Genomic DNA, 57,119 nt, shown 5'->3' on the forward strand with positions numbered 1-57,119 from the left:
CGGGTCTTCAGTTCATTGAACACCTTCAGCCAGAACTTCGCACCTTCGGTCTGCTCGATCCACAGGCCGAGCACGTCGCGCTGGCCGTCGGCCTGGATACCCAGCGCCAGGTACACCGCCTTATTGCTCACCACACCGTCGCCACGGATTTTCACGCGCAGCGCGTCGAAGAACACCACCGGATACATCGCTTCGAGCGGGCGGTTCTGCCAGGCGATCGTCTCGGCCATCACCTCGTCGGTAACTGAACTGATGAAGTCGGGCGAGACCTCGGTGCCATAGCTTTCGGCCAGAAACGCCTGGATCTCGCGCACGCTCATGCCACGTGCGTACATGGCAATGATGCGTTCGTCGAAGCCCGTGAAACGGCGCTCGTGTTTAGGAATCAGGATCGGCTCGAAGCTGCCTTCACGGTCGCGCGGCAGATCGACCCGCACCGGGCCACGCTCGGTGATGAGTGTCTTGCCGCTGGCGCCGTTGCGTTCATTGGTCTGCTCAGCAGGCTTGGGCTGGCCGGGCCGGTAGCCCAGATGCATGTTCATTTCGGCGCCCATCGCGCGCTCGATGAGCGCCTTGTTGAACGCCAGCATCAGGTCCTGAACCTCGGCGGGCGTCATCGGACCCTTCACCAGTTCATCCAGCAGCGCTTCAGGCAGTTCAGGCAGAGGCCCGCGGGCCGCTGCCTGAGACGCGACGGTGCGTTTCCTTTTCATCGGCATATCCATGACCTTGATCCCTCATGATATGCCCCGCCCACGAAATTACGGATAGGTCCTTTTCTCGCGGGCAACTCTTAGGGCGCGCGGTCGGAATGTCTATTTGTGCGTGACCCTTCAAACTGCCCTTTTTTGCTGCCTCGTCTACTCTTTCAACGTGGCCCCGGCCGCCCCCCCGCGCGGATAATGCAGGAATCCATACAAACCGATCACGCGTCATCCGATGCAAACACCGCGCCGATCGAAAAACAGTGGACCAACCTCGAGCGGCTCGCAGCTGAAGCACCGCGACGGCGCGCGTAGCGCCGCCGGAAGAATGAGCGCCTTGTCACTGACGCGGAGTGCGCGAGAACACGGATTCCAGATGCTCCACTACCGCGACTGTGCGGAGGACCCGCTTAAGAATTAGCGGTGTGAGCCGCTTTCTCTTGCTTACTTCTCTTTGCGGCCGGCAAAGAGAAGTAAGTGCCGCCCCGCACAGGGGCAACGCTAATAGACCACTAACAAAGCAAGGAAAGGCCAACACCCGCGAGAACACAACCAACCCGCCACGCCGGCAAAAAACCTAACCCCAATCACCGCACCGCCGACTTCCCCCCATCCGCCACCGGCGCTTCATCCTCGGCCGCTGCGTCACGGGTTTCAGGCATGGCCGCCCACACCAGCAAAACAGCCAACGCGCCAGCCGCAGCCAACCCAAAAAAGCTGACAGCATTGCCAAAACGATCGGCGATGAAACCCGCAGCGGTGGTACTCAACGTAGCCCCAATCCCGGCCGCCAGCCCAAACAACCCGATACAGAGGTTATAACGCCCCTTACCGCCAGCCACATCGGCGGCAATCAACGGCAGCATCACGCCGAACACCGCGGCACTCAACCCGTCGAGCATCTGCACCGGCACCAGCAAATAAGGGCTGCTGATCCCGGCAAACAACAACGCCCGTATCGGCAGCGCCGAAAACCCGAGCAGCAGAATCGGCCGACGCCCCCATCGCTCGGCCGAACGTCCGACCCACGGCGACATCATCGCCACGATCGCCTGCGGCACGATGATGCACGCCGCGATCACGAGCTGCACGTTGTCGCCCATGCCGGCCGTCACTTCGCCGGCCGCGAGATTCAGCATCGCCGCATTCGACAAATGAAACAGCACGATGCACGCGGCGAACAACAGCATCCGCTTGTCGCGCAGCAATTCGCGCAGACTCTCGCGGCGCTCGATCTGCTGCGGCGTCGGTCCGGCCTTGGGAAGCTCGACGGTGTCGGTGCGCTGGATCATCGTCAGCGCGAACAGCGCGGGCACGGCGAGCGCGGCGGTCAGCCAGAACACCGCGCGCGGCGAATAGTATTCGCCGAACACGCCCATCAGCCCGGCCGCGACCGCGCTGCCGATCGACGCCCAGCGCGCGTTGCGCCCCAGCCGGTCGCCGAGATTCGCCCGTCCCACCAGCGCGAACGAGATCGCGGCGAGCGCCGGCGTCAGCATGCAACTCGCGAAGCCGTGAAAGACTTCGGCGGCGATCACCGGCAGCACCGTCGGACTGACGGCGAGCAGCACCGCGCTCAGGATGATCGCGAAGATCGCCCAGGCCGCGGCGCCTTTCTTGTTGCGTAAGGCATCGACAGCGGCGCCGCCGGGCACCTGGCTCACCATCGCGCTGATGGTGCCCACGGAGAGCGCCATGCCGATCTCGCCCTGCGTCCATTTATGCGAGGCGAGATAGGAGGCGATGAACGGTCCAAATCCCGTTTGCACGTTGGCGACGAAAAAATTCAGCCAATCGAGCGCGCGCAAGCTGCGCGCCGTTACCAGAGTGCGGCCTGTCATCGGGCCGCCCGTGCGTTCGACACCGCCGTGGACGTAGCCGCGGCGGCCGGCGCCGCAGCAGCGGCGGGCACGGAAGCAGGAGCGGGCGCCGGTGGTGGCGCCGGCGACACCGCGCGTATCGGTTTGTCGCTCGCGTAAGGCGGTGTCGCGTTGATCTGCGCATCGCTCAGATCGATGAGCGGATGCAATTCCTTGTCCTTCGTGACGAAACGCAGCGCCGACCAGTTGGCGGCAATCGTGCGCCGTTCGGTGCTGACCATGCCGTTGACGTCGAGCACGACCGCCTGCGGTTGCGCGTTGGCGTCGATCAGCACGTCGATCACGCGGCCGACCTTGGCGCCGTTCGAGCGCTCGACAGTGGCGTCGATCAGCGGCAATTGCACGGCAACCGCGGCCGCCTTGGCCGCGTTCGCCGGAACCGCGGCGGCATTGAGCGTAATGGGAGCGGTTTTCGCCGTTGGCGTGAAGCGGAACGCGTTCCACGGGAAGGTCACCTTGCGGTCGCCGACGCCCAGGAAGCCTTGCAGGTTCACGACCATCTCGCGCGGCTTGCCGCCGGCGTCCGCGATCAGATCGACCGCGCGCCCGACCACCTTGCCATCGGGCTTTCGCACTTCGCTATCGAGCAGCGCGTGCGCCTCATTGCGCTCGATGGTGCGCAGCACGATCAGCGGCGGGGGCGGCGGCGGAGGCGGCGGAGGCGTCGTGACGACAGGCGGCGGGGGCTCGACTTTGTGCGGCTTGACGACCGGCTTCTTCGGCCTTTTCGATTGCTCGGGTTCGGCTGCTTCGGTCTCGACAGGTTCGGGCGCGGAGGCGGCCACGGGCGCGCTGGCGGGCTCGACGGGCATTACCGTGGCTTCGACGATCGGCGCCTGCTGCGGGCCCCACAGCAGGCTGCAACCGGACAGCGCGAACAGCGCGAACACAGCGAGAAGCAAGAGGCGCCAGGCAGGACGCGAAAAACCGCCGCTCATCAAGAAAGACTCCATGGGCCGGTGCGGTCGGGCGCAGTGGGCCGCCGCAGTTAGACAGGTACGGGCCAGAGTGTAACCCGCGGCGTCGGGCGGCCCCGGTTTGCAGGCGATCTGACAGGTTGCCCCCAAGCACGGTTTGTGCCGCGGCTGGCCGATTGACCGGCTCGTCGAACTCCGTTTTCTGGCGTGAAAACCCTCAAAAGCCTTTCAGATCTATGTGACCCACCGTAGGTGTAAACGCGCGGGCCGCGAAGCTGCTTTGGCGTCCCCTAAAGGATATAAGCACCGCGACATGTCAGGCATGCCATCCATGCGATGGGAGATATATTTGTGTTGCCCTACATTTCGAGACAGCAGAAAGACTCACCCACATTAAACCAACGCAACGAGACGACCCTGATGGCGGCCGCACCGCGACCGCTTCAGCACGCTGATAAAGGAGGCACTCATCATGATGGAACCCCACGCCCAACCGATTTCTGACGTCGGCGCCGAATCATTCGACGGAAAGGGCTTTCTCGACCGCTACTTTGAAATCTCTTCACGCGGCAGTTCGCAGCGCCAGGAAAGCGTCGCGGGTATCACGACCTTCCTCGCGATGGTCTATTCCGTGTTCGTCGTGCCGGGCATGTTCGGCAAAGCGGGCTTCGACACCAGCGCGGTGTTCGTTGCCGTGTGTCTGACCACGGCGTTCGGCTCGCTGCTGATGGGCGTGTGGGCGCGCCTGCCGATCGCGATCGGCTGCGCGATTTCGCTGACCGCGTTCACCGCGTTCGGCCTCGTACTCGGCAAGGGTCTGCATCCGAACGTCGCGCTCGGCGCGGTGTTTCTGATGGGCGTGGTCTTCACCGCGATTTCGGTGACGGGTGTGCGTTCGTGGATTCTGCGCAATCTGCCGACGGGCATCGCGCACGGCACGGGGATCGGCATCGGCCTGTTCCTGTTGCTGATCGCCGCCAACGACGTGGGCCTCGTGGTGAAGAATCCGGGCGCGGGTTTGCCGGTTGCGCTCGGCAATATCACGGCGCTGCCGGCCATCATGTCGGTGGCCGGTCTCGCGGCCATCTTCGGTCTGGTGCGCCGCCGCGTGCCGGGCTCGATCCTGATCGTGATCGTGGCGATTTCGGCGATCGCCTTCATGATCGATCCGGCCATGTCGTTTCACGGCGTGTTCGCGGTGCCGTCGCTGAGCGCGCCGGGTCACGCTTCGCTGATCGGTGCGATGGACATCAAGGGCGCGTTGTCGATGGCGGTGCTGCCTAGCGTGCTGGCCCTGGTGATGACCGCGGTGTTCGACGCCACCGGCACGATCCGCGCCGTTGCGGGACAAGCGGGGCAACTCGATGAAAACGGCCGCATCATCAACGGTGGCCGCGCCTTGACGGCCGACTCGCTGAGCTCGATTTTCTCGGGCCTGCTCGGCGGCGCGCCGGCTGCGGCGTATATCGAATCGACGGTCGGCGTGGCGGCAGGCGCGAAGACCGGCATGGCCGCGGCGGTGGTCGGTCTGCTGTTCCTCGTGGTGATGTTCTTCTCGCCGCTCGCCGCCCTCGTGCCTTCGTATGCAACGGCGCCCGCGCTGATGTACGTGGGTCTGCTGATGCTTTCGAACGTCAGCAAGCTGCGTATGGACGACATGGTCGACTCCATGTCGGGCCTGATGTGCGCGGTGTTCATCGTGCTGACCGCCAACATCGTGACGGGCATCATGCTCGGCTTCGCGACGCTGGTGATCGGCCGCGTGGTCAGCGGCGAATATCGCAAGCTGAACGTGGGCACGGTTGTCATCGCGATCGTGCTGGTCGGTTTCTATCTCGGCGGCTGGGCGATCTGATCGTTATGTCGTGAACTCGGGCGCTGCCTGGGTCTCGCCGGGTTGCAGGATCGGACTGTTGAATCTGTGCTGGAAAGCGAGAGCAGGGCGGTGCGTTTCTGGCTGCTTTGCTTGAGCCCGTAGTCGTTCGTTCTCCACCTTTGACGCGGCGCGTTGCAGGCTTGATCTGCGGCTCGTCGCGTATCTTTTTGCCGTGCTCCCCACGTTACTTTTCGCGTGCTTTACGAAACGCGCACCTGTCCTTGACTTTAGTTGCTTCGTTTCTATACTTAACCTCATGGTTAAGTTTAACGAAGCGCTCCTGGATCGCACCTTTGCCGCGCTGTCCGATCCGACACGGCGTGCGTTGCTCGCGCGTCTGTCGTCGAAAGATCTGTCGGTCAGCGAACTCGCCGAGCCGTTTGCGATGTCCTTACCCGCTGTGATGAAACACCTCGACGTGTTGAGCGAGGCGGGTCTGATCACGCGCAGCAAAACCGGCCGCACAGTGGCGTGCCGCCTGTCCGCCGGTCCCATGGAAGAAGCCATGGAATGGCTCGGCCGCTATCAACGCTTCTGGTCCGAATCACTCGATCGTCTTGCCGCTTTCGTCGAAGAGGAACAAGCTCCATGTCCACCCAGCCCAGCCTCACCCTCCAGCGGCGGCTCAACGCCGCGCCCGCCAAAGTCTTCCGCGCCTGGACGGAACCGGCGCAATTCATGACGTGGATGCATCCGGGCGGAGCGGACGTGGTGCGCGTGGAAATGGATGTGCGCGTCGACGGACGTTACGTGATCGTCTATCGCAAGCCGGACGGTAACGAGGTCGAGGTCGGCGGTGTGTATCTGGAGGTAGTGCCCGACCGCAAACTCGTTTTCACATGGGTGTGGCGCTACAACCCGGAGCATGAATCGCAGGTCACGCTGCTGCTGGAACCGGACGGCGACGCCACATGGCTCACGCTCACGCACGAACGTCTCGCCGACGACGCGCAGTGCGACGATCATCGCCGCGGCTGGGCCGATGGGATCGATTCGCTGGAACGCTACGTGGCGTGAGTTCGTTTGTTGTCGTTAGTCTGCTCGATGCAGGAAAGGAGACGCATATGGAACCGCAACACCGCACGGGTTCAAGAGAGGAATGGCTGAGCGCCAGCAAGGCATTGTTAGCCGAAGAGAAAGCGCACATGCGCGCGGGCGACGAACTCGCGCGCAAACGCCGCGCGCTGCCTTGGGTCAAGGTCGACAAGACGTATACGTTCGATACGCCGCAGGGCCGGAAGACGCTGGCCGATCTGTTCGATGGACGCAGCCAGTTGATCGTTTATCACTTCATGTTTGGCGCGGACTGGGAAGAGGGCTGCGTCGGCTGCTCGTTCCTGTCGGATCACATGACGGGGATCGTCACGCATCTGGAGCATCACGATGTATCGTACGTGACGGTGTCGCATGCGCCGCTCGCGAAGATCGAGGGCTTCAAAAAGCGCATGGGCTGGACCTTCCCGTGGGTGTCATCGGCGGGCAGCGATTTCAATTTCGACTATCACGTGTCGTTCACGCCCGAACAGTTGGAGAGCAAGAACGCGTTCTACAACTTCACCGAGCAGGACGTCGGCATCGACGAGCAACACGGCCATAGCGTGTTCTACAAAGACGGGAAGGGCGACGTATATCACACGTATTCCGTCTATGGCCGCGGCGACGAGCGCTTCATCAACACCTATGCGCATCTGGACGTCACGCCGAAGGGCCGGAATGAAGATCACAGTCTGACCGATTGGGTCAGACATCACGACCGCTATGAAGAGAAGTCGCAAGGCGGCTGCGCCGCATGTGGTTCTTGATGGGGTGCAACGCCAGCCTCGATCTGCGCGGTTAGAGGGGGACGTCATGCACCTTGACGTCCCGCTTCGTAAAACAGCGCGAACATTTGTCGCGGCTTGATGGAACGGCTGGCGCCCAGTTTCAAAGCGACATGTCAAAGGCGGGCCGGAGAAACAGTTCGATCGCCATCACGACGAGTCCCATCGCGGCCGCTGACAACGTCAGCGTGCCGTATTCGTCGTAGCGTGCGTCGTAGAGACACGCGACGACGAAGAGAATCGCCAGCAGATTAGTTAGCCAATCGAAATTCAGTGCCAAAGTCATCGATCAAATCCGGGCTCATGTGCGGCTCGGATTGTCGAATCGCACCATCAGGTGAGCGCGATTCTATCGAGTCGAGCTTACGGATTCGCAACGACAACGCTTACACTAATTACGCCTTGGGCATCATGTCGTGTTCGATCCAGTCGATCACCGACGTGCGCTTCGGTTCCCATCCAAGCAGCTTGCGGGCGCGTTCACCGCGCACGCGGCTGTTCGAGCCGAGGCCGTACGAGGCCATCTCGTAGCCCCATTCTTTTTGCGCGTCTTCGAGCGGCCAGTCTTGCGGCTCGCCGAGCTTCATCGCGCGCGCAATCGCAGCGCTCATGTCGTGGAACGAGGCCTCGCCGCTTTCGACGAAGTAGAAGGTGCCAGCCGGCGTTTTATCCAACGCGAGGCGATACAGTTCGGCGACGTCGTCGATATACACGTTCGACCAGATGTTGCCGCCGCTGCCCACATGACGCACCACGCCGCTCTTCTGCGCCTGACGCACGAGGCGCGGTAGTTGCACGCTCGCGCTGCCCGGCACTGCGCCGTGGCCGTAGATCAGCGTGTTGCACAACACGGCCGAGCGGATATTCAGCTTGGCCGAATTGAGCACAAGCAGGTCGATCGCGACGCGCGCCACTTTGTCCGGAGTCGGCTCGGGCAGCGCGTCTTCGTGATAGATGCGCGCCTGACCCGCTTCGCCGCCCGACGCATCGCCGACGATGCTCGAACCGCTCGTATGCAGAAACGTTTTACCGGAGCCGGCGAGTCCGTCGATCAGCGCCTTCACCGCGCCTTCGTGATCGCTGCTCGCGGCGTTGATGACGGCGTCGGCGGCTTGCGCTTCGGCGATCAGCAACGCGCGGTCGTCGAGCGTGCCGATCACGGGTTCGATGCCGAGGCGTTGCAGCTCGGCGCTATGTTCGGGGTTGCGGATCAAACCGCGCACGGAGTGGCCGGCGCGCGCCAGATGCGCTGCAATCGAACCACCGATAAAACCGCTTGCACCTGTGATGAAAACCTTCAAGACGTTCTCCTTGATGAGAAACACGATGACATGCACGCAGTATCCGCCGACTTGATTCTCGCAAAAACCGTGTTAGTCTCAAATCAATCTTGATTTCAAGTCAACAATGAAAACTTCGACGGACGAGTTGCTGGTGTTCGTCACGGTGATCGACAGCGGCTCGATCACCGCGGCAGCGGAGAAATTGAATCAAACCGTCTCCGGCGTGAGCCGCGCGCTCACGCGCCTCGAAAAGAAACTCGACACCGCGCTGGTGCGGCGCACGACCCGCCGTCTGCAACTCACCGAGGAGGGCGAGACCTTCCTGCAGCGCGCGCGAGCGATTCTGGACGCGATGGAAGAGGCCGAGGAGTCCGTCACGCGCGGACGCGCGCGGCCCTCGGGGCGCCTGCGTGTCGATGCCGCGTCGCCCTTCATGCTGCATTGCGTGGCGCCGCACATGACGGCGTTTTCGGCGCTGTATCCGGAGATCAGACTGGAGTTGACCAGCAATGAACGGATCGTGGACTTGCTGGAGCAGAAGGTGGATATCGCGATCCGCATCGGCGAATTGCAGGATTCGACCTTGCATGCGCGCGCCCTCGGCACCAGCAAGCTGCGCGTGCTCGCGAGTCCGGCGTATCTGGCCGAATACGGCGAGCCGAAATCGGTGGAAGCGCTGCGCGAACATCGGCTGATCGGCTTTACGGCGCCGGAGCATCTGAATCGCTGGCCGTTGCGGGAGGGGCGCAAGAGCGGTGCCGATTCGCTGAAGATCGAGCCGGCGATCACCGCCTCGAGCGGCGAGACATTGCGGCAACTGGCGCTATCCGGCTGGGGCATCGCCTGTCTCGCCGATTTCATGAGCGCGGCCGACGTGCGCGAAAAACGTCTCGTGCCGATTCTCGGCAACGTGCTGGCGGACGAGCGGCAACGGGTGAGCGCGGTGTATTACCAGAGCGCGTCGTTGGCGGGACGCGTGCAGTGCTTTCTGGATTTCATCGCGGCGCGCGTGAAGCTTTAGCGATGCTGTTCCATCACTAGTTCAATCAGCGAAAGCCTGCGGCTCGCCTGAGCGCGCGGGCTTTTTGCGTCGTCTTGAGTCGTCTCTTCTATAACGCTTTTATTGGTCCCGAAACGCGCCGTTTCCGGGCGAGATCTTTTTGTCCGCCTCGCGCCTGCCATTTTGAACGTGTATATACAAGAGGAGGCTCAGGGGCGCTGGGAAGGTCATCCGCCATGCGCAGCCGCCGGAAATTACGGCAGGGGCAAGATCCGCGCCAAGCTTGCGTTTCGCCCTAATGGAAACCCCTAGGCCAAATCCTCAAAAAACAAGTTGTATATACAAGCCGACGCCGCTAGACTTCTCTCAAATTGTATAGACAGGACGACAACCATGATGACTCTGAAGCCCGGCTACCTGACCCTCCCGCAACTGCGCCAGATCGCTCGCGAACATGTCGCGTTGCAGCTCGATCCCGCCAGCCACGCCGCGATCGACGCGTGCGCGAAAGCCGTGGCCGATATCGCTGCGAAGGGCGAGCCGGCCTACGGCATCAACACGGGCTTCGGGCGCCTCGCCAGCACGCACATCCCGCACGATCAACTCGAACTGCTGCAGCGTAATCTGGTGCTCTCGCATGCGGTCGGCGTGGGCGAGCCGATGTCGCGTCCGGTTGTGCGTCTGCTGATCGCGCTGAAGCTCTCGAGCCTCGGCCGCGGTCACTCCGGCATCCGTCGCGAAGTGATGGAAGCGCTGATCACGCTGTACAACGCCGACGTGCTGCCGGTCATCCCGGTGAAGGGTTCGGTCGGCGCATCGGGCGACCTCGCGCCGCTCGCGCATATGTCGGCCGCCCTGCTCGGCGTCGGCGAAGTATTCGCGAAGGGCGAGCGCATGCCGGCCACCGAAGGCCTCGCGCTCGTCGGCCTCAAGCCGCTCACGCTGCAAGCCAAGGAAGGTCTGGCGCTGCTGAACGGCACGCAAGCTTCGACCGCGCTCGCGCTCTACAACATGTTTGCGATCGAAGACCTGTACCGCACCGCGCTGGTGTCGGGCGCGTTGTCGGTGGACGCGGCCATGGGCTCGGTCAAGCCGTTCGACGCACGCATTCACGAACTGCGCGGCCATCAAGGCCAGATCGATGCGGCCGGAGCCTACCGCTCGCTGCTGCAAGGCTCGGGCATCAACGTTTCGCACGCCGATTGCGACAAGGTGCAGGATCCGTACAGCCTGCGCTGCCAGCCGCAAGTGATGGGCGCGTGTCTGGATCAGATGCGCCACGCCGCCAACGTGCTTCTGCTCGAAGCGAACGCCGTCTCCGACAATCCGCTGATTTTCCCGGACACCGGCGAAGTGCTGTCGGGCGGTAACTTCCACGCAGAGCCGGTCGCGTTCGCCGCCGACAACCTCGCGCTCGCCGCCGCCGAAATCGGCGCGCTGGCCGAACGCCGCATCGCGCTGCTGATCGACGCGACGCTGTCGGGCCTGCCGCCGTTCCTCGTGCGCGATGGCGGTGTGAATTCGGGCTTCATGATCGCTCACGTCACGGCCGCCGCGCTCGCTTCGGAGAACAAGACGCTCGCGCATCCGGCATCGGTCGACTCGCTGCCTACGTCGGCGAACCAGGAAGACCACGTGTCGATGGCGACGTTCGCTGCGCGCAAGCTCGGCGACATTGCTGAAAACACCGCGAACATTCTGTCGATCGAACTGCTCGCCGCCGCGCAAGGCGTCGATCTGCGCGCGCCGCACAAGACCAGCCCGAGCCTGCAGAAAGTGATGGACGCAGTGCGCCAGGACGTCGCGCATTACGAACTCGATCACTACTTCGCACCGGACATCGCGGCGGTCACGCGTCTCGTGCAGGACGGCACGATCGCGAAGCTGAGCCCACTCTCCTTCGCGTCCGAACAGTAAGCAGCCAGCGAGGCACAGCAAGCCAATGAACGCGCCGGCCTATCAGGGCATCAAGGACTTCATCCTCGCGCGCATTCATGCGGGTGAATGGGGTGAAGGCGACCAGGTGCCCTCCGAGAACGAGCTCGCGCGCGAATTCAATGTGGCGCGCATGACGGTCAACCGCGCGTTGCGCGAGCTGACCTCGGAGCAGGTGCTTACGCGTGTGCAAGGTTCGGGCACTTTCGTGGCCCGTCCCAAGTACGAATCGACGCTGGTGGCGATCCGCAGCATCTCCGACGAAATCGTCGCGCGCGGTCATCGCTATCAGGCCAACGTGCTGCACATCGGCGCGAGTATCGCCGACGAAGCGCTCGCCGAGGAGATGCAGGTGAGCGCGGGCAGTCCGGTGTTTCATTCGCGCGTGTTGCATTTCGAAAACGACGAGCCGGTGCAACTCGAAGAGCGCTGGGTCAATCCCGCGGTCGCTCCCGAGTACGCGTTGCAGGACTTCACGAACACCACGCCGAATCAGTATCTCGTGCGCGTCGCGCCGTTGCAGCGGGTCGAGTACCGCATCGAGGCATTGGCCGCCGATGGCGACACGCGCGAGTTGCTGACCATGGACGAACTCGAACCGTGCCTCGTGCTGCATCGGCGCACGTGGTCGCAAAGCCAGGTCGCTTCGATCGCGAATCTCTGGCACCCCGGCAGCCGTTATCGCTTCACCGGACATTTCTGACATCGTCGTTTTTGCCGTACCTGAATCTTTTTCGACCATCTTCAAGCATTCCGAGGGCCACCATGAACAACCCGAAACACATCGACCCGCGTCTCGATCCCACCCGCACGATCCGCGCACCGCGCGGCGCGGAGAAGACCTGCAAGACCTGGATTGCGGAAGCCGCGTACCGGATGATCCAGAACAATCTGGACCCGGAAGTCGCCGAGCATCCGCATGCGCTGGTCGTGTACGGCGGTATTGGCCGTGCCGCGCGCAACTGGGATTGCTTCGATCAGATTCTCAAGTCGCTGAAGGATCTCGAAGAAAACGAAACGCTGCTGATTCAGTCGGGCAAGCCGGTCGGCGTGTTCCGCACGCATGCCGACGCGCCGCGCGTGCTGCTGGCGAATTCGAATCTGGTGCCGCATTGGGCGACGTGGGAACACTTCCACGAACTCGATCGCAAGGGCCTGATGATGTACGGCCAGATGACGGCGGGCAGCTGGATCTATATCGGCAGCCAGGGGATCGTGCAGGGCACCTACGAGACGTTCTTCTCGGTGGCGAACCAGCATTTCAACGGCGATCCGTCGGGCCGCTGGATTCTGACGGGCGGCCTGGGCGGCATGGGCGGCGCGCAACCGCTGGCGGCGACCATGGCCGGCTTCTCGATGATCGCGGTGGAATGCGACGAGACGCGTATCGACTTCCGTCTGAAGACGCGTTACGTGGACAAGAAAGCAGCGACCCTCGACGAGGCGCTCGCCATGCTCGAGGAAGCGAAGAAAGCAGGCAAGCCGGTGTCGATCGGCCTGCTCGGCAACGCAGCGGATGTGTTCGCTGAATGCGTGACCCGTGGCATCACGCCGGATTGCGTGACGGACCAGACCAGCGCGCACGATCCGATTCACGGTTATCTGCCGCAAGGCTGGAATGTCGAAGACTGGCGCGAGCGTCAGAAAACCGTGCCGGACAGCATCGTATTGCCGGCCAAGCAGTCGATGGCCAAGCAGGTGCAAGCCATGTTGACGCTGCAGGAGCGCGGCGCCGCCACGCTCGACTACGGCAACAACATCCGTCAGATGGCGCTGGAAATGGGCGTGGAAAACGCTTTCGATTTCCCGGGCTTCGTGCCGGCATATATCCGGCCGCTCTTCTGCGAAGGCAAGGGCCCGTTCCGCTGGGTCGCGCTGTCGGGCGATCCGGAAGACATCTACAAGACCGATGCGAAGGTCAAGGAACTGATCCCCGACGATCCGCATCTGCACAACTGGCTCGACATGGCGCGCGAACGCATCGCGTTCCAAGGCTTGCCGGCGCGGATCTGCTGGGTCGGCGTGAAGGACCGCTATCGTCTGGGCCAGGCGTTCAATGAAATGGTGAAGAACGGCGAACTGAAGGCGCCGATCGTGATCGGCCGCGATCACCTCGACACCGGTTCGGTGGCGAGCCCGAATCGCGAAACCGAATCGATGAAGGACGGCTCGGACGCGGTGAGCGACTGGCCGTTGCTCAACGCACTGCTGAATACGGCAGGCGGCGCTTCGTGGGTGTCGCTGCATCACGGCGGCGGTGTGGGCATGGGCTTCAGTCAGCACTCGGGCGTCGTGATCGTCGCGGACGGCACGGATGCAGCGAAGGAGCGCCTCGGCCGCGTGCTGTTCAACGATCCGGCGACGGGAGTGATGCGTCACGCGGATGCGGGCTATGAACTCGCGCAGGAAACGGCGCGCGAGGCAGGGCTGAATCTGCCGATGCTGGGCCGTTGAGCGTGGTGTTTCAAAGCATGCCTGTCGGCAACGGCGCAAGCCTCACGCTGATTCGCGGCGCCGACCTCGTGGCGGCGCCGTGGAAGAACGGCGGCGGCGTCACGCGCGAAGTGGCGGCGTTTCCCGCAGGCGCGGGGCTCGATGCCTTCGTGTGGCGGGTGAGCGTGGCCGATGTGGCGCAAGCCGGGCCGTTCTCGCGCTTTGCCGGCATCGATCGCACGCTTGTGCTGTTGTCCGGCGCGGGCATGTTGCTCGATGAAGCGGGCGGCGCGCAGGGCATGCAAGGTGTGAAAACGCACGCGTTGACGCAGACGCTCGAGATGGCTCGCTTCGCCGGCGAGGCGCAAATCGACGCGCGTCTGGTCGACGGCGCGACTCGCGACTTCAACCTGATGGTGCGGCGTGACGCGGCGCAGGGTGAGGTAGAAGTGTGGCGCGGCGCAACGCAACGCACGCTTTCCGCCGACGCGGTCCTGCTGTATTGCGCGGAAGGTTCAGTCTCGGTCACAGCGGGCGACGCTCAACCGCTGCCGCTCGCAACTGGCGACACGCTGCGCATCGACACGCCGAGCGCGCTGTCATGCGCGGTTGAAGGCAAGGGCGCATTGCTCACAATCAGCATCCGCTACACGCAACGATGACGACGATTCGCGTGCGTGCTCGCCGCCGCTTATGTCATGGCAGCCGCGGCTCGCGCACGCGAACCACCACAGACACGCAACAAGCTGCAAAGAGCACGCGATGAAGCAAACGGTCTGGCATCACCTGAAACTTTGCCCGCAGGGCGATCCCCAACACACGCTGCCCGACGCCGCGATCGCCGTTGAGAACGGCACGATCGTCTGGCTCGGCGCGGCTTCGTCATTACCCGCCGAATACGCCGCGTGGCCGCACGAAGATCTGCACGGCGCGTGGGTGACGCCGGGGCTCGTCGATTGCCATACGCATCTCGTGTACGGCGGGCAGCGCGCGGACGAATTCGCGCAACGCCTCGCGGGCGTCAGCTACGAAGAGATCGCGCGGCAGGGCGGCGGCATCGTCTCCACGGTGCGCGCCACGCGTGCCGCGGACGAAGCCTCGCTGTTCCGCCAGTCGGCCGCGCGCCTCGAACCGTTGCTCGCGGAAGGCGTGACCACGGTCGAGATCAAATCCGGCTACGGCCTCGATCTCGCCAGCGAGCGCAAGATGTTGCGCGTCGCGCGGCAATTAGGCGAACGTTATCCCGTGACGGTCTACACGACGTTTCTCGGCGCCCACGCGTTGCCGCCCGAGTTCGCCGGCCGCGCCGACGCGTACATCGACGAAGTCTGCAACACCGTGCTGCCCACGCTCGCCGACGAAGGCCTCGTCGACGCCGTCGACGTGTTCTGCGAGCGAATCGGTTTTTCGCTGGAACAGAGCGAGCGCGTCTTCGAGGCAGCGGAACGTTACAGGCTGCCGGTGAAAATGCATGCCGAGCAATTGTCGAACGGCGGCGGCACGGCACTCGCGGCGCGCCATCATGCGCTGTCCGCCGACCACCTCGAATTTCTCGACGAAGCCGGCGTCGCCGCGATGAAGGAAGCGGGCACGGTGGCCGTGCTGCTACCGGGCGCGTACTACTTCATCCGCGAGACGCAGTTGCCGCCTTTGGAATTGCTGCGGCGCTATCAGGTGCCGATCGCGATTTCGACCGACAGCAACCCCGGCACTTCGCCCACCACTTCGCTGCTGCTGATGATGAATATGGCCACCACGCTGTTCCGCATGACAGTGCCGGAAGTGCTGCAAGGCGTGACGTCGCACGCGGCGCGCGCGCTCGGCAAGGCGGATCGCCACGGCTCGCTGGAAGCGGGACGCGCGGCCGATTTCGCGGTGTGGTCGGTCGACTCGCTGGCCGAGCTGGCTTACTGGATTGGACGTCCGCTGTGCGCGCGAGTCGTGCGCGCGGGCGAGACCGTTTATACGCGGCGTGAATTGAGCCAGGGCCTGAAATGACCGAATCGCACAAGCAATCGAATCAATCGCTGTTCGCCGAGTACGCATACCTGCCGGATGGCTGGCGCCGCAACGTGCTGCTGGAGTGGGACGCAACCGGCACGCTCACTGCCGTCACGCCCGATACGCCGACGCCGCCCGCCGGCGTGCCAACGGCCGCGGGTCCGGTACTGCCTGGCATGCCGAATCTTCATTCGCACGCATTTCAGCGCGCGATGGCCGGCCTCACCGAATATCGCGCATCCGGCGCGGGCGCTACGGATAACTTCTGGAGCTGGCGCGATCTGATGTATCGCTTCGCCGCGCGCATCACACCGGAAGGCCTGGCGAGCGTCGCGCAATGGCTGTACATCGAAATGCTGAAAGCGGGCTATACGTCGGTGTGCGAATTCCATTACGTGCATCACACGCCGCAAGGCAGCCGCTATGCGAATCAGGCGGAACTCGCGCAACGCGTGGTGGATGCGGCGTCGGCGAGCGGCATCGGCATGACCATGCTGCCGGTGCTGTATCAGTACAGCGGCTTTGGTTCGCGCGCGCCGCGTGAAGATCAGCAGCGCTTCATCAATACGCCGGAGAGTCTGCTCGATCTGCTCAGCACGTTGCGCGCGGCGCGCCCCGAGACTGGCGCGTTGCGTTATGGCGTGGCGCCGCATTCGCTGCGCGCCGTCTCCGCCGAGTCGTTGCATACGCTGCTCGGCGGTATCGAGGGCACGGCGCCCGTTCATATCCATATCGCCGAGCAGACCGCCGAAGTCGATGCCTGCGTCGAAACCGAAGGCGCGCGTCCGGTGCAATGGCTGCTCGATCGTTTCGACGTCGACAGCCGCTGGTGTCTCGTGCACGCCACGCACGTCGATGCGAACGAAACGCTGGCGCTCGCGAAGAGCGGCGCGGTCGCCGGTTTGTGCCTGACCACCGAAGCCAATCTCGGCGACGGCATTTTTCCGGCGCAGGAGTATCTCGATGCGCAAGGGCGCATCGGCGTGGGCTCGGATAGTCATATCGGCGTCGACTGGCGCGCGGAGTTGCGTCTGCTCGAATATGGCCAGCGTCTCACGCGCCGGCAACGCAACGTGCTGGCGTCGGCGCAGGCCACGCATGTCGCCGATCGTCTGTTCGACGCCTCGCTCGAAGGCGGCGCTCACGCGACGGGGCGCGCGGTCGGCGCGCTGCAGGCTGGCCGCCGCGCCGATTGGCTCGTGCTCGACGCGGATCATTCGAGCATCGCCGAGCATGCGCCGAACGCCTGGCTCTCGGGCGTTGTATTCTGCGAGCATGGTGAAACGCCGATTCGCGACGTGTACGCGGGCGGCGACAAGGTCGTCGACAATCGCAGGCATCGCGATGAAGAGGGCGCTTACGCGCGCTATCGCGTGGCGCTGGCGGACCTGCTCAAATGAATGGCGTGCCAACGTTCCGCGCATTGACTCGCTGAACCGATCCTTCGATCCTATCGATTCCGGACTGACATGACTGCTTCGAATACTCCGCCGGTTTTCTCGCTGCATCAGGGAAGCCTGCCGCTGCTCATTTCGATCCCGCATCTGGGTACGCAAATTCCGGCCGACATCGCCGCAACGATGACGCCCGCCGCGCAGCGCACCGACGATTGCGACTGGCATCTGGACCGTCTCTATGCGTTCGCAAAACGCATGGGCGCGTCGATTCTCGCGCCCACCTACGCGCGCTATGTGATCGACCTGAATCGTCCGCCCGACGGCGCGAATCTGTACCCGGGCCAGGACACCACCGGACTTTTGCCCGTCGATACGTTCGACAAGGAACCGTTGTATCTGGACGGCCATCTGCCAAACGAGGCCGAAGTCGCGCGTCGTCGCGAGGCTTACTGGAAGCCTTACCACGAGGCGCTGCAAGGCGAACTCGCGGCGCTGAAAGCGAAACACGGCAAGGTGCTGCTGTGGGAAGCGCATTCGATCCGCTCGCACGTGCCGCGTTTTTTCGAGGGACGGCTGCCCGATTTCAATTTCGGCACCTCGAACGGCGCGAGCGCGGTGACGGGACTGGCCGAGGAGATGGCCGCTACTGTCGAGCGATACGACGGCGGCTATACGGCTGTCGCCAACGGGCGCTTCAAGGGCGGCTATATCACGCGCGAGTATGGCCGGCCGTCGCAAGGCGTGCATGCACTGCAGCTCGAACTTTCGCAGATCACGTATATGGAAGAGCAGTTGCCGTATGCGTATGACGAATCGCTGGCCGCGAGAGTGGAACCTCTGCTGGAAGCGCTCGTCGTGAAAGCATTGGAACGCGTCAGGACGGCGTGACACGCCGCTCGTTTTCTCTTCTTTTCCACGCGCTTCACGATCGCCACGCAAGCTGCGCGGCTTGGCGAAGCGCGTCGGCTGACACCGCAAAGGTGTAACAGCATGTGTCCGTGATTGCATGCTGCCGTTTTCGCGCAGAACGTATAGAGCGCGTTGAAGCAATCTGCCTGCTCCGCATCGACTCGATGGCAAAAAAAAGCCCCGCATTGAGCGGGGCTTTACGATGTGCCGTGCCGGTCAGAGCGTGGCACCGCCATTAATGGCAGCGTTTTTCCCAGTGATGATGAACGCGCACCTTGTGGCACTCAGGATGATGATGATGCTCATAAGCTTGTGCGGGAGCGATGGCGCTCAGGGCTGCGACGGCTGCGGCGATGGCGAGGACGATCTTCTTCATTACAGAATCCTTAAATCGGTGTTGGGGTACAAACGGTTCAGCACGGGGCGTGCCGCGACCGCCCGCAAGCATGCCACATCGCGCGCGTGGAGCGGAGGAACGCCGAGCAGATGCCGGTGTCAATTGAGCACGACGATCGTTGCGAGCCGCCACCGGCAATGGATGGCGGCCAACGCCGCGCAATCGCGCAGTGGCGTGTATTTACGACAGATCGGCGCTCACGCAACGGCATTCCGGGATTGCGCGCCATGCGGTGAAGCGTCTACCCTTTCAAAACGATAACGCGCACAAGCGTGTGATCTCTACAGCGGGCAAAAAGATGGAAGACCCAGCGATGGAAGATTCCGACGAATTGCTGCTCCCGGTCTGGCGAGCAAACCTGGTGCTGTTGACTCGCGAGGTCGGCGCGGCGACACGACTCGCGCGCATGATGACCTTCTCCGCGAGCTATCTGAAACTGATGTTGTCGGGCCAGCGCGAATTCAGCGAGGAATTCGTGCGCGGCATCGAAGCGGTTACGGGACTGCCGGGCGGCTGGATGAACGTGCCGCATACCGAGCAGGACGTCCCGCTCAAGGCGCGTGAAGCGATCGACAATGAACAGCCGCTCGCGCGGTTTCGGGGCACGGCGCATCCGGTGCGAAAGAAGTCGGTGCTGCGGCCGCCCGAACCGATCTTCGGCCAGCCGGGGCCGGCCAGGCGCGTCGAGGAAGAAATCCTCGACGCGGAAGCGCATCGACGTCAGGCGTACTTTCGCAAGGTCCGCGATCTGGCGATCCAGGACGTGCGGCGTTTCGAGCGGCATCTGACGCACGCGCCGGTCGAACTGGCAACGATGCGCGCCAAGGTGGAGGACGTGATCGCCGCCGCCGATCTCGACGACCCGATCCAGGCCGACCTCGCGGGACGGCTGGAGCAGATCGAAAAGCATCGGCATCTGCTGCTCAGGCACGTCGAGCGATTGCAGGCATTGCTTGGGCAACTCGGCGAGACGGAATGAGGCGGCGCGCCGCGAGCTAGTACTCGCTTACGCCGGCTGATAGGCACTCCTGCGGCGGGCGTGAAACTCGGCCTCGAATGTCCACATCACGCCGTCCTGCGCGAGCGCCACGCCGGTCCAACGGAACGAATCCCGAGTGATGCCGATAGAGGTTCATCGAATCGGCGTGCCGTCGCATCGATCGGCGTCGGCGTAGCGAGCCGGAACGCGCGGCCATCATGTGCTAAAACCACGATACGGACTCAGCCGAGGTGCATCTTGGGGAAAATTGCCGTCACGCTGCAGCGGGCGCTTGCCCGTAGTCGACAGGATGGCGCGCGGGGCAGGGCGCGGCGCACATGACGCGGTGCATGGCGTTTGTTCTCAGGCTGGCCGGTGGGTCGGCGCTGGGCGCGTGCGTCGCGTTCAGCGCGTTCGCCGACGACAGCGCGGCTTCCGCATCCGGCGACGATCGCGCGCCTTCCACGATCGAGCGCGACGTCCATCTCTTCACGATCCAGAAAGACGGTTCCGTCGAGGAGCATGACGACACCGTCTTGCGCGCCAATACGACGAGCGGCGTCGACGATATCGCGCAACGCTACGTGTGGTTCAACAAGGACATCGAGCAGGTGCAGTTGCTGGCCGCCGAAACGATCGACCTGAACGGCGTGGCGCATCCGGTCGGTCCCGAGGCGATCCGCGACGTGCAGGAGCCGCGCTCGGCAGGCGCGCCGAGTTTCGAGGACGGCGTGTTGCGCACGGTGATCTTCCCGGGCGTCGAGCCGGGCTCGCGCGTGCATCTGGCGTTCCGCAAAACGCGCACGAAGCCCTTGCAGGCGGGCACCTTCGCGTACCTCGTCGAGCCGACCCGCGACCCGGTCGAACTGCAGCGCCTGATTTTCGATCTGCCTGCCGACGTGCCGCTTTACGCCGACGCGCGCGGCTACGTCGCCGTGCCGCCGGTCACGGCAAACGGCCGTACCCGCTACGAGTTCGACTACCGGCACGGACCGTATGCGCCGCTCGAAGCGGGCGCGGCTGGCTACGCGAACTGGGGCGATCGCCTGATGGTATCGACAGTGCCGGACTTCGCGAATTTTGCCGCGCGCTATCGCGGCCCCGCCACCGACGCGACGACTGGCGATCCGGCGATTGTCCGCCTCGCGCAAGCGCTGAGCGCCGGCACCGACGATCCGCGCGTAAAAGCGCAACGGCTCTACGACTGGATGCGTCTGAATATCCGCTACGTCGCCTTGTTTCTCGGCGAAACGGCGGCGATCCCGCACAAGGCGACCGACATCCTGCGCAACCGCTATGGCGACTGCAAGGACCACGTCGCGCTTTACGGCGCGTTGCTGGCCGCGGTCGGCATCCATAGCGAGGCGGTGCTGCTCAATCTCGGGCCGTACTACAGTTTGCCGGACGTGCCCGGCTACGGATCGAGCGCGATCAACCATGCGATTGTCTGGATTCCTGAGTTGTCGTTGTATGCGGACACGACGGCGGGCGGCACGGCATTCGGCTATCTGCCTCCGAGCGTGATGGACCGGCCGGTATTGCTGGTCGGCGAGGGCGTGCTGTCGCGCACGCCGGCCACGCAGTTGCGCGAACGCAGCGCGCGCGTGCAGATCGACATCGATGAAAACGGCGCGGCGAATTACGCTTACCGGGTCGAGGACGCGGGTTTTACCGCCGAAATCGAGCGCAATACCTTTCGGCGCTCGACGCGGCAGCGCACGCAGCAGATCGCCGCGAACCGTGTATTGCAGACGGGTTTGCACGGCACGACGCAATTGCGCACGGCGGATCTAGGCGCCACGACCGGACCATTCGCCACGTCGATGCAAGGGAAGGTGGAACACTTCGTCTGGACCGACGGCACCACGGCCGTACCCGCGTTGACGAGTTTCTCCGGCGGCATGGGCTCGCAGGTGCAGGCGTGGCTCGCGGAGCCTGCGAGGACTCAGCCCTGGACGTGCATCGGCGGAGAGTTCGACGAGACCCTGGAAATGACGCTGCCGCGCTTCGTACGAGTGACGGATTTGCCGTCCGACACGGCGGTGCAAGACCGCTTTCTGACCTTTTCATCCAGCTACGTCTACGATCCGGCCGCGCGGGTCTTGCAGGTCAGGCGGCACCTGCGCGCCGCCTTTGATCATCAGATGTGTTCAGCGAGTGAATTCGCCGGGATGCACGACGATCTCGTGCGAATCCAGAGAGACCTCGATGCCGAACTGGTGGTCAAGGTCGCCAATTCGAAGAAGCCACAGTGATTCCACCGGCACGGGCGCAAACGGGCAAGCCCGTGCCGGAATCGGAACCTGGCTTAACTTCCGCTCTTGGTCACGATGGGCACCCACGCTCCATTCTTGACCTGATAAAGCGTCGATGCGCCGCTCTTCAACGCGCCGGTGTTGTCGAAGGAAATCCTGCCGGTTACGCCTTCGAAATCGATGGCCTTGAGCGCGGGCCTGTAGTCGTTCGGCGAGCTGGACTTGGCCTTCTGCATCGCCTTGATCGCGGCCCACGCGCCGTCATAGCCGAACGGCGCATAGGACAGGATATCCACGCCGAAACGCTTCTTGAACTTGGCGGAGAAATCCTTGCCGCCCGGCAACTGTGCGAGGGGCCGTCCATATTCCCAGGCCATCACGCCTTCGGCGGAATCGCCCGCGAGCTTGATGAAATCCTGATCCATCACGCCGCCGCCGCCCACCAGTTGCGCGTTCATGCCCAACTGCTTCATGCGCTTGGCGAAGCCCGCGGCCTGCGTGTCCAGGCCGCCGAAAAAGATCAGATCGGCATTGGTCGATTTGATCTTGGTGATCTGCGTGCTGAAGTCGACCGCTTTGTTGTCGGTGTACTCACGCGCCACGAGATTGCCGCCGTGCGCTTTGACGGCTTTCTCGAACTCGTCGGCCTCGCCCTGGCCGAACGCGGTGCGGTCGTCGATGATCGCGATGCGCTTGGCCTTGGTCACTTCCACGGCATAGACGCCTGCGTTGCCGGCGTTCTGCGCGTCGGTGGAAATCACCATGAAGGTGTTCGCGAAGCCGCGTCCGGTGATGATCGGATTGGTGGCGGCCGGGTCGATCACCGGAATGCCGGCTTGCTCGTAGACCTGCGAAGCGGGAATCGTCGTGCCCGAGTTGAAGTGGCCCACCACGGCCGACACGCCCGCGTCGACCAGTTTCTGCGCGGCTTGCACGCCGATGCGCGGGTCGGCCTGGTCGTCTTCGGAGACGATCTGGAATTGGGCCACCTTGTCGCCGATCTTGATCTTTTGCGCGTTGGCTTCCTCGATTGCGAGCCGGACACCGTTTTCGAGGTCCTTGCCGTAGCCGGCGTTGGCGCCGGTCAGCGGGGCGGCGAAGCCGATCTTCACCGGCAGGTCGTCGGCGAAGCTGGCCGGCGGCGCGATGGCGAAGATAGCGCCAACGAACAGGGCAAGCGGTTTCAGCGTGTAGCGAAGACTCATGGTCTCTCCTTCCATCGACAGTTTCAGGTAGTGAAAGCGGCAAGGCGGTAACGCTGGATCGACGCGCGCGCATGGACTTCGCATGGCGCGCATCGAGAGACTACGAATGATCGGTCGCTTTGAACAATGCGGGAATGCGCGCACTTGCGCGCATTCGCGTTCAAGCGGCGATCAATCTGGCGCGAATATAGAAAGCCAATTTGCCACCGTCTTGGCAGTTCGAGGCGCTTTGAATGAGCATTTCGGCATAACCCGCGCAGCGCGTTGGCTGGCGGCGTCCCGGCGCGGGCGCGCGGGTGCGGATTGCTGCATATGAACAATGCGCGGGCAGCGTGGCCGCCGCGCTGTGGCGGAGCAAGGTCGCTGCCGCCTGTCAGTGTGGAAACTCGTAACGGCTTCGAAACCAGCCGCTTAACGCTCGCCTTGCTGGCGCAACAACTCCTCGCGCAGACGCAGAAGCGGCGCCTTGGTGTCTTCGTCGGCCCATGTGTCGAGATCGTCGAGGGCGCGCTGGCAGCCGTCGAGTACAAGGTCGATATCCACCGGCACGCCGTTGTTCAGCGCGAATTCGATGGTCTCGGCGAACTGCTGGCATTCGTCTTCGCCGTACGAGATGTCGAGGTTGTCGGCGATCACTTCGGCGATATTGCTGCGCGCCTTGTCGTCCGGCGTCACCATATCGACGATGCCGCGCGCCACCGCCGGCGAATAGTACAAAGCGATGTCGAGCCATTGCGCGGGATCGAAGTCGGCCTGGTCGAACTGGCTCTCGAAGAACTCGATCGCTTCCTGTTCGTGCGCCTCGTCGGCGTCGACGCTGATGCACAACTGCTCAAAAAATTCTTCCCGCTCGCTGCGGATATAACCGTCCATCGATGCCTCGTCTGCTGAAAACTGAATGCCGGATGCCTGAAAAATGCGCTGCGGGCGGGCAGGTGCCTTGTCCACGCGGCACGCATTATAGGACGGCCGGCTGACAGTCGAGAGACACGGCGTGAATGGATTGCCACGACGCGCACAAGAGACGGTTTGCGTGGGCTGCTCGAATCTGCGCTTTGCTAGCGCTGAGGATTGCCTGAAACCTCTTGCGCGCCCGCCACCTACGCCGTATCCGCCACCCACGCATCGAACCACTCGCGCGGCTGCGCGATTTCATTCTGTGCAGCCACCAGTTCGAGTTCGTAGCGCCCAGCCTGCCAGGTCGTCTTGACTACCGCGTTCACGGCGGCAAGCGTGTGCTCGAAGGCCGCGCGAATCGAATCGCCGAGCAGCGTACGCGCGACGAACAGCGCGCTCGTCAGATCGCCCACGCCCACCGGTTGCCGCGCGAACGGATAGAGCGGGCGTTGCGCCATCCAAGATTCGCGCTCGGTGACGACCAGCATGTTGAAGCGGTCGGCGGGACTGTTTCGATCGAGCAGATGCTTGACCAGCACCAGCTTCGGTCCGCGCGCGATAAGCTCGCGGCACGCCGTCACGGCTTCTTCCAGCGTTTCGATCTCGCGTCCCACGAGGCGCTGCAATTCGGTGTGGTTCGGCGCCATGGCGTCGGCCATCTCGGGCATGGTGCGCACGAGAAACTCCTGGATGCCCGGTTCCACCTTGCAGCCGCTCGCCGCGCCCATCACCGGGTCGCAGAAGTACCAGGCGCGTGGATTGACGGCCTTCACGGCCTTGACGATCTCCAGCACCGACTGCGCCTGTTCGGGCGTGCCCAGATAGCCGGATAGCACGGCGTCGCAACGCGGCAGCATGCCGATCGCGCCGATGCCGTCGACCAGGTCTTCCATTTGCGAGCCGTCGATCGCGCTGCCGGTCCAATGGCCGTATTGCGTGTGGTTCGAGAACTGCACGGTATTGAGCGGCCAGACGTTGACGCCGAGCCGACGCATCGGAAACACCGCCGCGCTGTTGCCGGCGTGACCGAAGACGACATGTGACTGGATGCTCAGAACGCTTTTGGTCATGGTATGGCCCGCGCAACGGGTCTGCGCGATCAATGAAAACGGGAAGGGTGCACCGCGGCGGCGATCCGGCAAGCACCGGACGCCTCGTGCGGCAGGAATGCTTCAGATGGTGCAGGAAACCCGCACGCGCTGCATTGTCAGGAAACAATACATGACTTTGCCGCGCGCGAGTCGATCCGTCCCCGAGTTGTTGCGCCGAACCATCACACGAGCACGCGGCGGAGGACGGCTGAGAAGCCAGCCCCGGCTCGCGAAATGCTGCGGGCCTGCTTGCTCAACGGCCTTTTTTCGAACTCATGCGAGCTCGCGGTACAACGCCAGATAACGCTCCGCCGAGGCGCCCCAGCCGAAGTCCTGGCGCATCGCGCGCCGCTGGGCCGCCTTCCATTCGGTACGGCGCCCATAGAGGGCGAAGGCGCGGCGGATGGCTGCGCCGATCCCCTTCGGTTCGAATCGTTCGAACACGAAACCGGTGGCGAGGTCGTCGGCGAGATTTTCGAGCGACGCGTCCACCACCGTGTCCGCGAGACCGCCCACGCAATGCACCAGCGGCAGCGATCCATACGCCAGCGCATACAGTTGCGTGAGGCCGCACGGCTCGAAACGCGAGGGCACCGCTATCACGTCGCTGCCCGCGACGATCGTATGCGCGAGCGTTTCATCGAAGCCCAGCTCCACCGCCACGGACTCGGGGTGCGTGTGCGCGACGCGTTTCAAACCGTTCTCCAGCGCCGGGTCGCCGGTGCCGAACACGACCAGCTGTCCGCCGTGTTTGATGATTTCCGGCACGGCTTCGAGCAGCAGGTCGAGGCCTTTCTGCTCGGTCAGCCGGCTCACCACGCCGAACAGCAGCGCGTCGCTTTTCTGCGCGAGGCCGAAGCGTTTTTGCAGCGCGTCCTTGCACGCAAGCTTGCCGGCGAGCCGCGTCGCGCTGTAGTGGTTCTCGAGCAGCGTATCGGTGCCGGGACACCAGACCGTGTAGTCGACGCCGTTCAGGATGCCGCTCAGATCGTGCGCGCGGTGGCGCAGCAAACCGTCGAGGCCGCCACCCTGGGCAAGCGTCTGGATTTCGCGTGCATAGGTCGGGCTGACCGTGGTGATGCGGTCGCTGTAGTAGAGGCCCGCCTTGAGAAACGACATTTGCCCGTAGAACTCGACGCCATGCACGCTGAAAAAATCGTCCGGCAGGCCGAGCTGACCGAACTGGTGCGCGGGAAATACGCCTTGATACGCGAGGTTGTGCACGGTGAAGACGCTGCGGGCGAAGGACCTGCCATGCTGGCGTTCGGCCGCCTTCAGATAGGCCGGCGCGAGCCCCGCGTGCCAGTCGTGCGCGTGAACGATCTGTGGCGACCACGCCGGGTCCAGTTGCTGCGCAAGTTGCGCGGCGACCCAGCCGAGCAGCGCAAAGCGCTGCGCGTTGTCGCCGTAGGGCACGTGCTCGTCATTCAGATACGGATTGCCGCGCCGGTCGTACAGCGTGGCCGCGCGGATCACATAGACGACCAGGCCGTTCGACGCCAACGTGCCCCGTTCGAGCGTGACGCCCGGCGCGTCGAAGCGGCGGCCCAGTTGCGCGACCGGCGTCAGGTCGGTCAAGCCGGCGACTACCGCCGGAAAGCCTGGCAACAGTACCCGCACATCGGCGCCGCGCTCGATCAGCGCGGGCGGCAACGCGCCCGCGACGTCGGCGAGACCGCCCGTTTTGAGGAGGGGATACAGCTCGCTTGCGACGTGCAGGGCGCGAATCGTCATAGGCTCAGTCTCTGTCCTGTTGGTTCGGGTTGGGCGCGGCTGAGCCGGCGGCAGCCGGCCCTGGCTAGATCTTCTGCTTGAGCGCCTCCGGCGTGACCAGCACGACGCCGTCCTCGGTACGGTAGAAGCGCTCGGCGTCGCTCACCGGATCTTCGCCGATCACCGTGCCCTCCGGTATCGCGCAGCCGCGGTCTATCACCACTTTCTGCAGCCGGCAGCTCGCGCCGACGGTAACCTGCGGCAACAAGACTGCCTCATTGATGTTACAGAATGAACTCACTTTGACATCCGACGAAAGCACCGAGCGCGAAATCTGCGAGCCCGAGATCACGCAGCCGCCGCACACGATTAGATTATTGCCCGAGCCTTGCAGCCCCTTCATATCGCGCACGAACTTGGCGGGCGGCAACTGTTCCTGGTACGTCCAGATCGGCCAGTTGCGGTCGTAGAGATCGAGCGTCGGGATGGTGGAGGCGAGGTCGAGATTGGCGGCCCAGTAAGCGTCGATCGTGCCGACGTCGCGCCAGTACGGCTCCACGTTCGGATCCGACGACACGCACGACATGCTGAACGGATGCGCGATCGCCATGCCTTGCGTGACCACACGCGGCAGGATGTCCTTGCCGAAGTCGTGATCGGTGTCGATGGTGGAGATGTTCTCTTCTAGCAACGAATACAGGTAATCCGCGCTGAACACGTAGATGCCCATGCTGGCCAGCGCCGTGTCCGGGCGGCCGGGAATGCAAGGCGGGTCGGCGGGCTTCTCCAGGAAGTCGGTCACGCGGCGGTTTTCGTCCACGTGCATCACGCCGAAGGCCACCGCCTCCATGCGCGGCACCTCGATACAGCCGACCGTGCAATCCGCGCCGCTCTCCTCGTGGTCGGCGATCATGCGCGTGTAGTCCATCTTGTAGATATGGTCGCCCGCCAGCACCACCACGTATTTCGGCCGTATCGAGCGGATGATGTCGAGGTTCTGGAACACCGCGTCCGCGGTGCCGCGATACCAGTGCGCGCCTTCCACGCGTTGCTGCGCGGGCCACAAGTCGATGAATTCGCCCATCTCGCCGCGCAGAAAACTCCAGCCGCGCTGCAGATGGCGCAACAGCGAGTGAGCCTTGTATTGCGTGACCACCGCGATGCGGCGGATGCCGGAATTCAGACAGTTGGAGAGCGCGAAATCGATGATCCGGTATTTGCCGCCGAAGTGCACCGCCGGCTTGACGCGTTTGTTGGTAAGCGGCCCGAGCCGCGTGCCCCGTCCGCCCGCAAGGACGATGGCGAGGGTGGTGCGTTGCAGATCGTTCAGCCGTGCCGGAGTGTGCATGTCTGTCTCCTGATTAGTATGCCCCGGATGCGTGGGTCGCTTGTTCTCCACTGATGAATCGTGCTGCGCGCCGGCTCCGTCTTCGCGGGCCCGTCTGCTAGTTCTAGCACTGATTTGCCGCGGACGAGTAGTCTGAATTGTGCCGATGCCGCGCGAGCGCCCATCTTGCGCACGATCACCTGTTGCACCGCGGCGATCCGTGCGCCACGACACATATAAAGCGTGCGGTGCCGAGCCGCAATATGCGTGCCACGAGCGCCGTGCCGCTGTCAGCCGGCGCCGGCGGCAGCAGAGTCGGGCGGCGCGTCGTAGAATCGTGCGCTCCCGGCCGGGGTTTCGGCGATGGTCGCGCCGTGTGTTTGCCCCGCATGCCTCCCGTGCTTTCCCTTCAGAAAAAACTTCGATGAGTTTTCGCCGCCTGTCCTTGCTCGCCACGTTGAGCGTTTGTGCACTAGCCGCCGCTTCCGCGCCCGCCGTTTTTGCGGCTTCCGCCGCCACGCCTGCGAGTGCCGCCGCGTCCGCGGGCGTCGACGCGGGGAGTCCGGGCAGCCCCACCGCTTCAGCCGCCACGAGCGTCGCGGGCGATACCGGCCCGGCGTACGGACCCGAGTTGCAGGGCTTCAACTATCCGGCGCCGGTCAACCAGTACGACTTCACCTCGCAAGGGGTGGCGCTGCATATGGCGTACATGGATATCAAGCCGGCCAAGGCGAACGGCCGCACAGCGGTGCTGCTGCACGGCAAGAACTTCTGCGCGGCGACGTGGGACGCGACCATTCATCGGCTGAGCGACGCCGGCTATCGCGTGATCGCGCCGGACCAGATCGGCTTTTGCAAGTCGAGCAAGCCCGAGCACTATCAGTACAGTTTTCAACAGCTCGCGCGCAATACGCATGCGTTGCTGGAATCGCTCGGCGTGACCGACGCGACGGTGATCGGGCATTCCACCGGCGGCATGCTGGCGATCCGCTACGCGCTGATGTATCCGCGCGAGACCCAGCAACTGGTGCTGGTCAATCCGATCGGTCTGGAAGACTGGAAGGCGAAGGGCGTGCCCTCGTTGTCAGTGGATCAGTGGTACGAGCGCGAGTTGAAGACAACCGCCGAAAGCATTCGCCGCTACGAGCAGTCGACTTATTACGTGGGGCAGTGGCGGGCCAACTACGAACCGTGGGTGCAGATGTTGGCGGGTATGTATCGCGGTCCGGGCAAGCAGATCGTCGCGTGGAATTCCGCGTTGCTATACGACATGATCTATACGCAGCCGGTGGTGTATGAGCTAGGGCAGTTGAGCATGCCGACGCTGTTGCTGATCGGCCAGAAGGACACCACGGCGATCGGCAAGGACGCTGCGCCTCCCGACGTACGCGCGAAAATCGGCCATTACCCGGAACTCGGCAAAGCCGCCGCCAAGGCAATTCCGCACGCGACGCTAGTCGAATTCGCCGGACTGGGGCATGCGCCGCAGATGCAGGATCCGCAGGCGTTTCATCAAGCACTGCTGGACGGTCTCGCGGCGGTGCCGGCGAACCATTGAATTGATGACGCGGTCGAGTCGCGCCGATCGACAAACAAGGGCTGCCACCGGCTACCCTTTTTGCATTCGTCGACGAAGTTACCGGTCTTATTTGCCGCCCGCCAACTCCTCACGCACTTGCGCGCCGATCTCGAATGAGCGCAGTCGCGCCTTGTGATCGTAGATCTGCGCGGTGAGCATCAACTCATCCGCACCGGTTTGCTCGATGATCGACTTCAAGCCTTCGCGCACCGTATCGCGATCGCCCAGCGCCGTGCAGGCGAGCGAGTGCGCCACGCCGTTCAATTCCATCTCCGACGCCTCGAGCCGTTCGACCGGCGGTTGCAACTGACCCGGCGTGCCGCGTCGCAGATTGATGAACTGCTGCTGCAGCGAGGTGAAAAGACGCTGCGCTTCTTCATTCGTATCCGCAGCGAACAGATTCACGCCGACCATCGCATGTGGTTTATCGAGCGTAGCCGACGGACGGAATTGCGAGCGATAGACCTGCAACGCCGTGAGCATGTAATCCGGCGCGAAATGCGAAGCGAAGGCGAACGGCAGACCGAGCGCCGCCGCGAGTTGCGCGCTGAAGAGCGACGAACCGAGCAGCCACAGCGGCACGTTCAGGCCCGCGCCCGGCACGGCGCGAATGCGCTGCCCCGGCACGGGGTCGGCGAAATAACGCTGCAATTCGACCACGTCGTCAGGGAACGAATCCGCGCTGTTTTGCAAGTCGCGGCGCAACGCGCGCGCAGTGCTCTGATCGGTGCCGGGCGCGCGGCCGAGGCCCAGGTCGATACGGTCGGGATAGAGCGACGCGAGCGTGCCGAACTGTTCGGCGATGACGAGCGGCGCATGGTTCGGCAGCATGATGCCGCCCGAGCCGACGCGGATCGTTTTCGTACCGCCCGCGACATAGCCGATCACCACCGCAGTCGCGGCGCTCGCAATGCCCGTCATGTTGTGATGTTCCGCGAGCCAGAAGCGGCGATAGTTCCAGTTTTCCGCGTGCTGGGCGAGGTCGAGCGTATTCCTGAACGCGTCAGCCGGCGTGGCGCCTGCGGTGACCGGCGAAAGGTCGAGGACCGAGAAGGGGATCATTGTCTGTTCACTTGTTGTTTCCGGCGCTGTCGCGCGATGGGGCATTCTCGCAAAGCCTGCGCTTTTCTGCTGACGGCGTCGCGATGTCCACGTTCGTGAAAGGGGGTTTGCTTGCGCAGGCGTGGGAAGGGCGAAACGCCGAACCGGAATCGCTTAGGCGTTACATAAAACCCGCATCGCAGCGCGAGCGAGCAGCAGGTGGCCGATATCTTCGCGCGTGGCGACGTGATCGAAGGGCGTGCCGATGTGTCGCACTGTTGTTGACCGACACCTTCAACGCCGCACTCGCTCATGGTGCGTGAGCGCCGTCAATCAGCGCCATCCAAACCTGTCTTCTCAACTATCGATGACCCAGGCCCTGAGGCCCGACCGCTTGCGCGCGTTCGCCGGCCGGATTGCGTTGCTTGTCGCGATCACACCGTGCGGAGCCTGATGCGCGTGCCGCGTGCCGCGTGGCGCGGAAATTGCGCAGCATCACCGTACCGCCGAAGACGGCACGCTGCAAAAAACGGCGCAGCCAGGCGGCTCGACACCGGCGCCGTGGATGCGGTGTCGCCTTGCATCGGCGATATTCATCGTGTGAGCGACGCTTTTAGTGACCGTACGTTGATCAGCATTCACGTGTACGGTGCAAATATCGGTGCGGTGACACGGTCCGTCTATCCGGGCGGTGCGCCCGCAAGCCTCCTATCTCCGGCTACGCGAACGACGTGTTGCCGAACATCTGGAATGTGGCAAAGGAGTCCTTCATCTCATGAGTTTCGTTCAGGCATTTCGTACCCGATCATTCGAAGACGTGCGCCGCACACTGCTCGATCGCGAGGAAATCGCGCTCGTGGACGTGCGCGAGGAAGATCCGCACGCGCGCAGTCATCCGCTGTTTGCCGCCAATTTGCCGCTGTCGCGGCTCGAACTCGACGCGCCCGTACGCTTGCCGCGCCAGGCCGTGCCGATCGTCTTATTCGACTCCGGCGAAGGACTCGCCGAACGTGCCGCGCGGCGTCTGGGCGAGTTGGGCTATACCGACGTCGCCTTGCTCGAAGGCGGTTTGCAAGGCTGGCGCGAGGCCGGCGGCGAGCTGTTCCAGGACGTCAACGTGCCGAGCAAGGCGTTCGGCGAACTGGTGGAAAGCGTGCGGCATACGCCGTCGCTCACGGCACCGCAGGTGCAGGCGCTGCTCGATCAGGAAGCGGACTTGGTGGTGCTCGACGCGCGCCCGTTCGACGAATATCAAACCATGAATATTCCCGGCAGCATCAGCGTGCCTGGCGCGGAGTTGGTGCTGCGCGCGCGTCAGCTTGCGCCGAATCCGGCGACGCGGATCATCGTCAATTGCGCGGGGCGCACGCGCAGCATCATCGGTGCGCAGTCGCTGATCAACGCGGGCCTGCCGAATCCGGTCGCGGCGCTGCGCAATGGCACGATCGGCTGGACGCTGGCCGGCCAGGCGCTGGCGCACGGCAGTTCGCGCCGCTTCGAGCCGATTGCCGACGATCAACTGCGTCTGGCTGCTGCCGATTCCGCACGCGCCGTGGCGGATCGAGCGAGAGTGGGCCGCACGTCACGCGACGAAGCACGCCGCTGGGCCGGCGAAGCGGTACGCACCGTATATCGCTTCGACGTGCGCACGCCGGAAGAATACGAAGCGGGCCACGTGCCCGGGTTTCGCAGCGCGCCGGGCGGCCAGCTCGTGCAGGAAACCGACATGTTCGCGCCGGTGCGCGGCGCGCGCGTGATCCTCGCGGACAATGACGGCGTGCGCGCGAACATGACCGCGTCGTGGCTCGCGCAAATGAACGTCGAGGTGTATGTCGTCGATGGTTTGATGGCCGCGGACTTCGGCGAGAAGGGTGCGGCGCCCGCGGTCCGCCATGCGCCCACGCCGCCCGACGCCGATGAGCTCACGCCGGCCGGCTTGGTGACGCTGCTGCAATCGCGCGGCACCGCCGTGCTCGATTTCACCAGCAGCGCGAACTATGTGAAGCGTCATATTCCCGGTGCGTGGTTCGTGATTCGCAGCGAACTCGAGAAGGCGCTGCACAAGCTGCCGGATGCGCAGCGGTATGTGGTCACCTGCGGCAGCAGCCAGCTCGCGCGCTTCGCCGCGCCCGACGTTGCGGCATTGACCGGCAAACCGGTGCAGGTGCTGAGCGGCGGCACCGCGGCGTGGATCGAAGCGGGCTTGCCGGTCGAGAGCGGCGAGACACGCATGGCGTCGGCGCGCATCGATCGTTACCGGCGGCCTTATGAGGGCACCGACAACGCGCGCGAAGCGATGAACGCGTATCTGGAATGGGAGTATGGTCTCGTCGCGCAACTCGCACGCGACGGCACGCATGGGTTTCGCGTGATCTGAGCGCGTCAGGCCACGCGCGGCGCGCGTGCTTGCCTGAACCGCCGCGCGTGAGCGCGTCGCGCCGCGCAGGAAAATCTCGCATATTTGCTTTGCAGAATAACGCGTTTGTCTTATACAAAGGCCTGCCTTATCGTCGATGGGAAATCCACTCGTTGCCACGACGTACGCGCTGCCCATGACCACCTCCCGTTTTTGTTTCGCAATCCGATCTGTTCTGAAGCGCGCGTTGTTCGCAACGCCCGGCATTGCGGCGCTCGCAGCGTCGGCCTTGCTGTGCGCGCGGATCCAGACGCCGCAGAATGACTCGGTGCTGCAGCTGGTGGGATACGCTGCCTTGGCGTCGATTTCGCGCGCTTGAAACGCGCCGTCGAAAGGTGCTGAGAACCTCGCGGCCCAACGCAAATCATCTGCCGATTTGGTGTAAACGCGCTCTCGTCTAAACCCGCCAATGCGTTTAGATTAGTCACACTTGGAAGGCTTATCGAGGGACCAGGGCGGCCAATCAAGCAGCGGTTTGCCATTCCGGCGATGGCGCAAGGTGAGCAGCCAAGGTTGCTCACCGCTTCGTCCGGAACCAGACCGCTGCGCGTCGTCCGCGGTGCTTCGTTGTCAGGCGGCCGAAACGGCCGCTTCCATTTTCCGGTTGACCGTATCGACCGACCCGGCGACGCTTTGCACAGCGTCGCCTTTTTGCTTGTGGCGACGGTTTTTAACGTGCTTCGCCGCGTCAGCACCCGCCATCGCCGCCTCTTGCCTCCGCCATCGTGTACGACGGCGCACACCGCCTCGCCGCGCTCGCTCGCGGTTTTCCTCGTGCGCGGTTATCCTGTAGCAGACACTACACAACGGGATGCGCGCCTTCGCGGCCCGCGTCCGTACAGGAAAAACTCGCTGTGAGCCTCAAACTGCTGACTGTCGCCATGCTGGCCGCGTGCGTCGCGTTGACCGGTTGCGACGACCAATCGAGCGACCGCGCCGTGCAAAAACTCAAGGAATTCTTCAACGCCGTCAAACCGGATGCGTTGCTGCTCAAGGACATGACGCCGGGCGTCACGACCGAAGCGCAAATCCGCGACCAGATGGGCGAGCCCGAAACCGAGCGCACGTTCACGGACGGTTCCAAACGCTTCGAATATCCGCGCGGCCCGCAAGGCCTGAATACGTACATGGTCGACATCGATCGCGACGGCAAATTGCAGGCGATCACCCAAGTGCTGACGGCGGCCAACTTCGCGAAAATCCGCATGGGCATGAGCGAGGACGAAGTGCGCCGGCTGCTCGGCAAGCCCGGTCAGGTGGCGGTGTTTCCGCTCAAACCGGAAACCGTCTGGAGCTGGAAGTGGCGCGAAGGCGGCGTGACCGAAGAAGGCATTTTCAACGTGCATTTCGACCAGTATCAGAAGGTGTACACGACATCGCGCTCGGACGTGATCCGAGGACGGTAGACGTGAAAAGACACAAGCGGGGAAGAAGATGATTCGTCGACGTCGATACAGCCGGATCGGGCTGGTGTTAGGGGGCGGCGCCGCGCGCGGCTGGGCGCATATCGGCGCGATTCGCGCGCTGCACGATGCGGGCATCAAGCCCGATGTGATCTGCGGCACGTCGATCGGTGCGCTGGTCGGCGCGGTGTACGCGAACGGCGACCTCGACTGGCTCGAGGAGTGGGTCTCGCGGCTCACGTGGCAGACGGTGGTGCGCCTGCTCGACCTGCGGCTCTCGGGCGGCCTGCTCGGCGGGCGCAAAGTGATCCAGCTCTTCGCCGACAAATTCAACGGCCGCTCGATCGCGCAACTGAACATGCCGTTCGCGGCCGTCGCCACCGAACTCGATTCGGGCCGCGAGAGCTGGCTGCAGGACGGCAGCGTGGTCGACGCGGTGCGCGCCTCGATTGCGATTCCCGGCATTTTCACGCCGGTGTGGCACAACGGCGTCTGGCTGGTGGACGGCGGCCTGAGCAATCCTGTGCCGGTTTCGGTGGCGCGGGGCATGCGCGCGGACTGCGTGATCGCCGTCGATCTGAACAACGACATTCTGAATGGCCGCGATTTCGGCGGCGCGGTGGTCGATACGCCCGCCATCGATCCGACGGCGCCGCCACCGCTCGCGCTGCGCCGCAACGGCAAACCCTGGCCGAAGTGGCTCGCGCCCGCCGACGCACGCACCACCGACGACGTGCGCGTGCCGCCCGCGCCGAGCGCCCGCGTGCCGTCCATGCTGAGTTCGATCGCGCAGAGCATCGACATCATGCAGGTGCGGATTACGCGTAGCCGGCTCGCGGGCGAGCCGGCGGATATCCTTATCCAGCCGCGCCTGGGCGGCATGGGGATTTTCGACTTTCACCGCGCGGCGCCGGCCATCGAGGAAGGGCGCGCCGCGGTCGAATATATGCTGCCGGCCATCCGCGCGAGGCTGGGGATCGATTAGGGAGATGCGGCGCCGTGGCCGAGTCTAACGGAGCAAGGCCGCGAGCGTCGGCGGCGCATTTTCAAATACGAATGGATTGAGGAACTGGCGCCGCCACATCAGATTACGATCCACTTCGCTCAGTTGAGCCTCGGTGCAAACCGGGTTCCACCGATCGCAGATCACCTCGATCTGATGCTCGGCCAGCGCAGCGGCTTCGTCGGCGGAGAGCAGAAATAGCGGCGCCGCCTTCAGGCAGGTTTCAATCCTGCTGAAGCGCTCATTGCCGACGATCAGCATGGCCTGGGTGGCTTCGTTGCCGGCTCGCGCCTGTGGACAGATGTCGTACGCCGGCGTGAGCGCCAACTCCTTTCCATTCCAGTAGGCTGCGTGGTTGCGCGCATGGTCGTCGGTATTGCCGCACAGCACGTTGAAGAGCATGCGCGCGAACAGTTCTTTGAGCGTCGCTTTCGGGGCGCTGAAGCGATGGCGGATCAGCGTGGCGAAGTCCTCATAGCTTGCATAGCGCGCCATCATTTCGTCGAGCCCGAATAGCGTCAGCGCCGACACCATCGCGCGGCGTTGCCAGCCGTCTGCTGCGCGCACGCGGTCGAACCGTTCCACGAGCAATACATCCTTGCCGCCGACGTGCTTGAGCGTGACCGGCGCGGCATGAATGCCGACTTCGGACGCAAGGCGCATGGCAATGTATTCGGCTTTCACGACGCTGTAGACGTCGCTTTGGGAAGAAAACTTCGCGATGAATTTCCGGTTGTGCGTGGTGATCAGCGCTTTGGGACGCGCGCCGCCGATCGAACTTCCGTGAAACAGCGCGCGCTCGAGATCGGGACTCAGCGGCACGCCGCGTTCGACACTTGCAACTGCGTTCAATAGATCGCTGAAGGATGCAGTGGCCGTTTCCCGAGGTACGTACTCGGTTGGCGACAACTGGAAGTCCAGGGCCCCGATTCGATCCGAGCCCGACTCGAGCAGATACGTCAACTCGTCGAGGTCGGCGGTGCCGATCTGGGAACCTCGCACGCCAAGCTTGCGACTGATGATGACCCGCCGGCCCCACGCGTCCGGGGCTCCGTCGCGGATGCTTCCCGGAATCGATAAACCGTCGGACAGAGGGATCGTCCCGCGTTGCAGCGGCAGCTCGGGCGCATAGAGCGGGATGGCGTCGTCGCGTCCGAGGTAACTTTGGCCGTAGTTGAAGAGAATCCGGTCGCCGACAACGGCCAGTCGCCCAGCGACCACGGGTTCGGCTGCGCCCGGGAGCCAGAACCAGACAAAGGCTTCCTTATACGAGGCTTCAGAAATCATCTTTTGTTTCGATGCGAGGTGCGCGCGCGGCGCGTGGCAACAGCGTCAACATGTCTGCGTTGGCCTGGATAGCATTTGCCAGACTCGTGCGGTCGGCATCGAAAAGACGTACGCCGACCACGGCAGCTGCTTCGAACACCGCACCGATCGAGCAGGATGGATCGCCTTTCTCGATCCGCTGTATGAGGCTGCGGGACAATCCTGTGCGCTCGGCTAACTGGACCAGGGGGATTTTTCGTTCGAGGCGCGCGCGGCGAATCAATTGCCCGAGCAGCAAGGCAGCTTCCAGACTGTAGCGCGAGGCGGGACGTGTCACCGAATTAGGCATAAGCGCGGTATGGTTCATATATGAGTCACAAAGGGCCTTCGTGACTCGTTTGTGAACCATTATCGGTCAGTTCAAAGCGAAAAACAACGAATGACTCGTATATGAATCACGAAGGCCCTTCGTGATTCATATACGAGTCGCCGAAGCCATTTCCGAGCGGCCTATCGCCTCGCGCCGACCGCCCGTGATCTATCGAAAAAGCGACCCGAAACTTGCTAATTCGCGGCGGCGCTCGCCGCGCGCGTCCCGCTTTACCAACGCCAATTCCCTGCAAAACCAAGCCCTGCAAGCCGCACCGCGCGCCACAGCCCGTCTTGCTGCATCGCAACAAAGCTTCCGCCCGCCTTTGAGAAAATAATTTTCGCTTGCGAGACTGCGCGCCATGCTGGACGAGTGGGGCAGATACAAGCCGACGCCGTCCGAGACATCCTCAAACAACCTGGATGGAGACACGCGTGTTCCTATACGGCTTTGGTCCGGTGTTGCTGGCCGGCACGATCCAGACGATCGAGCTGTCCGTCCTGTCGCTGGCGGCCGCCGTATTGCTCGGCCTCGCGGGCGCGGCGGCGAAACTCTCGTTCAACCGCCCGTTGCGGGCAATCGCGACCGGCTACACGACACTGATCCGCTCGGTGCCCGACCTCGTGCTGATGCTGCTGCTGTTCTATAGCATCCAGATCGCGGTCAACAATCTCACCGATGCGCTGAATCTGCCGCAGTTCGATATCGATCCGTTCGTGGCCGGCGTGCTGACGCTCGGCTTCATCTACGGCGCGTACTTCACCGAGACCTTCCGTGGCGCCTTTCTGGCGGTGCCGCGCGGCCAGCTTGAAGCGGGCAGCGCCTACGGCATGAGCGGCGCGCGCGTGTTCACGCGCATCCTGTTCCCGCAGATGATGCGTTTCGCGCTGCCGGGCATCGGCAACAACTGGCAGGTGCTGGTGAAAGCGACGGCGCTGGTGTCGATCATCGGTCTCGCCGACGTGGTCAAAGCCGCGCAGGACGCCGGCAAAAGCACCTTCAACATGTTCTTCTTCATCCTGGTCGCTGCGTTGATCTATCTGGCGATCACCACCGCGTCGAATCTCGTGCTGATCTGGCTAGAAAAGCGCTATTCGATCGGCGTGCGGCACGCGGAGCTCTAAGACCATGATCGACATCCTCAATCAATTCTGGCGCGCGTTCCTGTACTGGGACGGCCAGCGCATGTCCGGGCTCGCCGTCACGCTGTGGCTGCTGGTGGCGTCGATCGGCATCGGCTTCGTGCTGGCGATTCCGCTGGCGGTGGCGCGTGTGTCGAAGAAGCGCTGGCTCTCTACGCCGGTGCGTCTCTACACCTACGTGTTTCGCGGCACGCCGCTGTACGTGCAACTGCTGCTGATCTACACCGGCATGTACAGCCTTGAATTCGTGCGCTCGCATCAGGTGCTGGACGCGTTTTTCCGCAGCGGTTTTCATTGCGCGATTCTTGCCTTCGCACTGAACACCTGCGCGTACACCACGGAGATTTTCGCCGGCGCGATCCGCTCGACCTCGCACGGCGAAGTGGAAGCGGCGCGCGCCTACGGCATGAGCTGGTTCACGATGTACCGGCGCATTGTGATACCGTCCGCGCTGCGCCGGGCCTTGCCGTTGTACAGTAACGAAGTGATCCTGATGCTGCACGCCACCACGGTCGCGTTTACGGCCACGGTGCCGGACATCCTCAAGGTGGCGCGCGACGCGAACTCGGCCACTTACCAGTCGTTCGATGCGTTCGGCCTCGCGGCGCTGATTTACCTCGTGGTGTCGTTCGCGCTGGTGGCTTTGTTCCGCCGCGCCGAGCGTCATTGGCTGGGTTACCTGGCGGTGCGCACGCATTGAAACGCGCCGTGTTTGCACAGGATGGCGCGCGCAATGTGTGCCGTCACGAAGATTGATCCGTATTTTCAAAGGGAGAGCATCTTGCTCCACACGACTCAAACCGAAGCTTGCAAGCTCGCCGTACAGGACATCCACAAGCGCTACGGCGACAACGAAGTGCTCAAGGGCGTGTCGCTCAATGCGAACAAGGGCGACGTGATCAGCATCATCGGCGCGAGCGGGTCGGGTAAGAGCACCTTCTTGCGCTGCATCAATTTCCTCGAGCGGCCGAACGCCGGGCAGATCGTCGTCGACGGCGAGATGGTGAAGACGAAAACCGATCGCGCCGGCAATCTCGAAGTCGCCGATCACAAGCAGTTGCAGCGCATCCGCACGAAGCTCGCCATGGTGTTCCAGCACTTCAACTTGTGGGCGCACATGAATGTGCTCGAGAACATCGTCGAAGCACCGATTCATGTGCTGGGTCTGAAGCGCAAGGAAGCCGAAGACCGTGCGCGCGAATATCTCGAGAAGGTCGGTCTCGCGCCGCGCCTCGAAAAGCAGTACCCGTCGCATCTGTCGGGCGGGCAGCAGCAGCGTGTGGCGATTGCCCGCGCGCTGGCCATGGACCCGGACGTGATGCTGTTCGACGAGCCGACTTCCGCGCTGGATCCCGAACTGGTCGGTGAAGTGCTGAAGGTCATGCAGAAGCTCGCCGAAGAAGGCCGCACCATGATCGTCGTCACGCACGAAATGGGTTTCGCGCGCAACGTGTCGAACCATGTGATGTTCCTGCATCAAGGACGTACCGAAGAAGAGGGCTTGCCCGCCGAAGTGCTCAGCGCGCCGCGCAGCGAGCGGCTCAAGCAGTTCCTGTCCGGCAGCCTGAAGTAACGCGCGGCTCGCGCAGATTCACTCGATGCCTCGCACGTCCAGCCCGGCTCGCACCACGCAGGTCGCCATCGTCGCCTTGCCGCCCGTGTCGATGTCGGGCGTCGGGCCGATTGTCGACGCGCTCAATCTCGCCAATGAAATCGACGGCCGCGCGCTGTACCGCGTGCAGGTGTGCTCGTGGGACGGCCGCGCGGTGCCGCTCGCGGGCGGCGCGCAGTGGCCCGCGGACGCCGCCTTCGGCGACGCGATCGCGTGCGACTGGCTGATCATCGTCAGCGAGCGCTTTCAGCAATTCGCCGACTATCGCCTCTTTCTCGCCAGCCTTTCGCGCGTCGGCCAGCGCACGCCGCTCGTCACCGGCATTCATCACGGCGTCTGGTGGCTCGCCATGGCAGGGCAGTTGTCCGGCTATCGCGTGAGCGTCAACTGGGAAACCTATCAGCAGTTCTCGGAGCAGTTCGAGCGCTCCATCGTCACGCAGCAGATCTTCGAAATCGACCGCGATCGCGCCACTTGCGCGGGCGGCCAGGCGACCGTCGACTTCATGCTGGCGATGATCGGCCGCGAGCACGGCCCCGAACTCGCGGATCGGATTGCCGACACGCTCGGCGTCGGCGTATTGCGCGCGGGCGAGGAGCGTCAGCGCATTCCGTTCGTGACCGCGCCGGGCGAGCGTCATCCGCGCCTGAACGACGCGCTGCTGCTGATGGAAGCGAATATCGAAGACCCGCTCACCACCGACGAGATCGCCGGTCTGGTCGGCGTGTCGCGGCGGCAGTTGGAGCGCCTGTTTCGCCAGTATCTCGGCTCGATGCCGTCCAAATACTATCTGGGACTGCGGCTTTCGAAAGCGCGCACGCAATTGCAGCGCACCAGTAAGTCCGTCGTGCAGATCAGCCTCGCTTGCGGGTTTTCGTCAGCGGCGCACTTTTCGAATGCGTACCGCGAACGCTTTGGTGTCACACCGCGAGAGGATCGTCGTAACTGGATCGACAAGCAGACGGGCGCAAGCGGCGCGGCGGCCAGCGAGCCGCGGCCGGGTGCGCTGATCGAGCGGCCGGATCAGGCGGATTGATCCGAACGAGCGCGTGGTCAGGGCTCAACCCCGGCCGATTCGCGTGGAACCTCATAGAAAGCGTCGCGTATGCGCAAGACGTATCGCGTGCGGTTTCCTACACTACCTGTATTACCTCTCACCTGTAACGAGGATTTGCCATGAACGACCTGACAGTGACACGCCAGACCTTCGACGAAGTCATGGTGCCGGTGTTTTCGCCCGCCGCCTTCGTGCCGGATCGCGGTCTCGGCTCACGCGTCTGGGATACGCAAGGCCGCGACTATATCGACTTCGCCGGCGGCATCGCCGTCACCGCTCTCGGTCATGCGCATCCCGAACTGCTGAACGTGTTGCACGAGCAGGGCGGCAAGCTGTGGCACATCGGCAATGGTTACACCAACGAGCCGGTGCTGCGTCTCGCCAGACGCCTCGAAGACCTGACGTTCGCCGACCGTGCGTTCTTCGCCAACTCGGGCGCGGAAGCGAACGAGGCCGCGCTGAAGCTGGCACGCCGCGTCGCGTTCGACCGCCACGGCGCGGATAAATACGAAATCATCTCGTTCACGCAGTCGTTCCATGGCCGTACGTTCTTCACGGTTAGCGTCGGCGGCCAGCCGAAATATTCGGAAGGCTTCGGCCCGGTGCCGGCCGGCATCACCCACTTGCCCTACAACGACATCGAAGCGGCAAAGAAAGCCATCGGCGCGCAAACCTGCGCGGTGATCGTCGAGCCGATTCAGGGCGAAGGCGGCGTGATCCCGGCGGATCCGGCGTTCCTGAAAGCGCTGCGCGAAGCCTGCGATCAGCACGGCGCACTGCTGATTTTTGACGAGGTACAAACGGGTGTGGGCCGCAGCGGCTATTTCTACGCGTACGAGGAAACCGGCGTGACGCCGGACATTCTCACCACCGCCAAAGCGCTCGGCAACGGCTTCCCGATCGGCGCGATGCTGACCACCAACGAACTAGCCGCGTATTTCAAGGTCGGCGTGCATGGCACGACGTACGGCGGCAATCCGCTGGGCGCCGCGATCGCTGAGAAGGTGGTCGAGTTGGTCAGCGACCCGAAGCTGCTGGAAGGCGTGCGCTCGCGCAGTGAAGCGCTGAAAGGCCACTTGGCAAAGTTGAACGAACGCTTCGGTCTGTTCACGGAAGTGCGCGGCCGGGGTCTTCTGATCGGTGCGGAATTGACCGATGCATTCAAGGGCCGCGCGAAAGATTTCGTCACGGCGGCAGGCCAGCACGGCGTGATCATGCTGATGGCCGGTCCTGACGTGCTGCGTTTCGTGCCGTCGCTGATCATGCCGCTCGACGACATGAACGAAGGCTTCGAGCGACTCGCCAAGGCCATCGAAAGCATTGTCGGCGCGAAGGCCGAAGCCACGTCGAACTGATCCACGGCATTGATCATGCGTCACATTCAACAGGAACGATGATGCTCTTCGTACGCCCAGGCCGCCTCGCCGATCTCGACGCGCTCGAACATATGGCGCGCACCGCGCAACCGGTGCTGCATTCCCTGCCGCACGACCGGCGTGCGCTCGAGACGCGCGTCGCGTTATCGGAAGACTCGTTTCGCGCGGAAGTCGATTTTCCGGGCGAGGAGTTCTATCTGTTCGTGCTCGAAGATGCGCAGAGCGGCAAGCTGATGGGCACGGCGAGCATTGTCGCCGCGGCCGGTTATTCGGACCCGTTCTACGCGTTTCGCAACGACGCGCTGATTCATGCGTCGCGCGAACTGCACGTGAACCGCAAGATTCACGCGCTGACCATGTCGCATGAGTTGACCGGCAAGAGCCGCCTTGCGGGCTATTACATCGATCCGTCGCTGCGTGGCGACGCCGCCGCGCATCTCATGTCGCGTGCGCGAATGATGTACATCGCCGCCAATCGCAAGCGCTTCACGCCCGAGGTGTTTTCGCTGCTGCTCGGCGTGACCGACGAGAACGGCGTGTCGCCGTTCTGGGAAGCGGTGGGGCGCAAGTTCTTCGGTCGCAACTTCGCGGACATCGAGATCGAATCGGGTGGCCGCAGCCGCACGTTCATCGCCGAAGTGATGCCCACGTATCCCATCTATGTGCCATTGCTGCCCGAGGCGGCGCAGCGCGTGCTCGGCGAGCCGGATTCGAAGGCCTTGCTCGCGTATGACATTCACCTTGAAGAAGGCTTCGAGACGGATCGCTATATCGACATTTTCGACGCGGGTCCTGTGTTGACCGCGCAGGTGGATCGCAGCGCTTGCGTGACGCGCAACGAAACGCGTGTGGTGCACGAGAACGATGCGCCCGCCGACGGTGCGACGTATCTGATCGCGCATAACGGCGCCGATGGCGAGTTCCGCTGTGTGCTCGGCGAATTGACGGCGGGCAAAGAAGCCGGCGCGTCATTGCCGCACGCGGCGCGGGCGGCGCTCGGCGTCGAAGAAGGCGACACGGTGCGCTGCGTGCCGCTGCACCAGCCGCATCAGGATGAACAATCGGGAGAGGCACGATGATCGTCGTTCGCGTTGTGCAACGAGGCGATGTGGACGCGCTCATGCGGCTCGCACAGGAAACCGGCCCGGGTCTCACCACCTTCAAGCCGGACCGCGACGCACTTGCGGCACGCGTGGAACGCGCGCGCCGCACGATGGAAGACAAGGCCGAGCCGCATGAAGCCGGCTACTTCTTCGTGATGGAAGACACCGACACGGGCGACATCGCCGGCGTGTGCGGCATCGAAACCGCAGTCGGCCTGCAACAGCCGTTCTACAACTACCGCGTGAGCACCGTGGTGCACGCGAGCCAGGACCTCGGCATCTGGACGCGCATGCGCGCGCTGAATATCTCGCACGACCTGACCGGTTACGCCGAAGTGTGCTCGCTGTTCCTCAGCCCGCGTTATCGCACGAGCGGCGTGGGCGGCTTGCTGTCGCGCTCGCGCTTCATGTTTCTCGCGCAGTTTCGCGAGCGTTTTCCGCAGCGTCTGTGCGCGGAATTGCGCGGCCATTTCGACGCCGAAGGCACCTCGCCGTTCTGGCGCGCGGTCGGCTCGCATTTCTACCAGATCGATTTCAATGCGGCGGACTATCTGAGTTCGCATGGCCGCAAGGCGTTTCTCGCCGAGTTGATGCCGCGCTACCCGGTGTATGTCGAGTTGTTGCCGGAAGAGGCGCAGCGATGCGTCGGCCTCACGCATAACGACACGATTCCGGCGCGCCGCATGCTCGAATCGGAAGGGCTGCGCTACGAGAATCACGTCGATATCTTCGACGCGGGGCCGGTGCTCGAATGCCATATCGCCGACTTGCGCACCGTGCGCGAGAGCGTGGTGGTGCCGGTCGAGATCGCGGCGTCGAGCACCTCGGGCGCGCCGCAGGATGGACCGAAATCGATGGTGTCGAATACCTCGTTGGGCGATTTTCGCGTCGGCGTGGTGGCGGGCGTGCCGCAGGACGGCGTATTCCGTCTGAGCGCGATTGAAGCCGCGGCACTCGACGTCAAGGCAGGCGACCTCGTGCGCGTGCTGCCGCAGAAACACAAACAGGGATGATCATGAGCGAGCTTTTCATCGACGGCGAATGGGCCGCCGGCACAGGACCCGCATTCGCGTCGTGCAACCCGGGCACGGGCGCGACGGTGTGGGAAGGCAACAGCGCCTCGGCGGACGACGTCGACCATGCGGTGCGCAGCGCGCGCCGCGCCTTCGCCGCGTGGTCGGCGTTGAGCCTCGACGAGCGTTGCGGCGTGGTGCGCCGCTTCGCCGCGCTCGTGACCGAACGCAAGGAAGCGCTGGCTGAAGCGATTGGCCGCGAAACCGGCAAGCCGTTGTGGGAAGCGCGCACTGAAGCGGCTTCGATGGCGGCCAAGGTCGAGATCTCGATTCAGGCCTATAACGAGCGCACCGGCGAAAAGCGTTCGGCGATGGCGGACGGCACAGCCGTGCTGCGGCATCGTCCGCATGGCGTGGTGGCGGTGTTCGGGCCGTACAACTTTCCGGGGCATTTGCCGAACGGGCACATCGTGCCGGCGCTGATCGCGGGCAATGCGGTTGTCTTCAAGCCGTCGGAACTCGCGCCCGGCGTGGCCGCGCTCACCGTGCAGATCTGGCGCGACGCCGGCTTGCCCGCGGGCGTGCTGAATCTCGTGCAAGGCGAGAAGGACACCGGCATTGCGCTCGCGAATCATCGGCAGATCGACGGTTTGTTCTTCACGGGTAGTTCGGATACCGGAACATTGCTGCACAAGCAGTTCGGCGGCCGCCCGGAAATCGTGCTGGCGCTCGAAATGGGCGGCAACAATCCGCTCGTGATCGGCCCGGTGGCCGACGTGGATGCCGCCGTGCATCACACGATTCAATCGGCGTTTCTGTCGGCGGGGCAACGCTGCACCTGCGCGCGCCGTATTTTCGTGCCGAACGATGCGGGCGGCGATCGCTTCATGGAACGCTTGACCGAAGTCACGTCGCGCATCACGGTCGGCGAATACAACGCCGATCCGCAACCGTTCATGGGCGCGGTGATCTCGGCCCGCGCGGCGTCGCGGCTCGTTGCCGCGCAGGAACGTTTGCTGGCTGACGGCGCGAGAGCTTTGCTGAAGATGGAACAGCGCGACCCGAAGCTCGGCTTCGTCACGCCCGCGATTCTCGACGTCACAAGCGTGAAGAATCTGCCCGACGAAGAACACTTCGGTCCTTTGGCACAAATCATCCGCTACGGCAGCTTCAACGAAGCGCTGGAGCAGGCCAACGATACCGAGTTCGGTCTCTCCGCCGGCTTGCTCGCCGACGACGAAGCGCTCTGGACGCATTTCCAGCGCACCATTCGCGCGGGCATCGTCAACTGGAACCGGCCGACCAACGGCGCCTCGTCGGGCGCGCCGTTCGGCGGGCCGGGCCGCTCGGGCAATCACCGGCCGAGCGCGTACTACGCAGCCGACTACTGCGCGTTCCCGATGGCATCCGTCGAAAGCGCGCAACTGCAAATGCCCGCGAGCGTCTCGCCGGGCCTTCAATTCTAAGGATCGACGATGCAAGCCACTGAAGCCAATTTCGACGGCCTGGTCGGCCCGACCCACAACTACGCGGGGCTCTCGTTCGGCAACGTCGCGTCGCAGAACAACGAGAAGTCGGTTGCGAATCCGAAGGCGGCGGCGCGGCAGGGCCTGCGCAAGATGAAGCAATTGGCCGATCTCGGCTTTCATCAGGGCGTGTTGCCGCCGCAGGAGCGTCCGTCGATGCGCCTGTTGCGCGAACTCGGTTTCTCCGGCGACGACGCCACCGTAATCGCGCGCGTGGCGAGAGACGCGCCCGAACTGCTGGCCGCCGCAAGCTCGGCTTCGGCGATGTGGACCGCGAATGCGGCGACCGTGAGTCCGTCCGCCGACACTCACGACGGCCGCGTGCATTTCACGCCGGCCAATCTGTGCAGCAAGCTGCATCGCGCGATCGAACACGAGTCGACGCGCCGCACATTGCGCGCGATTTTCAACGACGCCGACCGTTTCGTGGTGCACGAGGCGCTGCCCGGCACGCCCGCGCTCGGCGACGAAGGCGCGGCGAATCACACGCGCTTCTGCGCGGACTATGCGGCGCGAGGCGTCGAATTCTTCGTGTATGGCCGCAGCGAGTATCGGCGCGGGCCGGAGCCAAAACGCTTCCCGGCGCGTCAAACCTTCGAGGCGAGCCGCGCGGTCGCGCATCGTCATGGCCTTGCGGAATCGGCTACGGTGTACGCGCAGCAGAACCCGGACGTGATCGACGCGGGCGTGTTCCATAACGACGTGATCGCGGTCGGCAATCGCAATACGCTGTTCTGTCATCAACTGGCGTTCGTCGAACAGAACGCGGTATACGACGAACTGCGCTCTAAGCTCACCGGCCTGAAGGCGGACTTCAACGTGATCGAAGTGCCGGACGCGCAGGTGAGCGTGGCCGACGCCGTCACCTCATATCTGTTCAACAGCCAGTTGCTGACGCGTCCGGACGGCAAGCAGGTGCTGGTGGTGCCGCAGGAATGCCGCGAAAACCCGCGTGTGGCGGCATATCTCGACGATCTGGCATCGCATGCGGGCCCGATCGACGACGTGCTGGTGTTCGATCTGCGCGAAAGCATGAAGAACGGCGGCGGCCCGGCGTGTCTGCGTCTGCGTGTCGTGCTCGACGACGCGGAACGCGCGGCGGTAACGCAAGGCGTGTGGATCAACGACACCTTGTTCGGCCGACTCGATACGTGGATCGAAAAACATTATCGTGACCGCCTCGCGCCCGCCGATCTGACCGATCCGCAATTGCTCGCCGAATCGCGCACCGCGCTCGACGAACTGACGCAGATTCTCGGTTTGGGCTCGCTGTATGACTTCCAGCGCTGAGCGCGATATGCCGGTTCCGATGCTCGACGATTTTCTGGCTTATACGCTGGCGGGCACGCGACCGGCCGCGAATGAAACACAGGGTACGTGTGCCGGCGGCGTGCGCTGGTCGTGGCTGGACGACGGCGTGCTGTTGATGGAGCCGGCGGCGCAGGAAGAGGGCGTGCGCAGCGTGCTCGTCTCCGCCGGCGTGCACGGCGACGAGACCGCACCGATCGAACTGGTGGGTTTTCTGGTGCGTGACATCACGCAAGGCACGGCTGCGCTGACTTGCCGCCTGCTGGTGGTTCTCGGCAACGTCGACGCCATGCGCGACGCGTGCCGTTATCGCGACGACGATCTGAACCGGCTCTTCAGCGGGCGTCATCTGCAAGTGCCGCAGAGTTATGAAGCACCGCGTGCCGCCGCGCTCGAACAGGCGGCGTCGCAGTTCTTCGCGGCGGCGTCGGGTGAGCCGGGCGCGCGCTGGCATATCGATATGCACACGGCGATCCGTGCGTCCGCCTTCGAACAGTTCGCGTTGCTGCCGCATACGGGCAAGCCGTTTTCGCGCGCGATGTTCGAGTGGCTCGGCGAGGCGCGTATCAGCGCGGTGCTGTTGCATACCACCAAGGGCAATACGTATTCGCATTTCACCGCGCAGGCGTGCGGCGCCGAAGCGTGCACGCTGGAACTCGGCAAGGTGCGTCCGTTCGGTCAGAACGATCTGACGCGTTTCGCCGGCGCCGATCACGCGGTGCGTCATCTGCTGGCGGGCATGCGCGGCGAGGTTCGTGCGGAACTGCCGCGCGCATTCACGGTGATCGATCAGATCACCAAGCAAAGCGACGCGTTCGAATTGCTGGTCGCCGCCGATGTCGCGAATTTCACGCCGTTCGCGAAAGGCACCGTTCTCGCACGCGACGGCGAATACCGCTATGTCGTGCAGCATGACGAGGAGCGGCTCGTGTTTCCGAACGCGACCGTCAAGCCCGGTTTGCGCGCCGGCTTGATGGTTGTCGAGACGACGCAGCACACCTTGTCGAAACTCGTGTAGTCCACGACTACGCAAGATCCAAACGTTGCGCGCCAGGCGCGCAACGTTCCTCACGGGCGCGGCCGTTTAAGCCGCGTTCGCGCGGATCAAACCTTCCGCTACCATCGCTTGCGTCACCTTCGGCCGTGCCGCAACGCGCTCCAGATACGCCTCCAGCTTCGGATAAGCGCCAAGATCGATCGACAGCATGCGCGCCCAACTCAGCACGGTGAACGCATACGCATCGGCGACGGAGAACCGTCCCGTCAGATAGTCGCGTGCCGCGAGCACCTTGTCGAGTTCGCTAAAACGCGTGGCGAGTTTGGCGCGGCATTCAGCCTTCGTCGACTCGGCCGTCTCCTGATGCCAGAGCCACGGGCTGAACGTCTTGTGCAATTCGGTGCTGATATACGTGAGCCAGCCGAGCGCTTCGAGCCGTTGCGGCGATCCCGCTGGCGGCAGCAGATCCGACTCGGGCGCAAGATCGGCGACGTATTGCAGCAGCGCGGCGCCTTCGGTGTGGCGCGAGCCATCGGCGAATTCGAGCAGCGGCACATAGCCGCGCGGCGAGATCGCGTAATAGTCGTCGCCGTTGGCGAGCTTGTGCGTTTGCAGATTGACCTTGATGCCTTCGAAGTCGAGATCCGCTTCGCGCAATGCAATGTGAACCGCCAGCGAACAGGCGCCCGGCGAGTAATAGAGTTTCATGGTTTCACCGCTATAGATGAGGATAAAGTCCCGGCTGGTGCCGGTGGCAAAGCTCGTCGGCCGACAAGTCCATGTGGTAAAAGTAGCCCGGATCGCATTCCGGATAAACAGGCGGCTTGCCAAACCATGCGTGCAAAAACGCAATACGAACTGACCTCGGCGGATACGCAGACCATTCTCGCGCTGGTGCGCGCCGGCACGCTCGCGGAAGCCGCGCAGCGTTTGGGTATCGACGCCTCGACCATCTTTCGCTCGGTGCAGCGGATCGAACGCGGGCTGGGGCAGCGTTTGTTCGAGCGCTCACGCAGCGGCTATCGCGCCACGCCGCTCGGCGCGCAACTGGCGCGTCACGCCGAGCGCATAGAAAGCGAACTCGCGGCGGCGCGCTCCACGGTGCAGGCGAGCAGCGATCGCGTGTCCGGCAGCGTCCACGTGACGACCACCGATACCGTGCTATACGGCCTGCTGTTGCCCGCGCTGCATGATTTCGTGGCGCTGCATCCGGCGTTGTCTTTCGAACTGACCGCGACCAACAGTCTCGCGAGTCTCACCAAACGCGACGCCGATATCGCCGTGCGCGCCACGCGCCGCGCGCCGGATCATCTGGTCGGCAAGCACGTGGGCCCGCTGCGCATCGCGGTGTTCGCCGCCAGGAGCAGCGGCATCCAGGCGAGTGATGGCGATGCGCTGGCGCGCTGCGACTGGGCGGCCCCGGACGCCTCGCTCGGCGACCATCCTTCCGTGCTCTGGCGCAAGCGTCATTGCCCGACAGTCGAGCCGCGCTACAAGACCAACAGCGTGATGGCGGTGTTCGAACTCGTGGTGCGCGGTTTTGGCGTCGGCATCTTGCCGACCTTTCTCGCGCGCGGCCGTGACGATCTCGTGCAATTGACGCCGCCGCTCGACGAAGCCGAGTCGCAGGTGTGGGTGCTTGCGCATCCGGAGTCGCGTCATTTGCCGCATGTGGCCGCCGTCTATACGCACCTGTCGCAACAACTCAGCGGCGCTTTCGCAGCCGGCGACGGCGCGCTCTAACACGCTCGGCTTTGCCTGAACGCGACAGCTATTTACACCTTTACCCGTGAGCCCAAGGCGCGTGCGCAGCGACGCGCCACGCGGCGCGCCCGCAGGCGCGGCAAACGCAGCCTGTACAATCGCGGCCTCGCGGCTGTTGCGCTGCACCACAGCGGCCGCACGAGTTTGAAGCGCAATTTTGGCCCGGCAATCATGCTTGCCCGGAGTCGGCTCCGTCTTATTCAATACCGTAGAGGAACACCCGTAATGAAGATGAATTGGCGAAACATAGCTGCGCTCGCGCTGTTCGCAGCGGCTTCGGTCACGGCCGGCACCGCAGCGGCGGCCGATATCAAGGAAGTGCATTTCGGCGTCGAGGCGTCGTATGCGCCGTTCGAATCGAAGTCGCCGTCGGGCGAGCTGCAGGGTTTCGACATCGACGTCGGCAATGCCGTGTGCGCGAAGCTGAAGGCCAAATGCGTGTGGGTGGAAAACTCGTTCGACGGTCTGATCCCGGCCTTGCAGGCGCGCAAATTCAACGCCATCAACTCGGACATGACGATCACGGATCAGCGCCGCCAGGCGATCGACTTCACGGATCCGATCTATACGATCCCGAATCAGATGATCGCGAAGAAGGGCAGCGGTCTGCTGCCGACACCGGCATCGCTCAAGGGTAAGCATGTCGGTGTGCTGCAAGGCACGATCCAGGAAACCTACGCGAAGGCGCGTTGGGCGCCGGCCGGCGTCGACGTCGTGCCGTATCAGACGCAGGATCAGATTTACGCCGACCTCGCCTCGGGGCGTCTCGACGCCGCGTTCCAGGACGCGGAAGCCGCGGCGAAAGGCTTCCTGAAGAAGCCGCAAGGCGCGGGCTTCGAGTTCGCCGGTCCGGCCGTCACCGATGAGAAGCTGCTCGGCGCGGGCGTCGGCTTCGGCATCCGCAAGGGCGACAAGGCCCTGAAGGACGCGCTGAACCAGGCGCTCAAGGAACTGAAAGCGGACGGCACGATCGACCGTTTCGCAGCGAAGTACTTCGATGTGAAGGTGGTGTTGAAGTAACGCGCGTCTTAAGTGATTCGTTGTAGCTGATGCAAACGGCCGCTAATCGCGGCCGTCTGCATTTGAGGCGTTGCGAGAGGTGACCGCCAAGCGATCAACGCACGTTTGCTTCCGGCTGATCGAGATAATCGAACACGACTTCGCCGAGACCGAGGGTGAGATCGGCAAGCAGATGGCGTGCTTCGACGATCTCCAGCACCGGCAATTCCGCGACCGGCGCGAGCGCGTGCGGCGCCAGTTCGAGTGCGGCCGGGCCGGTCCATGCGCCTTTCAGATCGATGTCCTGCAGGTAGTAGCGCACCAGTTCGCAGATACGCGGCGTGCCGTCCACATGCGGAATCACCTTGAGCAAAAAGTTCGGCGTTTCGAGGCGCTTTTTCTGCTGCGCCAGATCGAGTTGCCGATGCTTGTAGCCCATGGTGCCGGTGGCAATGCGCACCGGGCCGTAGTCGAGCGTGCCGACAAGCGTGTCGGTATGGACGGCGAGCACCGGGTTCGCGAGCTTCTTCGGAAAGCCCCACAGTTCGCGGCCGCCGGCGATGGGCGGATGGTCGTCCAGATACATGGCCAGCGTGTAGCCGCCCGCCACGCCTTTGTACGACACCGGGATCACCTGGCCGCTTTCCGTGTAATCGCCGAAGCCCGTCGAATCCGGCATGCGGATGAACTCGTAGTGCACCAGCGGCTCGCCGATCTCGAGCGGCTCGGGCACCACGGCGCGCAGTTTGTCCGGATCGGTGCGGTAGGTGATGATCAGAAATTCGCGGTTGATGAACCGGTACGGACCCATGGGGAATGCCGGGCTCGTGATCGGCATGGCGAAGGCATTTGACAGCACGCTTTTGACGTCCATGTTTTTCCTTGGTGGTTAAACGCGGGTGGAACGCTTCTGCACTGCACAAGAGTATCGGCGATTTTGCGTCGCCTCGCTTTCAGACTGATCTCCAATTATTTCCAGATATTGCCTCACGGACGTGTCCACGCATGGCGGCCTGCGCTAAAATTGCCGAGCCCATCGCGGGCGCTACGGCCTTCATGGCTTGAGACGCGCGCTGACGGTGCGGCGAAAATCAAAATACAGCAGTCAGCGCCGGGGCGGCGCTTAGCGGGGGAGTGCAATGACCACCATCGCAGTCGAGAATCCGGGCCACACGGGTGCAACGGACAATGCGCAATTGAATGCCAGTTTCGCGCGGCAGCCTATTCTGAATCGGGACGGCATGCTGTGCGGCTACGAGATCAAGGTGCGGGCACCGGAATGGTCCGCGCACACGGCAGACACCGCACCTGCCGCGGGGCATGAGAACAGCGATGCCGAGGCGTCATCGCACCGCGCGCCCGATCCGGCGCAACGTGTGGCGCAAGCCATCCTTCACGGCCTGCTTCAGGGCAATGTGCGCGGTGCGCTGACCGGGCATCCGGCTTATGTGGACGTCAGCCGCGAGATGCTATTCGACGAGGCGATTCTGAGCTTGCCCGCCGAGCGCTTCATGCTCGAATTGGCGCCCACCATCGAGATCGACGAGGCGCTGGTGGCGCGTATCGTCCAGTTGCACGGGCGGCGCTATCGCTTCGTGCTCGACAAGGTAACCCAGCCCAACGAAGGCTTCGCCAGACTGCTGCCTTACGCCGAAGTCGTCAAGATCGATTTCATGCACGCGCCGCGCGCGCTGCTGCCGAAACTGGCGAGCGTGCTCAAGTCGGCGGGCAAGCTGCTGGTCGCCTCGGGCATCGATGCGCAGGCCGATTTCGAAACGGCGCATGGACTCGGCTTCGATCGCTTTCAGGGCTACTTCTTCGCGCGCGCGCAGACCTCGGCAACGCGCCGTGTCAGCGCGCCGCGCCATGCGTTGCTGAACCTGCTGCAACTGCTCTCGGGTGATCCGACCGTCGCGCAGCTCGAAGCCGAACTCAAGCTGAACCCGGTGCTGGTGATGCATCTGATGAAGCTCGCCAATTCGAGCGGGCTGGCCGTCGGCCACAAGGTCACGACGCTGCGTGAAGCGATCAACGCGACCGGCACCAACCGCATCGCGCGCTGGACCCAACTGCTGCTCTACGCCGACGGCCGCAAGGTCGCACTCGAGGACGATCCCTTGTTGCAACTCGCCGCGACCCGCGCGCGCTTCATGGAGCTGGCAATCGAGCGTCTGCCCGAAGCCGGCCGCGACGAAGCCGACGCGGCATTCCTGACCGGCGTATTTTCATTCGTCGACGCGGTGTTCGGCGGCTCGCTCGAAAGCACCTTGAACGTGCTGACGCTGTCGCGTCCGATCCAGGCGGGCATTCTGCATCGGCAGGGCGCGCTGGGGTTGCTGCTGAGCGCGGTCGAAGCGCTCGAATGCGGCGCGTGGGATGAGATCGGCGCGCTGTGCGAACGCTTGCAGCCGTTGACGGTGGAAGAGGTCGCCGAACTGGGTCTGGTGGCCGGCGCGTGGGCCGGTGTCGCGGACCGCAGCGCGCAAGGTCTGGAAAGAATCGAGGATTGAGTTCAGCGATTCAGCCGGAGACCGCTGCATATCAGGCGCGGCGGTCCCGGCGGGACTGGCTCAATTTCAACTTGGCGTCGGGCAAACACAGAACAGGTGAGAGTGAAGCGTCGTGATCAACGATCACGCCAGGTCTTCACATCATCTCCATTTCCCGCATCTGCCCCAGGCCGAAAAAACGGCCTAACTCCTTGGCCAGTTCATTCAACACGCTCATCTCTTTCTGTGAGATCCGCCGTGGCTCCTGACTATGCGACCAGTCGCCGTAGAGCAGCGCCACGGTGGTGTCGCTTTCATCGACGACCGGCAGCAGCACGAAGGCCCGGGCGTCGTCGAAGGAGCGGCGGAACCATTCGGGCAGCCGCGCGACCATCTTTGGATCGCGTGCGTTCTCGATGAATATACCCACCGAGTTTGCGATCGCCAGATGAAACACGTCGGGTTCGAAGGCGGTACTGAACGTTAGTTTCGGCAACGCGGCGTCGATCTTCGGGCCGAGACCGAGGCGCGCCTTGAAGGTGCCGTTGCTGTGCTTGACGAACACCACGGTGCGCGCAAAGCCGAGGCCGGCCAGCAGCGTTTCCGCTGCCATCGCCAGCGCCGGCGCGAGCGGACTGCCGGCCGGCAGCCCGCGCAGATCTTCGACGCCCACCGCGATACGCGCCTCGGGATTGAGCGCTTCGCGCGCGATCGCATCCGCATTGGCGCGCAACTCGACGATTTCGCGCATCACACCGTCGCCGCCTTCTTCGCGGGCGAGCGCCACGCTCATTTCGAGCAGCACTTCGGGATCCGTGTTCAGCGCGCCGCAATATTCCTGCGCCAGTTCGGCGATGCGTTCCTCGCGCTCCCAGTCCGGCATGTTCTGCTGGGTGAGCACGTCGGCGACCGCCGTCGAGTAATTGGTGATGGCGCGCAGCCACTGCACCTGGCGCGGCTGCGTGACGTCTTGCGGGTCGAACTCGCCCATGCCGGAGCGGATCATGTCGGGCAGCCGCCAGCGCACGGCGGCTTCGGCGCCGATTTCGTCGAACGTGACGCCGAGCACCAGCACGCAGGCATCGGCTTCGAGCGCGCCGTCGTCGATATGGCGGCGAATCTGGTCCCATTCGGCGTCGAGATAGAACACCACCAGCAGTTTGCCGATCTGCCGCATCAGCGTGCAGACCACGGCTTCTTCGCCGGCGCGCAGATCGCCGCGCTCGGTCAGCTTGCGCGCGACGCAGCCCGAGAGCAGCGTGCGGTTCAGTTCGAGTTTCGCGTCGATGCGGCGCGGCGCGCTGTGATGAAAGTGATCGACGATCTTCAGGCCGACCACGAGATGGCCGACCGCGTCCATGCCGAGCACCATCAGCGCGCGCGACACGGTCGTGATGTTGCCGCCGAACGCCATGTACATGGCGGAGTTGGCGAGCCGCAGCACTTTTTGCGTGAGGGCGAAGTCCGACAACACCACCTGCACGAGGCCGGTGAAGTCGAGGTCGTCATTGTTCATCGCCGCCATGGTGGAGCGCAGCGACTGCGACAGCATGGGGAAATCGCCGCGCTCGCTCATTCGTGTCCAGAGCCGGTCGAGCACCGCCGCCTTTACCATGTGAGTCCCGCCAAAGCCATACATGTTCCAATGAGTGCCACGCCGGCCAGAGACCGGCTTGTTCCGCTGCATGATTCAAGACATGAGCGCTTCGCCTGCATGGCTAGGCGCTGTGCAAATGAAGCGTGCGTGCTTCGAAACGCTGCGCGAGTTCGTCGGAGGGCAGCGCCTTGCAGACGAGCCAACCCTGAATGTGGTCGCATCCCATCTCGGTGAGCAGGGTGCGCTGCGCTTCTGTTTCGACGCCCTCGGCCACCAGCTCGAGATCCAATGTCTGAGCGAGGCCCACGACGGCACTAACGATTGCCTGATCGTTCCGGGAGGTTAGCAGATTCTCGACAAAACTCCTGTCGATCTTGAGCTTGGCCAGCGGGAAGCGTTGCAGGTAAGCCAGGCTCGAATAGCCGGTGCCGAAGTCGTCGACCGCGAAGCGGATGCCCATGGCGGTCAGTTCTTCGAGCAGACCCTTCGCATGCGCCGGGTCATGCATCAGCAGGCTTTCGGTGATCTCGAACACGAGGCGGCGCGGATCGATGCCGGTCAACTCGATCGCCTCGCGCACCGAGTCCTTGAAGCGCGGATCGCGGAACTGCTGCGGCGACACGTTCACGGCCACGTATTGCAGCGAGATGCCCTTCGCATCCCACTGGATCAATTGCATGCAGGCCACCTTCAACACCCAGTTGCCGAGGAAGTTGATCAGGCCGATCGACTCAGCAAGTGGGATGAACATGGACGGCGGCACTAGCCCGTGCACCGGATGCAACCAGCGGATCAGCGCTTCCACGCCGACCACGCCGTGCGTGCGGCTGCTCGTGATCGGCTGGAAATGCAGCGAGAACTCGCCGTTGCGCACGCCGTCGTAAAGGTCGGCTTCCAGCTTCAGGCGTTCGGCGTCGGCGGGGTTGTCGTCGGGGACGTAGAAGGCGAGCGTGTTGCCGCCGGCCGCCTTGGCCTGCAGGAGGGCGTGGTCGGCCCAGCGCAGCAGGTGGGTGTCGTGGGCGGCGGTGTCGTTGGCGTGGCGCACATCCGGATAGAGCGCGATGCCGATGCTCGCCGAAAGATGCACCTGCTGGCCGTTGAACACATACGGCTGCTGGATCGCGGTCAACAGGCGCCGCGCCAGCGTTTCGGCGGCGGCCGCCGCGTCGGTGCGGCTGGCGGCGGGCTTCACGAGAATCGCGAACTCGTCGCTGGCCACGCGCGCCACGGTCTCGCTCGGGCTCGTCATGTTCAGGATGCGGCGCGAGGTGTCGCGCAGCATTTCGTCGCCGGCATCGTAGCCGAGCGCGCGGTTCACGCGCTGATAGTCGTCGAGGTCGAGCAGCAGCAGCGCGGCCGGCGTGCCGTGCGCGTCGGCTTGCTGCTGGGCGTCGAGGAGCGCCGGAATCAGCGCCGACTGGTTGGCCAGATTGGTCAGGCGGTCAAGATGCAGCGCCTGAGTCAGACGTTCTTCGGTGGCGCGCCAGGCCGACACGTCGAAGCCGGCGATCGCATAGCCCGCGGTGCCGTCGTGACTGCTGCGCACCACGCGCAGCTCGACTGTGATCGGATAAGTCAGCGACTTGATGAGGCTGAGCGTGGCCTTCTCGACGTTGCCCGAGACGGCGGCGCGCGTCAGCAGGGTGTCGAGGCGCGCCACGTCGGCTGGCGCCACGAGGTCGTGCAGCGTGATGGTCTCGAGATACTCGCGGTGATAACCGATGAAGCGCAGGCTGGCTTCGGACACGTAGATAAAGCGCAACTCGTCGTCGACGTGCGCCAGCAGGTCGACGGCGCCGACCACCTGTTCCAGTTGCGCAGCGCGGCTTGCGGCCGTCTGCGGTTTGCCGTCCACGCGCCGGCCGAACGCACGAAGCCGGTCCATGACCGTGCGCAAGGAGCCCCGGCGGGGCGCGGTGATCCTGTTCGCTTCCATGTTTATCGCTGGCAACCTGTATTCGTCTGCAGGCGGGCGGCTCACCTGCCCGCCAATCGGGGCGGTCGGGAGGTATCACGCCGCCCCATCAGAACGAGATAAC

The 57,119-nt window shown here is 63.9% G+C and carries 50 protein-coding genes and 1 pseudogene; 32 read left to right on the forward strand and 19 right to left on the reverse strand.

Annotated features, from left to right (window positions below):
- The 3 genes from B0G73_RS36680 to B0G73_RS36690 form a co-directional block, all read right to left on the reverse strand.
- Positions 1-719 (reverse strand): IS256 family transposase (locus B0G73_RS36680; RefSeq protein WP_258194146.1); only part of this gene is annotated, 719 nt, incomplete at its 3' end.
- 572 nt (positions 720-1,291) lie between these two features.
- The gene (locus tag B0G73_RS36685) at positions 1,292-2,545 is read right to left on the reverse strand and encodes an MFS transporter (RefSeq protein WP_106285947.1); all 1,254 of its coding nucleotides are present in this window, start codon (positions 2,543-2,545) and stop codon (positions 1,292-1,294) included.
- Positions 2,542-3,522: a PRC-barrel domain-containing protein gene (locus B0G73_RS36690; protein WP_106285948.1), complete on the reverse strand. Its 981-nt coding sequence runs from the start codon at positions 3,520-3,522 to the stop codon at positions 2,542-2,544. The genes B0G73_RS36685 and B0G73_RS36690 overlap by 4 nt, the downstream gene beginning before the upstream one ends.
- Positions 3,523-3,973: 451 nt before the next feature.
- Between B0G73_RS36690 and B0G73_RS36695 the strand changes: the two genes are divergently transcribed.
- From B0G73_RS36695 to B0G73_RS36710, 4 genes are all read left to right on the forward strand, one after another.
- Positions 3,974-5,356, forward strand: a complete 1,383-nt coding sequence (locus tag B0G73_RS36695; RefSeq protein ID WP_106285949.1) for an NCS2 family permease — start codon at positions 3,974-3,976, stop codon at positions 5,354-5,356.
- 277 nt (positions 5,357-5,633) lie between these two features.
- Complete coding sequence (locus B0G73_RS36700; RefSeq protein WP_106285950.1) at positions 5,634-6,059, forward strand: helix-turn-helix transcriptional regulator; 426 nt, start codon at positions 5,634-5,636, stop codon at positions 6,057-6,059.
- Positions 6,056-6,394 carry an SRPBCC domain-containing protein gene (locus B0G73_RS36705; RefSeq protein WP_258194143.1) on the forward strand — a complete coding sequence of 113 codons (339 nt, stop codon included), beginning with the start codon at positions 6,056-6,058 and terminating at the stop codon, positions 6,392-6,394. Before B0G73_RS36700 ends, B0G73_RS36705 begins: the two co-directional genes overlap by 4 nt.
- A 47-nt stretch (positions 6,395-6,441) precedes the next feature.
- Positions 6,442-7,179, forward strand: coding sequence for a thioredoxin family protein (locus B0G73_RS36710; RefSeq protein ID WP_106285952.1), 738 nt, complete (start codon positions 6,442-6,444; stop codon positions 7,177-7,179).
- A 121-nt stretch (positions 7,180-7,300) separates the two neighbouring features.
- On the opposite strand, the gene B0G73_RS36715 is transcribed toward B0G73_RS36710, so the two are convergent.
- Together B0G73_RS36715 and B0G73_RS36720 are read right to left on the reverse strand one after the other, a co-directional pair.
- Positions 7,301-7,483 carry a hypothetical protein gene (locus B0G73_RS36715; protein WP_012432554.1) on the reverse strand — a complete coding sequence of 61 codons (183 nt, stop codon included), beginning with the start codon at positions 7,481-7,483 and terminating at the stop codon, positions 7,301-7,303.
- 109 nt (positions 7,484-7,592) lie between these two features.
- Positions 7,593-8,498 carry an NAD-dependent epimerase/dehydratase family protein gene (locus B0G73_RS36720; protein ID WP_106285988.1) on the reverse strand — a complete coding sequence of 302 codons (906 nt, stop codon included), beginning with the start codon at positions 8,496-8,498 and terminating at the stop codon, positions 7,593-7,595.
- Between the two features lie 106 nt (positions 8,499-8,604).
- Here B0G73_RS36720 and B0G73_RS36725 point away from each other — a divergent pair, with 106 nt between their 5' ends.
- The 8 genes from B0G73_RS36725 (at position 8,605) to hutG (ending at position 18,134) form a co-directional block, all read left to right on the forward strand.
- Positions 8,605-9,501, forward strand: a complete 897-nt coding sequence (locus tag B0G73_RS36725; RefSeq protein ID WP_106285953.1) for a LysR family transcriptional regulator — start codon at positions 8,605-8,607, stop codon at positions 9,499-9,501.
- 372 nt (positions 9,502-9,873) lie between these two features.
- Complete coding sequence (gene hutH, locus B0G73_RS36730; protein WP_106285954.1) at positions 9,874-11,397, forward strand: histidine ammonia-lyase; 1,524 nt, start codon at positions 9,874-9,876, stop codon at positions 11,395-11,397.
- Between the two features lie 25 nt (positions 11,398-11,422).
- Positions 11,423-12,118, forward strand: coding sequence for a histidine utilization repressor (gene hutC, locus B0G73_RS36735; RefSeq protein WP_012432558.1), 696 nt, complete (start codon positions 11,423-11,425; stop codon positions 12,116-12,118).
- A 62-nt stretch (positions 12,119-12,180) separates the two neighbouring features.
- Entirely contained in the window at positions 12,181-13,869 is a 1,689-nt protein-coding gene (gene hutU / locus B0G73_RS36740; protein WP_012432559.1) for a urocanate hydratase, read from the forward strand.
- A gap of 17 nt (positions 13,870-13,886) precedes the next feature.
- Positions 13,887-14,510, forward strand: coding sequence for a HutD family protein (locus B0G73_RS36745; RefSeq protein WP_106285989.1), 624 nt, complete (start codon positions 13,887-13,889; stop codon positions 14,508-14,510).
- Between the two features lie 100 nt (positions 14,511-14,610).
- Positions 14,611-15,846 carry an imidazolonepropionase gene (gene hutI, locus B0G73_RS36750; RefSeq protein ID WP_106285955.1) on the forward strand — a complete coding sequence of 412 codons (1,236 nt, stop codon included), beginning with the start codon at positions 14,611-14,613 and terminating at the stop codon, positions 15,844-15,846.
- Positions 15,843-17,249 carry a formimidoylglutamate deiminase gene (locus B0G73_RS36755; RefSeq protein ID WP_106285956.1) on the forward strand — a complete coding sequence of 469 codons (1,407 nt, stop codon included), beginning with the start codon at positions 15,843-15,845 and terminating at the stop codon, positions 17,247-17,249. The genes hutI and B0G73_RS36755 overlap by 4 nt, the downstream gene beginning before the upstream one ends.
- Before the next feature lie 69 nt (positions 17,250-17,318).
- Positions 17,319-18,134: an N-formylglutamate deformylase gene (hutG, locus tag B0G73_RS36760; protein WP_106285957.1), complete on the forward strand. Its 816-nt coding sequence runs from the start codon at positions 17,319-17,321 to the stop codon at positions 18,132-18,134.
- Positions 18,135-18,390: 256 nt separating this feature from the next.
- Here the strand turns inward: hutG and B0G73_RS40840 are convergent, their stop codons facing one another.
- Complete coding sequence (locus B0G73_RS40840; protein ID WP_166679090.1) at positions 18,391-18,531, reverse strand: hypothetical protein; 141 nt, start codon at positions 18,529-18,531, stop codon at positions 18,391-18,393.
- A gap of 334 nt (positions 18,532-18,865) precedes the next feature.
- On the opposite strand from B0G73_RS40840, the gene B0G73_RS36765 reads away from it, so the two are divergent.
- Both B0G73_RS36765 and B0G73_RS36770 read left to right on the forward strand, forming a co-directional pair.
- Positions 18,866-19,531 (forward strand): hypothetical protein, encoded by a 666-nt coding sequence (locus B0G73_RS36765; protein ID WP_106285958.1) that lies wholly within the window; start codon positions 18,866-18,868, stop codon positions 19,529-19,531.
- Between the two features lie 338 nt (positions 19,532-19,869).
- On the forward strand, positions 19,870-21,786 hold the full coding sequence (locus tag B0G73_RS36770) for a DUF3857 domain-containing transglutaminase family protein (protein WP_106285959.1): 1,917 nt from the start codon (positions 19,870-19,872) through the stop codon (positions 21,784-21,786).
- A 53-nt stretch (positions 21,787-21,839) separates the two neighbouring features.
- Here the strand turns inward: B0G73_RS36770 and B0G73_RS36775 are convergent, their stop codons facing one another.
- From B0G73_RS36775 to glgC, 5 genes are all read right to left on the reverse strand, one after another.
- Positions 21,840-22,991: a branched-chain amino acid ABC transporter substrate-binding protein gene (locus B0G73_RS36775; RefSeq protein WP_106285960.1), complete on the reverse strand. Its 1,152-nt coding sequence runs from the start codon at positions 22,989-22,991 to the stop codon at positions 21,840-21,842.
- A gap of 411 nt (positions 22,992-23,402) precedes the next feature.
- Positions 23,403-23,864 carry a hypothetical protein gene (locus tag B0G73_RS36785; protein ID WP_106285990.1) on the reverse strand — a complete coding sequence of 154 codons (462 nt, stop codon included), beginning with the start codon at positions 23,862-23,864 and terminating at the stop codon, positions 23,403-23,405.
- Between the two features lie 227 nt (positions 23,865-24,091).
- On the reverse strand, positions 24,092-24,958 hold the full coding sequence (pdxY, locus tag B0G73_RS36790; RefSeq protein ID WP_106285962.1) for a pyridoxal kinase PdxY: 867 nt from the start codon (positions 24,956-24,958) through the stop codon (positions 24,092-24,094).
- A gap of 294 nt (positions 24,959-25,252) precedes the next feature.
- On the reverse strand, positions 25,253-26,713 hold the full coding sequence (gene glgA / locus B0G73_RS36795) for a glycogen synthase GlgA (RefSeq protein WP_106285963.1): 1,461 nt from the start codon (positions 26,711-26,713) through the stop codon (positions 25,253-25,255).
- A 64-nt stretch (positions 26,714-26,777) separates the two neighbouring features.
- The gene (gene glgC / locus B0G73_RS36800) at positions 26,778-28,040 is read right to left on the reverse strand and encodes a glucose-1-phosphate adenylyltransferase (RefSeq protein ID WP_106285964.1); all 1,263 of its coding nucleotides are present in this window, start codon (positions 28,038-28,040) and stop codon (positions 26,778-26,780) included.
- Between the two features lie 403 nt (positions 28,041-28,443).
- On the opposite strand from glgC, the gene B0G73_RS36805 reads away from it, so the two are divergent.
- On the forward strand, positions 28,444-29,577 hold the full coding sequence (locus B0G73_RS36805; protein WP_106285965.1) for an alpha/beta fold hydrolase: 1,134 nt from the start codon (positions 28,444-28,446) through the stop codon (positions 29,575-29,577).
- A gap of 87 nt (positions 29,578-29,664) precedes the next feature.
- Here B0G73_RS36805 and B0G73_RS36810 read toward each other — a convergent pair whose 3' ends face one another.
- On the reverse strand, positions 29,665-30,660 hold the full coding sequence (locus tag B0G73_RS36810; protein ID WP_106285966.1) for an LLM class flavin-dependent oxidoreductase: 996 nt from the start codon (positions 30,658-30,660) through the stop codon (positions 29,665-29,667).
- A 445-nt stretch (positions 30,661-31,105) separates the two neighbouring features.
- On the opposite strand from B0G73_RS36810, the pseudogene B0G73_RS41640 reads away from it, so the two are divergent.
- Both B0G73_RS41640 and B0G73_RS36820 read left to right on the forward strand, forming a co-directional pair.
- Positions 31,106-31,418: pseudogene (locus B0G73_RS41640) on the forward strand (cysteine dioxygenase); the annotation flags it as partial.
- Positions 31,415-33,016, forward strand: a complete 1,602-nt coding sequence (locus tag B0G73_RS36820; protein ID WP_106285967.1) for a rhodanese-related sulfurtransferase — start codon at positions 31,415-31,417, stop codon at positions 33,014-33,016. The pseudogene B0G73_RS41640 and the gene B0G73_RS36820, both read left to right, overlap by 4 nt.
- Positions 33,017-33,625: 609 nt before the next feature.
- Here B0G73_RS36820 and B0G73_RS41645 read toward each other — a convergent pair.
- A complete protein-coding gene (locus B0G73_RS41645) occupies positions 33,626-33,757 on the reverse strand; it encodes a hypothetical protein (RefSeq protein WP_258194144.1) in 132 nt (43 codons plus the stop codon).
- Positions 33,758-33,909: 152 nt separating this feature from the next.
- Between B0G73_RS41645 and B0G73_RS36830 the strand changes: the two genes are divergently transcribed.
- Together B0G73_RS36830 and B0G73_RS36835 are read left to right on the forward strand one after the other, a co-directional pair.
- On the forward strand, positions 33,910-34,461 hold the full coding sequence (locus B0G73_RS36830) for a hypothetical protein (protein WP_106285969.1): 552 nt from the start codon (positions 33,910-33,912) through the stop codon (positions 34,459-34,461).
- 28 nt (positions 34,462-34,489) lie between these two features.
- The gene (locus tag B0G73_RS36835) at positions 34,490-35,443 is read left to right on the forward strand and encodes a patatin-like phospholipase family protein (protein WP_106285970.1); all 954 of its coding nucleotides are present in this window, start codon (positions 34,490-34,492) and stop codon (positions 35,441-35,443) included.
- Positions 35,444-35,467: 24 nt separating this feature from the next.
- On the opposite strand, the gene B0G73_RS36840 is transcribed toward B0G73_RS36835, so the two are convergent.
- Positions 35,468-36,748, reverse strand: a complete 1,281-nt coding sequence (locus tag B0G73_RS36840) for a type II toxin-antitoxin system HipA family toxin (RefSeq protein ID WP_106285971.1) — start codon at positions 36,746-36,748, stop codon at positions 35,468-35,470.
- Entirely contained in the window at positions 36,738-37,094 is a 357-nt protein-coding gene (locus tag B0G73_RS36845) for a helix-turn-helix domain-containing protein (protein ID WP_199730111.1), read from the reverse strand. The genes B0G73_RS36840 and B0G73_RS36845 overlap by 11 nt, the downstream gene beginning before the upstream one ends.
- Before the next feature lie 437 nt (positions 37,095-37,531).
- Here B0G73_RS36845 and B0G73_RS36850 point away from each other — a divergent pair, with 437 nt between their 5' ends.
- The 10 genes from B0G73_RS36850 (at position 37,532) to astE (ending at position 48,252) form a co-directional block, all read left to right on the forward strand.
- Positions 37,532-38,221, forward strand: coding sequence for an ABC transporter permease (locus B0G73_RS36850; protein ID WP_012432581.1), 690 nt, complete (start codon positions 37,532-37,534; stop codon positions 38,219-38,221).
- 4 nt (positions 38,222-38,225) lie between these two features.
- A complete protein-coding gene (locus B0G73_RS36855; protein ID WP_106285972.1) occupies positions 38,226-38,939 on the forward strand; it encodes an ABC transporter permease in 714 nt (237 codons plus the stop codon).
- Positions 38,940-39,020: 81 nt separating this feature from the next.
- Positions 39,021-39,812 (forward strand): ABC transporter ATP-binding protein, encoded by a 792-nt coding sequence (locus B0G73_RS36860; RefSeq protein ID WP_106285992.1) that lies wholly within the window; start codon positions 39,021-39,023, stop codon positions 39,810-39,812.
- Positions 39,813-39,837: 25 nt separating this feature from the next.
- Positions 39,838-40,887, forward strand: a complete 1,050-nt coding sequence (locus B0G73_RS36865; RefSeq protein WP_106285973.1) for a GlxA family transcriptional regulator — start codon at positions 39,838-39,840, stop codon at positions 40,885-40,887.
- Between the two features lie 140 nt (positions 40,888-41,027).
- Positions 41,028-42,263 (forward strand): aspartate aminotransferase family protein, encoded by a 1,236-nt coding sequence (locus B0G73_RS36870; protein WP_106285974.1) that lies wholly within the window; start codon positions 41,028-41,030, stop codon positions 42,261-42,263.
- A gap of 41 nt (positions 42,264-42,304) precedes the next feature.
- Complete coding sequence (gene aruF / locus B0G73_RS36875; protein ID WP_106285975.1) at positions 42,305-43,363, forward strand: arginine/ornithine succinyltransferase subunit alpha; 1,059 nt, start codon at positions 42,305-42,307, stop codon at positions 43,361-43,363.
- Positions 43,360-44,400, forward strand: coding sequence for an arginine N-succinyltransferase (astA, locus tag B0G73_RS36880; protein WP_106285976.1), 1,041 nt, complete (start codon positions 43,360-43,362; stop codon positions 44,398-44,400). The genes aruF and astA overlap by 4 nt, the downstream gene beginning before the upstream one ends.
- 2 nt (positions 44,401-44,402) lie before the next feature.
- Positions 44,403-45,866: a succinylglutamate-semialdehyde dehydrogenase gene (astD, locus tag B0G73_RS36885; protein ID WP_106285993.1), complete on the forward strand. Its 1,464-nt coding sequence runs from the start codon at positions 44,403-44,405 to the stop codon at positions 45,864-45,866.
- A gap of 9 nt (positions 45,867-45,875) precedes the next feature.
- Positions 45,876-47,216: an N-succinylarginine dihydrolase gene (gene astB / locus B0G73_RS36890; protein ID WP_106285977.1), complete on the forward strand. Its 1,341-nt coding sequence runs from the start codon at positions 45,876-45,878 to the stop codon at positions 47,214-47,216.
- Positions 47,200-48,252 carry a succinylglutamate desuccinylase gene (gene astE, locus B0G73_RS36895; RefSeq protein ID WP_258194145.1) on the forward strand — a complete coding sequence of 351 codons (1,053 nt, stop codon included), beginning with the start codon at positions 47,200-47,202 and terminating at the stop codon, positions 48,250-48,252. The genes astB and astE overlap by 17 nt, the downstream gene beginning before the upstream one ends.
- A gap of 66 nt (positions 48,253-48,318) precedes the next feature.
- On the opposite strand, the gene gstA is transcribed toward astE, so the two are convergent.
- Positions 48,319-48,939 carry a glutathione transferase GstA gene (gstA, locus tag B0G73_RS36900; protein WP_106285978.1) on the reverse strand — a complete coding sequence of 207 codons (621 nt, stop codon included), beginning with the start codon at positions 48,937-48,939 and terminating at the stop codon, positions 48,319-48,321.
- A gap of 126 nt (positions 48,940-49,065) precedes the next feature.
- Between gstA and B0G73_RS36905 the strand changes: the two genes are divergently transcribed.
- Together B0G73_RS36905 and B0G73_RS36910 are read left to right on the forward strand one after the other, a co-directional pair.
- The gene (locus B0G73_RS36905) at positions 49,066-49,974 is read left to right on the forward strand and encodes a LysR family transcriptional regulator (protein ID WP_106285979.1); all 909 of its coding nucleotides are present in this window, start codon (positions 49,066-49,068) and stop codon (positions 49,972-49,974) included.
- Positions 49,975-50,220: 246 nt separating this feature from the next.
- Positions 50,221-51,015, forward strand: coding sequence for an ABC transporter substrate-binding protein (locus tag B0G73_RS36910; RefSeq protein WP_106285980.1), 795 nt, complete (start codon positions 50,221-50,223; stop codon positions 51,013-51,015).
- Positions 51,016-51,109: 94 nt separating this feature from the next.
- Here the strand turns inward: B0G73_RS36910 and B0G73_RS36915 are convergent, their stop codons facing one another.
- Positions 51,110-51,868, reverse strand: a complete 759-nt coding sequence (locus B0G73_RS36915) for an acetoacetate decarboxylase (RefSeq protein ID WP_106285981.1) — start codon at positions 51,866-51,868, stop codon at positions 51,110-51,112.
- A gap of 265 nt (positions 51,869-52,133) precedes the next feature.
- On the opposite strand from B0G73_RS36915, the gene B0G73_RS36920 reads away from it, so the two are divergent.
- A complete protein-coding gene (locus B0G73_RS36920; RefSeq protein WP_106285982.1) occupies positions 52,134-53,504 on the forward strand; it encodes an EAL and HDOD domain-containing protein in 1,371 nt (456 codons plus the stop codon).
- Positions 53,505-53,640: 136 nt separating this feature from the next.
- Here the strand turns inward: B0G73_RS36920 and B0G73_RS36925 are convergent, their stop codons facing one another.
- The gene (locus B0G73_RS36925) at positions 53,641-55,098 is read right to left on the reverse strand and encodes an HDOD domain-containing protein (protein WP_106285983.1); all 1,458 of its coding nucleotides are present in this window, start codon (positions 55,096-55,098) and stop codon (positions 53,641-53,643) included.
- Positions 55,099-55,201: 103 nt separating this feature from the next.
- Positions 55,202-57,016, reverse strand: a complete 1,815-nt coding sequence (locus B0G73_RS36930; protein WP_106285984.1) for a bifunctional diguanylate cyclase/phosphodiesterase — start codon at positions 57,014-57,016, stop codon at positions 55,202-55,204.
- Positions 57,017-57,119: the final 103 nt, after the last annotated feature.

The organism is Paraburkholderia sp. BL25I1N1, from assembly GCF_003002025.1.
In the GTDB taxonomy this organism is placed as follows: Bacteria; Pseudomonadota; Gammaproteobacteria; order Burkholderiales; family Burkholderiaceae; genus Paraburkholderia.

Bases quoted from the DNA above. Each gene is read 5' to 3' on its own strand.
- B0G73_RS36920 (WP_106285982.1), top strand. From the start codon at position 52,134: ATGACCACCATCGCAGTCGAGAATCCGGGCCACACGGGTGCAACGGAC.
- astE (WP_258194145.1), top strand. From the start codon at position 47,200: ATGACTTCCAGCGCTGAGCGCGATATGCCGGTTCCGATGCTCGACGAT.
- B0G73_RS36785 (WP_106285990.1), bottom strand. From the start codon at position 23,864: ATGGACGGTTATATCCGCAGCGAGCGGGAAGAATTTTTTGAGCAGTTG.
- glgA (WP_106285963.1), bottom strand. From the start codon at position 26,713: ATGACGATTCGCGCCCTGCACGTCGCAAGCGAGCTGTATCCCCTCCTC.
- B0G73_RS36810 (WP_106285966.1), bottom strand. From the start codon at position 30,660: ATGATCCCCTTCTCGGTCCTCGACCTTTCGCCGGTCACCGCAGGCGCC.
- hutU (WP_012432559.1), top strand. From the start codon at position 12,181: ATGAACAACCCGAAACACATCGACCCGCGTCTCGATCCCACCCGCACG.
- B0G73_RS36870 (WP_106285974.1), top strand. From the start codon at position 41,028: ATGAACGACCTGACAGTGACACGCCAGACCTTCGACGAAGTCATGGTG.
- astD (WP_106285993.1), top strand. From the start codon at position 44,403: ATGAGCGAGCTTTTCATCGACGGCGAATGGGCCGCCGGCACAGGACCC.
- B0G73_RS36910 (WP_106285980.1), top strand. From the start codon at position 50,221: ATGAAGATGAATTGGCGAAACATAGCTGCGCTCGCGCTGTTCGCAGCG.
- B0G73_RS36820 (WP_106285967.1), top strand. From the start codon at position 31,415: ATGAGTTTCGTTCAGGCATTTCGTACCCGATCATTCGAAGACGTGCGC.
- B0G73_RS36925 (WP_106285983.1), bottom strand. From the start codon at position 55,098: ATGGTAAAGGCGGCGGTGCTCGACCGGCTCTGGACACGAATGAGCGAG.
- hutG (WP_106285957.1), top strand. From the start codon at position 17,319: ATGACTGCTTCGAATACTCCGCCGGTTTTCTCGCTGCATCAGGGAAGC.
- B0G73_RS36715 (WP_012432554.1), bottom strand. From the start codon at position 7,483: ATGACTTTGGCACTGAATTTCGATTGGCTAACTAATCTGCTGGCGATT.
- B0G73_RS36905 (WP_106285979.1), top strand. From the start codon at position 49,066: ATGCGTGCAAAAACGCAATACGAACTGACCTCGGCGGATACGCAGACC.
- B0G73_RS36865 (WP_106285973.1), top strand. From the start codon at position 39,838: ATGCCTCGCACGTCCAGCCCGGCTCGCACCACGCAGGTCGCCATCGTC.
- B0G73_RS36725 (WP_106285953.1), top strand. From the start codon at position 8,605: ATGAAAACTTCGACGGACGAGTTGCTGGTGTTCGTCACGGTGATCGAC.
- B0G73_RS36755 (WP_106285956.1), top strand. From the start codon at position 15,843: ATGACCGAATCGCACAAGCAATCGAATCAATCGCTGTTCGCCGAGTAC.
- B0G73_RS36835 (WP_106285970.1), top strand. From the start codon at position 34,490: ATGATTCGTCGACGTCGATACAGCCGGATCGGGCTGGTGTTAGGGGGC.
- B0G73_RS36685 (WP_106285947.1), bottom strand. From the start codon at position 2,545: ATGACAGGCCGCACTCTGGTAACGGCGCGCAGCTTGCGCGCGCTCGAT.
- astB (WP_106285977.1), top strand. From the start codon at position 45,876: ATGCAAGCCACTGAAGCCAATTTCGACGGCCTGGTCGGCCCGACCCAC.
- B0G73_RS36775 (WP_106285960.1), bottom strand. From the start codon at position 22,991: ATGAGTCTTCGCTACACGCTGAAACCGCTTGCCCTGTTCGTTGGCGCT.
- astA (WP_106285976.1), top strand. From the start codon at position 43,360: ATGATCGTCGTTCGCGTTGTGCAACGAGGCGATGTGGACGCGCTCATG.
- B0G73_RS36930 (WP_106285984.1), bottom strand. From the start codon at position 57,016: ATGGAAGCGAACAGGATCACCGCGCCCCGCCGGGGCTCCTTGCGCACG.
- hutH (WP_106285954.1), top strand. From the start codon at position 9,874: ATGATGACTCTGAAGCCCGGCTACCTGACCCTCCCGCAACTGCGCCAG.
- aruF (WP_106285975.1), top strand. From the start codon at position 42,305: ATGCTCTTCGTACGCCCAGGCCGCCTCGCCGATCTCGACGCGCTCGAA.
- B0G73_RS36695 (WP_106285949.1), top strand. From the start codon at position 3,974: ATGATGGAACCCCACGCCCAACCGATTTCTGACGTCGGCGCCGAATCA.
- pdxY (WP_106285962.1), bottom strand. From the start codon at position 24,958: ATGACCAAAAGCGTTCTGAGCATCCAGTCACATGTCGTCTTCGGTCAC.
- B0G73_RS36855 (WP_106285972.1), top strand. From the start codon at position 38,226: ATGATCGACATCCTCAATCAATTCTGGCGCGCGTTCCTGTACTGGGAC.
- gstA (WP_106285978.1), bottom strand. From the start codon at position 48,939: ATGAAACTCTATTACTCGCCGGGCGCCTGTTCGCTGGCGGTTCACATT.
- B0G73_RS36705 (WP_258194143.1), top strand. From the start codon at position 6,056: ATGACGTGGATGCATCCGGGCGGAGCGGACGTGGTGCGCGTGGAAATG.
- B0G73_RS40840 (WP_166679090.1), bottom strand. From the start codon at position 18,531: ATGAAGAAGATCGTCCTCGCCATCGCCGCAGCCGTCGCAGCCCTGAGC.
- B0G73_RS41645 (WP_258194144.1), bottom strand. From the start codon at position 33,757: ATGGCGGGTGCTGACGCGGCGAAGCACGTTAAAAACCGTCGCCACAAG.
- hutC (WP_012432558.1), top strand. From the start codon at position 11,423: ATGAACGCGCCGGCCTATCAGGGCATCAAGGACTTCATCCTCGCGCGC.
- B0G73_RS36840 (WP_106285971.1), bottom strand. From the start codon at position 36,748: ATGATTTCTGAAGCCTCGTATAAGGAAGCCTTTGTCTGGTTCTGGCTC.
- glgC (WP_106285964.1), bottom strand. From the start codon at position 28,040: ATGCACACTCCGGCACGGCTGAACGATCTGCAACGCACCACCCTCGCC.
- B0G73_RS36710 (WP_106285952.1), top strand. From the start codon at position 6,442: ATGGAACCGCAACACCGCACGGGTTCAAGAGAGGAATGGCTGAGCGCC.
- B0G73_RS36765 (WP_106285958.1), top strand. From the start codon at position 18,866: ATGGAAGATTCCGACGAATTGCTGCTCCCGGTCTGGCGAGCAAACCTG.
- B0G73_RS36770 (WP_106285959.1), top strand. From the start codon at position 19,870: ATGACGCGGTGCATGGCGTTTGTTCTCAGGCTGGCCGGTGGGTCGGCG.
- B0G73_RS36690 (WP_106285948.1), bottom strand. From the start codon at position 3,522: ATGAGCGGCGGTTTTTCGCGTCCTGCCTGGCGCCTCTTGCTTCTCGCT.
- B0G73_RS36915 (WP_106285981.1), bottom strand. From the start codon at position 51,868: ATGGACGTCAAAAGCGTGCTGTCAAATGCCTTCGCCATGCCGATCACG.
- hutI (WP_106285955.1), top strand. From the start codon at position 14,611: ATGAAGCAAACGGTCTGGCATCACCTGAAACTTTGCCCGCAGGGCGAT.
- B0G73_RS36745 (WP_106285989.1), top strand. From the start codon at position 13,887: ATGCCTGTCGGCAACGGCGCAAGCCTCACGCTGATTCGCGGCGCCGAC.
- B0G73_RS36700 (WP_106285950.1), top strand. From the start codon at position 5,634: ATGGTTAAGTTTAACGAAGCGCTCCTGGATCGCACCTTTGCCGCGCTG.
- B0G73_RS36805 (WP_106285965.1), top strand. From the start codon at position 28,444: ATGAGTTTTCGCCGCCTGTCCTTGCTCGCCACGTTGAGCGTTTGTGCA.
- B0G73_RS36845 (WP_199730111.1), bottom strand. From the start codon at position 37,094: ATGAACCATACCGCGCTTATGCCTAATTCGGTGACACGTCCCGCCTCG.